Source organism: Cognatishimia sp. (assembly GCF_049116455.1).
Taxonomy (GTDB): Bacteria; Pseudomonadota; Alphaproteobacteria; order Rhodobacterales; family Rhodobacteraceae; genus Cognatishimia.
Genome location: NZ_JAGDYW010000006.1, coordinates 57,672 through 103,884, shown reverse-complemented (window position 1 = coordinate 103,884; position 46,213 = coordinate 57,672). Strand labels below are relative to the sequence as shown.

At 51.7% G+C, this 46,213-nt stretch carries 46 protein-coding genes and 4 pseudogenes (1 of these 50 running past the window's edge); 24 read left to right on the top strand and 26 right to left on the bottom strand.

Annotation, left to right across the window (positions count from 1 at the left end; all coding sequences use genetic code 11):
* The 3 genes and pseudogenes from JXQ85_RS15895 to JXQ85_RS15885 form a co-directional block, all read right to left on the bottom strand.
* Window positions 1-443: Bug family tripartite tricarboxylate transporter substrate binding protein (locus tag JXQ85_RS15895; RefSeq protein ID WP_421749946.1), on the bottom strand; the 443-nt coding region annotated here is incomplete at its 3' end.
* A 226-nt stretch (window positions 444-669) separates the two neighbouring features.
* Window positions 670-816: pseudogene (locus JXQ85_RS15890) on the bottom strand (integrase core domain-containing protein); the annotation flags it as partial.
* Window positions 817-861: 45 nt separating this feature from the next.
* Window positions 862-960, bottom strand: coding sequence for a helix-turn-helix domain-containing protein (locus JXQ85_RS15885; protein WP_421749945.1), 99 nt, complete (start codon window positions 958-960; stop codon window positions 862-864).
* 773 nt (window positions 961-1,733) lie between these two features.
* Between JXQ85_RS15885 and JXQ85_RS15880 the strand changes: the two genes are divergently transcribed.
* The 6 genes and pseudogenes from JXQ85_RS15880 (at window position 1,734) to JXQ85_RS15855 (ending at window position 7,309) form a co-directional block, all read left to right on the top strand.
* A complete protein-coding gene (locus JXQ85_RS15880; RefSeq protein ID WP_421749944.1) occupies window positions 1,734-2,093 on the top strand; it encodes a CHC2 zinc finger domain-containing protein in 360 nt (119 codons plus the stop codon).
* The gene (locus JXQ85_RS15875) at window positions 2,090-4,573 is read left to right on the top strand and encodes a DUF927 domain-containing protein (RefSeq protein ID WP_421749943.1); all 2,484 of its coding nucleotides are present in this window, start codon (window positions 2,090-2,092) and stop codon (window positions 4,571-4,573) included. The genes JXQ85_RS15880 and JXQ85_RS15875 overlap by 4 nt, the downstream gene beginning before the upstream one ends.
* Window positions 4,574-4,965: 392 nt before the next feature.
* Window positions 4,966-5,175 (top strand): hypothetical protein, encoded by a 210-nt coding sequence (locus tag JXQ85_RS15870; protein WP_421749942.1) that lies wholly within the window; start codon window positions 4,966-4,968, stop codon window positions 5,173-5,175.
* 58 nt (window positions 5,176-5,233) lie between these two features.
* Window positions 5,234-6,016: pseudogene (locus JXQ85_RS15865) on the top strand (hypothetical protein); the annotation flags it as partial.
* Complete coding sequence (locus tag JXQ85_RS15860; protein WP_421749948.1) at window positions 5,962-6,549, top strand: AAA family ATPase; 588 nt, start codon at window positions 5,962-5,964, stop codon at window positions 6,547-6,549. The pseudogene JXQ85_RS15865 and the gene JXQ85_RS15860, both read left to right, overlap by 55 nt.
* Before the next feature lie 232 nt (window positions 6,550-6,781).
* Complete coding sequence (locus JXQ85_RS15855) at window positions 6,782-7,309, top strand: hypothetical protein (RefSeq protein WP_421749941.1); 528 nt, start codon at window positions 6,782-6,784, stop codon at window positions 7,307-7,309.
* Window positions 7,310-7,725: 416 nt separating this feature from the next.
* On the opposite strand, the gene JXQ85_RS15850 is transcribed toward JXQ85_RS15855, so the two are convergent.
* The 4 genes from JXQ85_RS15850 to JXQ85_RS15835 all read right to left on the bottom strand — a co-directional run bounded on the left by JXQ85_RS15850 (window position 7,726) and on the right by JXQ85_RS15835 (window position 11,189).
* Window positions 7,726-7,989 (bottom strand): hypothetical protein, encoded by a 264-nt coding sequence (locus JXQ85_RS15850; RefSeq protein ID WP_421749940.1) that lies wholly within the window; start codon window positions 7,987-7,989, stop codon window positions 7,726-7,728.
* A 487-nt stretch (window positions 7,990-8,476) separates the two neighbouring features.
* On the bottom strand, window positions 8,477-9,436 hold the full coding sequence (locus tag JXQ85_RS15845) for a GlxA family transcriptional regulator (protein WP_421749939.1): 960 nt from the start codon (window positions 9,434-9,436) through the stop codon (window positions 8,477-8,479).
* A 152-nt stretch (window positions 9,437-9,588) separates the two neighbouring features.
* The gene (locus tag JXQ85_RS15840) at window positions 9,589-10,185 is read right to left on the bottom strand and encodes a dihydroxyacetone kinase subunit L (RefSeq protein WP_421749938.1); all 597 of its coding nucleotides are present in this window, start codon (window positions 10,183-10,185) and stop codon (window positions 9,589-9,591) included.
* Between the two features lie 8 nt (window positions 10,186-10,193).
* The gene (locus JXQ85_RS15835; protein ID WP_421749937.1) at window positions 10,194-11,189 is read right to left on the bottom strand and encodes a dihydroxyacetone kinase subunit DhaK; all 996 of its coding nucleotides are present in this window, start codon (window positions 11,187-11,189) and stop codon (window positions 10,194-10,196) included.
* Between the two features lie 198 nt (window positions 11,190-11,387).
* On the opposite strand from JXQ85_RS15835, the gene JXQ85_RS15830 reads away from it, so the two are divergent.
* The gene (locus tag JXQ85_RS15830) at window positions 11,388-12,170 is read left to right on the top strand and encodes an IclR family transcriptional regulator (RefSeq protein ID WP_421749936.1); all 783 of its coding nucleotides are present in this window, start codon (window positions 11,388-11,390) and stop codon (window positions 12,168-12,170) included.
* Between the two features lie 2 nt (window positions 12,171-12,172).
* Here the strand turns inward: JXQ85_RS15830 and JXQ85_RS15825 are convergent, their stop codons facing one another.
* The 5 genes from JXQ85_RS15825 to JXQ85_RS15805 form a co-directional block, all read right to left on the bottom strand.
* Window positions 12,173-12,550: a cupin domain-containing protein gene (locus JXQ85_RS15825; protein ID WP_421749935.1), complete on the bottom strand. Its 378-nt coding sequence runs from the start codon at window positions 12,548-12,550 to the stop codon at window positions 12,173-12,175.
* Window positions 12,551-12,672: 122 nt separating this feature from the next.
* Complete coding sequence (locus JXQ85_RS15820; protein WP_421749934.1) at window positions 12,673-13,986, bottom strand: NAD(P)/FAD-dependent oxidoreductase; 1,314 nt, start codon at window positions 13,984-13,986, stop codon at window positions 12,673-12,675.
* A 153-nt stretch (window positions 13,987-14,139) separates the two neighbouring features.
* Window positions 14,140-15,405, bottom strand: coding sequence for an ABC transporter permease (locus JXQ85_RS15815; RefSeq protein ID WP_421749933.1), 1,266 nt, complete (start codon window positions 15,403-15,405; stop codon window positions 14,140-14,142).
* Window positions 15,402-16,208 carry a taurine ABC transporter ATP-binding protein gene (locus JXQ85_RS15810; protein ID WP_303506644.1) on the bottom strand — a complete coding sequence of 269 codons (807 nt, stop codon included), beginning with the start codon at window positions 16,206-16,208 and terminating at the stop codon, window positions 15,402-15,404. Before JXQ85_RS15810 ends, JXQ85_RS15815 begins: the two co-directional genes overlap by 4 nt.
* A gap of 87 nt (window positions 16,209-16,295) precedes the next feature.
* Entirely contained in the window at window positions 16,296-17,285 is a 990-nt protein-coding gene (locus JXQ85_RS15805) for an ABC transporter substrate-binding protein (RefSeq protein ID WP_421749932.1), read from the bottom strand.
* A 546-nt stretch (window positions 17,286-17,831) separates the two neighbouring features.
* On the opposite strand from JXQ85_RS15805, the gene JXQ85_RS15800 reads away from it, so the two are divergent.
* The 3 genes from JXQ85_RS15800 to JXQ85_RS15790 are packed head-to-tail and all read left to right on the top strand — an operon-like array spanning window position 17,832 to window position 20,678.
* Window positions 17,832-18,848, top strand: coding sequence for a sterol desaturase family protein (locus tag JXQ85_RS15800; RefSeq protein WP_421749931.1), 1,017 nt, complete (start codon window positions 17,832-17,834; stop codon window positions 18,846-18,848).
* 19 nt (window positions 18,849-18,867) lie between these two features.
* On the top strand, window positions 18,868-19,707 hold the full coding sequence (locus JXQ85_RS15795; RefSeq protein WP_421749930.1) for a 3-methyl-2-oxobutanoate hydroxymethyltransferase: 840 nt from the start codon (window positions 18,868-18,870) through the stop codon (window positions 19,705-19,707).
* A gap of 11 nt (window positions 19,708-19,718) precedes the next feature.
* Window positions 19,719-20,678 (top strand): PDR/VanB family oxidoreductase, encoded by a 960-nt coding sequence (locus JXQ85_RS15790; RefSeq protein WP_421749929.1) that lies wholly within the window; start codon window positions 19,719-19,721, stop codon window positions 20,676-20,678.
* 419 nt (window positions 20,679-21,097) lie between these two features.
* On the opposite strand, the gene JXQ85_RS15785 is transcribed toward JXQ85_RS15790, so the two are convergent.
* The 4 genes from JXQ85_RS15785 to JXQ85_RS15770 are packed head-to-tail and all read right to left on the bottom strand — an operon-like array spanning window position 21,098 to window position 23,608.
* The gene (locus JXQ85_RS15785) at window positions 21,098-22,384 is read right to left on the bottom strand and encodes a S41 family peptidase (protein WP_421749928.1); all 1,287 of its coding nucleotides are present in this window, start codon (window positions 22,382-22,384) and stop codon (window positions 21,098-21,100) included.
* An 8-nt stretch (window positions 22,385-22,392) separates the two neighbouring features.
* Window positions 22,393-22,620, bottom strand: a complete 228-nt coding sequence (locus JXQ85_RS15780) for a hypothetical protein (RefSeq protein WP_421749927.1) — start codon at window positions 22,618-22,620, stop codon at window positions 22,393-22,395.
* Window positions 22,617-23,252, bottom strand: a complete 636-nt coding sequence (locus tag JXQ85_RS15775) for a CatB-related O-acetyltransferase (RefSeq protein ID WP_421749926.1) — start codon at window positions 23,250-23,252, stop codon at window positions 22,617-22,619. Before JXQ85_RS15775 ends, JXQ85_RS15780 begins: the two co-directional genes overlap by 4 nt.
* Before the next feature lie 29 nt (window positions 23,253-23,281).
* Window positions 23,282-23,608 (bottom strand): DnaJ family domain-containing protein, encoded by a 327-nt coding sequence (locus tag JXQ85_RS15770; RefSeq protein ID WP_421749925.1) that lies wholly within the window; start codon window positions 23,606-23,608, stop codon window positions 23,282-23,284.
* A gap of 116 nt (window positions 23,609-23,724) precedes the next feature.
* Here JXQ85_RS15770 and JXQ85_RS15765 point away from each other — a divergent pair, with 116 nt between their 5' ends.
* The 5 genes and pseudogenes from JXQ85_RS15765 to JXQ85_RS15745 all read left to right on the top strand — a co-directional run.
* Window positions 23,725-24,183 carry a MarR family winged helix-turn-helix transcriptional regulator gene (locus tag JXQ85_RS15765; RefSeq protein ID WP_421749924.1) on the top strand — a complete coding sequence of 153 codons (459 nt, stop codon included), beginning with the start codon at window positions 23,725-23,727 and terminating at the stop codon, window positions 24,181-24,183.
* Window positions 24,174-24,807: pseudogene (locus JXQ85_RS15760) on the top strand (LysE family translocator). The gene JXQ85_RS15765 and the pseudogene JXQ85_RS15760 overlap by 10 nt, the downstream one beginning before the upstream one ends.
* Window positions 24,808-24,811: 4 nt before the next feature.
* Entirely contained in the window at window positions 24,812-25,666 is an 855-nt protein-coding gene (locus JXQ85_RS15755; protein WP_421749923.1) for a CPBP family intramembrane glutamic endopeptidase, read from the top strand.
* Between the two features lie 143 nt (window positions 25,667-25,809).
* Window positions 25,810-25,989, top strand: coding sequence for a hypothetical protein (locus JXQ85_RS15750; protein ID WP_421749922.1), 180 nt, complete (start codon window positions 25,810-25,812; stop codon window positions 25,987-25,989).
* 28 nt (window positions 25,990-26,017) lie between these two features.
* Window positions 26,018-26,259: pseudogene (locus JXQ85_RS15745) on the top strand (integrase core domain-containing protein); the annotation flags it as partial.
* Between the two features lie 49 nt (window positions 26,260-26,308).
* Here JXQ85_RS15745 and JXQ85_RS15740 read toward each other — a convergent pair.
* The 7 genes from JXQ85_RS15740 to JXQ85_RS15710 are packed head-to-tail and all read right to left on the bottom strand — an operon-like array spanning window position 26,309 to window position 33,046.
* Window positions 26,309-27,457, bottom strand: coding sequence for a CaiB/BaiF CoA transferase family protein (locus tag JXQ85_RS15740; RefSeq protein WP_421749921.1), 1,149 nt, complete (start codon window positions 27,455-27,457; stop codon window positions 26,309-26,311).
* Between the two features lie 3 nt (window positions 27,458-27,460).
* Window positions 27,461-28,630 (bottom strand): CaiB/BaiF CoA transferase family protein, encoded by a 1,170-nt coding sequence (locus JXQ85_RS15735; RefSeq protein WP_421749920.1) that lies wholly within the window; start codon window positions 28,628-28,630, stop codon window positions 27,461-27,463.
* A 15-nt stretch (window positions 28,631-28,645) separates the two neighbouring features.
* Entirely contained in the window at window positions 28,646-29,455 is an 810-nt protein-coding gene (locus JXQ85_RS15730) for an IclR family transcriptional regulator (protein ID WP_421749919.1), read from the bottom strand.
* A gap of 18 nt (window positions 29,456-29,473) precedes the next feature.
* A complete protein-coding gene (locus tag JXQ85_RS15725) occupies window positions 29,474-30,217 on the bottom strand; it encodes an enoyl-CoA hydratase/isomerase family protein (protein WP_421749918.1) in 744 nt (247 codons plus the stop codon).
* Between the two features lie 8 nt (window positions 30,218-30,225).
* Window positions 30,226-31,506: a TRAP transporter large permease gene (locus JXQ85_RS15720; protein ID WP_421749917.1), complete on the bottom strand. Its 1,281-nt coding sequence runs from the start codon at window positions 31,504-31,506 to the stop codon at window positions 30,226-30,228.
* Complete coding sequence (locus JXQ85_RS15715; RefSeq protein WP_421749916.1) at window positions 31,503-31,994, bottom strand: TRAP transporter small permease; 492 nt, start codon at window positions 31,992-31,994, stop codon at window positions 31,503-31,505. The genes JXQ85_RS15720 and JXQ85_RS15715 overlap by 4 nt, the downstream gene beginning before the upstream one ends.
* Before the next feature lie 56 nt (window positions 31,995-32,050).
* Window positions 32,051-33,046, bottom strand: coding sequence for a C4-dicarboxylate TRAP transporter substrate-binding protein (locus tag JXQ85_RS15710; RefSeq protein WP_421749915.1), 996 nt, complete (start codon window positions 33,044-33,046; stop codon window positions 32,051-32,053).
* Window positions 33,047-33,233: 187 nt separating this feature from the next.
* On the opposite strand from JXQ85_RS15710, the gene JXQ85_RS15705 reads away from it, so the two are divergent.
* The 9 genes from JXQ85_RS15705 to JXQ85_RS15665 all read left to right on the top strand — a co-directional run bounded on the left by JXQ85_RS15705 (window position 33,234) and on the right by JXQ85_RS15665 (window position 43,787).
* A complete protein-coding gene (locus JXQ85_RS15705; RefSeq protein ID WP_421749914.1) occupies window positions 33,234-34,349 on the top strand; it encodes an ABC transporter substrate-binding protein in 1,116 nt (371 codons plus the stop codon).
* The gene (locus JXQ85_RS15700) at window positions 34,350-35,066 is read left to right on the top strand and encodes an SDR family NAD(P)-dependent oxidoreductase (protein ID WP_421749913.1); all 717 of its coding nucleotides are present in this window, start codon (window positions 34,350-34,352) and stop codon (window positions 35,064-35,066) included.
* 11 nt (window positions 35,067-35,077) lie between these two features.
* Window positions 35,078-36,100, top strand: a complete 1,023-nt coding sequence (locus JXQ85_RS15695; RefSeq protein ID WP_421749912.1) for a zinc-binding dehydrogenase — start codon at window positions 35,078-35,080, stop codon at window positions 36,098-36,100.
* 22 nt (window positions 36,101-36,122) lie between these two features.
* Window positions 36,123-37,754 carry a GMC family oxidoreductase gene (locus tag JXQ85_RS15690; protein WP_421749911.1) on the top strand — a complete coding sequence of 544 codons (1,632 nt, stop codon included), beginning with the start codon at window positions 36,123-36,125 and terminating at the stop codon, window positions 37,752-37,754.
* A gap of 1 nt (window position 37,755) precedes the next feature.
* Window positions 37,756-38,712: an ABC transporter permease gene (locus JXQ85_RS15685; protein WP_421749910.1), complete on the top strand. Its 957-nt coding sequence runs from the start codon at window positions 37,756-37,758 to the stop codon at window positions 38,710-38,712.
* A gap of 66 nt (window positions 38,713-38,778) precedes the next feature.
* Window positions 38,779-39,816 carry a sugar ABC transporter substrate-binding protein gene (locus tag JXQ85_RS15680; RefSeq protein WP_421749909.1) on the top strand — a complete coding sequence of 346 codons (1,038 nt, stop codon included), beginning with the start codon at window positions 38,779-38,781 and terminating at the stop codon, window positions 39,814-39,816.
* A gap of 55 nt (window positions 39,817-39,871) precedes the next feature.
* On the top strand, window positions 39,872-40,843 hold the full coding sequence (locus JXQ85_RS15675; protein ID WP_421749908.1) for an ABC transporter permease: 972 nt from the start codon (window positions 39,872-39,874) through the stop codon (window positions 40,841-40,843).
* Entirely contained in the window at window positions 40,843-42,342 is a 1,500-nt protein-coding gene (locus JXQ85_RS15670) for a sugar ABC transporter ATP-binding protein (protein ID WP_421749907.1), read from the top strand. Before JXQ85_RS15675 ends, JXQ85_RS15670 begins: the two co-directional genes overlap by 1 nt.
* A gap of 11 nt (window positions 42,343-42,353) precedes the next feature.
* Window positions 42,354-43,787 carry an aldehyde dehydrogenase family protein gene (locus JXQ85_RS15665; protein WP_421749906.1) on the top strand — a complete coding sequence of 478 codons (1,434 nt, stop codon included), beginning with the start codon at window positions 42,354-42,356 and terminating at the stop codon, window positions 43,785-43,787.
* 73 nt (window positions 43,788-43,860) lie between these two features.
* Here JXQ85_RS15665 and JXQ85_RS15660 read toward each other — a convergent pair whose 3' ends face one another.
* The 3 genes in view from JXQ85_RS15660 to JXQ85_RS15650 are tightly spaced (at most 30 nt apart) and all read right to left on the bottom strand, a layout consistent with a single transcriptional unit that may run on beyond the window.
* On the bottom strand, window positions 43,861-44,223 hold the full coding sequence (locus JXQ85_RS15660) for a cupin domain-containing protein (RefSeq protein WP_421749905.1): 363 nt from the start codon (window positions 44,221-44,223) through the stop codon (window positions 43,861-43,863).
* Window positions 44,224-44,253: 30 nt separating this feature from the next.
* Window positions 44,254-45,264: an ABC transporter permease gene (locus JXQ85_RS15655; RefSeq protein ID WP_421749904.1), complete on the bottom strand. Its 1,011-nt coding sequence runs from the start codon at window positions 45,262-45,264 to the stop codon at window positions 44,254-44,256.
* Window positions 45,261-46,213, bottom strand: the 3' portion of a protein-coding gene (locus JXQ85_RS15650; protein WP_421749903.1) for a sugar ABC transporter ATP-binding protein. 556 nt of this gene lie beyond the right edge of the window; 953 of the gene's 1,509 nt are visible here — the last part of the coding sequence; its start codon lies beyond the right edge, outside the window; it ends in the stop codon at window positions 45,261-45,263. Before JXQ85_RS15650 ends, JXQ85_RS15655 begins: the two co-directional genes overlap by 4 nt.

Here is a 46,213-nt window from a genome sequence, read left to right as displayed (position 1 = left end):
ATGGAATAGTCACCCGGAGTGGCCTTGATTGCATCAAGCGCATCTCCAATCGATTTCCATTCGCTGTTTGCTCGTACGTTGAAACCCGCAGGGTCAAAATTGTACTGCGCAATGGCTGTGAAATCTGCAGCATTGAAATCCGCCTGACCCATCGGGGCGTAATGCGCAAAGTTATAGATCACGCCGATTGTGTAGCCGTCAGGATCAGCCGTCTTGATGTTGTTGATGCCAACAACACCGCCACCCTGACCTTGGTTCACAACATTAAAGGGTACGCCGAACTTATCGCGCAGGCGATCAGCGAGCATACGAGCGGTTGCATCTGTGCCGCCGCCTGCACCTGCAGGAACAACGATTGTGACTGGGCGTTCAGGCCAGTCAGCGGCGAATGCAAAGCTTGGAAGCAGGGCAGCAATAGCCGCCGCAAATATAGTGTGTTTCATCAACAAGTCTCCTCCTACCGTCGATAGATATATCGTGATATATTAATGTAGGGTCTGTCAAGGGCACTCGAATTTCGACAGACTCTGAAAGCCATTGAATCTATCAAAAGACTTCGTAAGCCTTTGTGAATAATTATATAATTAAATCGACATCAGTGGCGTTTCAGAGTGCCATTGGTGTTTGAATGTATTCAGCTCACTGCACAGGGGGGCTTCCAGAGTCCTAGTGTCTCCTCCACTTTTCGATCAGGATTTGAGCTGCGCGCAGGCTGGAGAATGCCTCGCGATTGAGAAGTTCATCCCGCATCCGCCCATTGAAGCTCTCGCAGTATCCGTTCTCCCAGGGTGATCCTGGTTCGATGTATACTGTCTTGGCGCTGAAAGTGATGATCATATCCCGGACAGCCCTCAGCGAAAGTTAGGTCCGTTGCCGGTTAAGGGTTCGGTAGATAGTTGGTCTGGACATCGAAAACACCCCGGCCAGATCGCTGATTGAATACTCTCCGGCTCCATGCATACGGCAGAGTTCTTTCTGTTGCTTGTTAGATAGCTTTGGCCGCATCCAGCACTAGGTCAATTGTATGAAAGTCCGCTTAAGGCCGCTATGGCGAGGCGACGGTTGTCCGAAAAACGGTCGCGCCATCATTCGTTTTGGTGGTGGCCCCGAAAACGTAACCTGTAGAGCGGGAGTTGTTTAAACCTGTTTGAATGTCACAAATTTGGATGACGTGATTTAGGTCTATGAAATAATCCCTTGGAACCCGACTTTTAACTGAACACGAGGGGTTCTTGTTATCAATTAAGAATCCATTTGGTTTAGAAACCAACCTCTAGCCGGTTTGGATTAGACCAAGATTTCAACAGTTCCAAATTCAAAAGTTTTAGTTACGCCAATCTTGTTCCCGTGTTCCCTAGTTCCCAATCGCTGGGAATGAGGTCTGAACCTTTGTCGTGCCAGGCCTCCTGCAACACACGAATTTGCATTCAGTTATTTATTCTGGGAACAAGGGAACGTTTCGGTTGTTTTGCAGCCACCTTCAAAAAACTTCAACAATAGTTTCGTTTAAATTCAAAAGTTTAGAATGCTCCTTCTAAGTTTTCCACATCGAAACGCGTCGCAGCCGTAGAAATTTCCGATTCACTGGCATTCTTAGAGTGGGCGTTGAAGACGACCAACGATGGTGCGCGGCGGAGATGAGTGTGGAACCTGGTATCCGCCGCGCAGTCATCTGGTTTTATTCCAAGTTTAATGACCGGCACAATCGCCGACACAAGATAGGAATGCACCAAATGCACCCACTTGATATTGGAAAGCCACAGGCCAAGTCCAAGCCCAATTTCACTCGCTCTTCAAATTCTAATATTTTCGAAGAGGTCAAAGCGGCAGCAGCCGGTCAGATTGAGAGCCTCGCATCGCGTTGGCTACCCGGCAAAACCAAGCGCAGCGGCAACAATCTCATGGCGCTCAATCCGACCCGTGCCGACAAAAAGATCGGTTCCTTTTCCATCAATGTTCGAACCGGTGTTTGGGCGGATTTTGCCACCGATGATAAAGGCGGAGACATCATCTCGTTTTATGCCTACCTGCATAACGTCAAGCAGATTGAAGCCGCGCGTGAACTTGCAGACCTGCTGGGAGTGAGGACATGAACGATATGGTCACGCCACAACTCAAGCGCCCCATCAAAGGGTCTGATGTGCCTGCAAAGGCGGTTCGCATGACTTCCGTTCCGGACGATTTTCCGGAGCCAGCTATGCGGTGGAAGAATAGCGCCCCAGAAGCCATTAATCCCTACTACAACGCAGATGGGACTCTTGCCTTCCTGATCACCCGGTTTCAGGCAGAAAGCGGCAAAGCCTTTTTGCCATACACACTCTGGTTGATGCCGGATCGAACACTGCAATGGGTAATCAAGGGTCCTGGGGACAATATTCCCCTCTTTGGACTGCCTGAGGCACTCAAGAACCCGCACAAGAAAGTTGTGATTGTTGAAGGCGAAAAATGCGCCGTCATCATGGCGGAGTGTTTCCCGGAATATGTTACCGTCACCTGGTGTGGCGGCAGCAATGCCATCGCCAGAACCGACTTCAGGCCATTGGCTGGCCGTGAGATCATTATCTTCCCAGATGATGATGAGGCGGGGCGCAAAGCCACGCAGCAGCTGTCAAAACAGCTGACAAGGATCGGTGCTGAAAGTGTTCGGATTATTGACACGGGCGAACTGGCGAAGCAGTTGGGAGCCTCCCAGAATACCGGGTTCGACGCAGCAGACTGCCTCGTACATGACTACCAAAAAGTGATGGTCAAAGCGCTTTTGGAAGATAAAGAGATGTCCGGGTCTACTTCGACAGAAGCGAACGATCCGAAGGAAGAACTCGTCCGAGAGGTTCTAAAAGAATTCGAGATCAGACCTGAGTTCCACGAAGACTTTGATTTGAGCTTGAATGGCCTCCTTAAGGAAGGCGTCGACAAGAACGGGAGGCCCAACACAATTTTTGTCGCTTCCCCAATCTTGGTCCTTGGGCGGACGAGGCTTTCTGGCAAGAAAGTTGGATGGGGCTTCTGGGTCGCTGTGCGCAATTGTTTGGGCGAATGGACCGAAGTATTCGTGCCAGCCAAACTCTTGGCAGACGACGGGAAGGAGCTTCGCGCATTGCTGGCTGATGCAGGGGCTACAGTACCTAATGACCGGCAGGGCCGTCTCGCTCTAATGGAGTATATTGGCTACGCGCAGAATGGCCCTGTCATTGAGATGACAAATTCTCCGGGCTGGGTTGGTAAAGCCTTCGCTCTACCAGATGAGGTCATCTCAGAATCTGGCATTCCAGTGAATGTCAGGCTGGATCTTGGCAGCCGGTCTCACTTGCTCACGCAATCAGGGACCTTTGAAGAATGGCGGGAATTAACTACCCTTGCAGCGCCAAACAGCCGTGCCATCTTTGTGCTGTGCGCAGCATTGGCCGCGCCGCTTTTGCAACCACTTGGTATGTCGGGGGGAGGATTTAACCTTTGGGGTCCTTCTTCACGCGGCAAAACCACGATGGCTATTCTCGCGGGTTCTGTCTGGGGAGGTGGCGGAAAAGATGGTTTTGTACAAAACTGGAATTCCACAAAGAATGGTGCAGAAGCACTGATCTCAGATCACAATGATCTGTTTCTTCCCCTGGACGAGCTCACAGCTGTGTCGCCTGAGCTAGCGCCTGAACTCTATTACATGTTGACCAATGGGCAGGGCAAAAACCGCGCTCACGTAGATGGAACGTCAGCACCCCGTCAAAGTTGGAAAGCGCTCGTATTATCAACTGGCGAAAGAACAGCTGCGCAGCAAGTTACGCAAGGGCGTGGCAAGGCGCAGATGACAGGTGGTCTGGCTGTGCGCATGGTCGATGTTCCGATTGAGTGTACTCCCGGTCAATCGCTTGAAGACTACAAACCCTACTCTTCATCCCGCGAATGGGTCAACCACGTGAAGACACACGCCCAGCAGCACTATGGCCACGCTGGACGGGTTTTTCTTCGGCAGCTTGTCAAAAAACTGGACGCAAACCTCACCCGTGTTCGGAAATATAAGAATGACATCCTGCTTACTCTTATTGAGGATGATGATGATCCCCAGGTGCAGCGTGTCGCGGAGCAGTTCGCACTGGTGGCTGCGGCAGGTCATCTGGCATCGGATTTTGGCGTTTTGATGGCCTCTCCGAACCAGATTATCGCTGGGGTGACGTCCTGCTACCAGGGCTGGAAAAGCCAGCGCGGCGGTGGAGAGTCTGAAGAAAAGCGATTGGCCCTGCGTCATCTGAAGCGGTTTTTCGAGGCGCATGGCCCGACAAAATTTGAGCGTCTTCAAAGAACAAACGAAACCAAGAAGGAACGCACCGACGATTTCGATATCCGTGATCGCTGTGGTTATCGCGAGCTGGGCGAAGATGACACCTGGACCTATTACGTTCTGCCTCTTGCTTGGGACCAAGAGGTCTGCGGCGCGCATTCGCCAGAACTCATGGCAGATATCGCGCGAGACGCCGGGGCCTTGATACTGGGAGAAAATGGGCGCGCGAAAAAGAAAGTACGCCTACCGGACTACCCAAACGGCACCCGTGTTTATGCGACCCGGCCGGACTTGCTCTGAGCCCTTTGAGCTCCGCCAATCATCTTGGCGCTTCTTTGCGTCACGTGGCGAGAAGCGCGCGCACTGCTGTCACTTTAGGACAGCCGTTATGTCTGATCGTTTAATAACGCAAACCAGAGATAAGTGATTGTTAAACGATCGTCATTGCGCAAATCTCTGCCTGAGAACGTGAGATTTTTACGTACGACTCTTGCAACCCCAACCAAGCGTTCTTAGGTCAATTGCATCATGATCAAGACTCTCAACACCATACGCATATAAGCGCTGCGCCCTCGACGATCTGTTGAGACCGCATTCGGTGTGAGATCTGAAATCTCCAAAACAAGACTGTCTGCTGGACGCCAATAACCGCCTAAGTCGGCTCTCCAGCACGTTAGATGTAGGGACGTGTCATGACCTTTTTCTCCAAAACCACTGTGCTACTTCTGAGCACTGCAAACATGTATGTGCTCGCAGGGGACATCCTTCAAACCAGCGTTGAAGCTGTGAACGGTGAACTCAAGGCCCAAGCCGCCACGCTCCTAGCGCAGATCTCGTTTCCGGGATCACTCTTTGAGACCGCTCGGACCTGGTCACTTACGGTGCTGCAATCACTGACGTGATCAAAGCGAGCCTACTTCCCGGACAACACAGTCAAACGAGGCACTAGTAAGGGCAGTCATGGTTGCTACATCATCTCAGAATTTCGCGCGCGATCGCGCACAAAACCATTTCCCAAAACACACGGTCTATACACTGCCCCGCAGCGTCCAGTGGCATGTCGAGCAACGGATGCCTGATGCCATTCAAGCAGCCCTTAGGGACAAGATCACAGCGGTGATCGATGCCTTCGCGAAAGCAGGTTTAGACTTCAGAAACTTGGTGACAGTGAACTACCAAAATGCCACCAGCCCGGACATCACATTGGATTTTGGCGAGGCCAGATATGAACAGATGTCAGATCTGGGAAGACTGCTGAGCGAACTCTTTGACGATATCCGCGCAGCCGACATGTTCGACACCAAAGCCTTGGGCCGCAATGCAGCTGAGCGCGCCATTTTGAGCATGCTTCGTGACAACCTGCGTCTCAACAAACAAGAGTTTGATGTTTTACGGGACGAGTTGACTGTAGATGTTAAACGCGACGTCCCAGCGAGTGCGCTGAGACACACAGATGCAAAGCGAGATAGATCCGAGTGGGCCGATTTGCTTGAGCGCGGGGACGGTCCTCTCCCTCTCCTTGGCCCACAGGGCACGCACAGCGTCGACGAACTGGTTGCTACGGTTTTTGCACGTGCGCCCTGGATGGACCAACCATTGACGAAAATCTGGTCTTTGATGAAAGCTTATCACGGCGAGGGGCTGCGCCTTCCTCCAATTCTTTTGCACGGCCCCGGAGGGACGGGCAAATCCATGCTCGCAAGATTGATTGCAGAAGTATCAAGCACGCCCAGTCTGGAAATGGATGGATCTGCCGGCAGTGCCGGTTCAGGATCGCGGGTGTTGAGAGCGGCTGGAGTTCCGCGCGCATTGGCGAGCCCCTTAGGTTTATCGCCGAACAGCAATGTGCAAATCCAATCATCGTTATCAATGAGATCGACAAGGCCGTTGGGGGCGCCACTTCATCAAGCGGAACTTCGACAAGCCTGGTCAACGCTTTGCTACCATTATTGGACCCGCACTCCGCTCAGGAGTTCAATTGCCCTGCAAGCCAGTTGGTCTGCAACATGTCCCGGATCAATTGGATCTTAACCGCCAATAAGCTGAGCGGCTTGTCGCAGCCATTCTTGTCGCGGCTCGAGTTAATCCATGTTTCTTCGTTGACTGAGGAGCAATATCTCCTGGCCCTAGACGCACTGTGCCCAGATGACCAACTACTGCGGGATTATTTGCGTCGGCTAATCGCAAATGATTGGGGCAACCCTAATTTTTCATTGCGAGCGCTTGCTCGCGCCACTCAACGGTTGCAATCTGGACCTCAACCAATGTTGCAATAGGGAGTCAATGAGAGCGAATAAAGATTATCCGATAATCAATATTATGCTAATCAATATCGAGAAAACGCGTAAAATGAATTTCGGCCGAAAGCGGACCTTCGCCCGATAATTCGAACGCTGCGGTGCAGCCAGTCAAAGCGGACATAGACGCCTGTTCAAATTGGTTAAGCATAGTGGTCGCCCGCCAGCTTTCCATCACGGCTGGTAGACTGTATCTTTTGATTCTTAATCGTTGGACAGATTGAGAGGACGAATTGCAGACCCAGGAAGGTGGTTAAACGACAACTTTGCTGGCTGGCAAAATCTCACCCCCCACGAAAAGAAAGCGATACGAGATTTCCCAGTCCTTTGGTCGCTCTTTGAACTTCGAGCAACCGGTCAGTTTGGCCAGCGACCAAATGCAACTCCAATGCGGATTTGTAACGCTGTTGAAGAACTGCAGGCTGATTTAGACCTAGAAGCCTTACAACGGACAAGGAACTACTTTTCAGACCGTTACTTCCAGGAAGGTAATCCGACAAATGCTTTTCATCAGTTACGAGTTCCAAATGACTTCCAAGGAAGAGTCAGAACCGCGTTGCTGGAGGGAAATGCAGATGCGCGTGCCATCTTGTTGGGATTGCTGCTGATCGTAAATCGTTTGAGGAACAATTTTCTGCATGGCGAAAAGGCTGCTTATGCCTTTGCAGACCAGTTGGCAAACTTCCGACATGCAAACAATGTGCTAATGTATGCGGTTCCCTTGTGGGGTGAGTTTTAGTCCGGCCCATAGCTGGCTCTTGCCTCAGGCAGTAATTTCGCTGTTCCAAAGTGCAATAGCAGCCATTCAATTTAGGTGAAAATACAAAGGCTGACTTTGCGGTCGCCCTATAATTTTTACATCTAAGCTTTTGCCCGCTTTTGCTGGTTGCGATACTACGTAGCATATTCGACTTGAGCTTGGTCTGAGGCCAATTCCAAAGAGCTAGAAATTTAGAAAACATTGGTACGCTATGACAGATTACCCAAGACCATCTGAGCTAATGAGAGAATGCTCTCCTTTCTTTTGGGAATTGATTGAATTTCAGTAGTTAGAATTTCCGGTCAGCAACCTGGAGCTTGTTCAGAATTGAGGCGTAGGTGACTTGTTGTTTGACAGCAGACTGGTGAGACGATCACCGGCCAGTACACCTGATTTCATGAGCTCTTCCGCTGCAGTGACAATTTGGGGCACCATCGGTTCTTGGCGATTGAACGGCTGAGAAGAAGCACCAGAATAAAGAGCCTCAAGTCTATCTCTCCATCATGGAAGATTTCAAAATCCCCGATGTTCTCCCCGTCCCGTCCGTCTGCCGACGGCAGCGCAGGCAAGTCGTTCTCGTCCGCAAGAAAATCCAAATACTCAGAAATCTTGGCAAATGCCGTATGATTCCAACTCTCATGGGGCTGCTGATTAGGCATGTTCATCCTCCTTCAGGCAAAGCGATTGCGTTCACGAAAACCGTGTTTCAGACCAAACAATCTGCTGTGATTTGGCGGCTGAGAAATCCCCTCCGCCGCACGGAACATAGCACGAACATTCAGTTTCGAAAAGAGGGCGCGCGCGGAATACACAGGGCAATACATTGAAACTACATGACTTTCTTCGATTTTTCGCAAGCGCACATCAATCGTAATTCTTCAATGTGGTCGGGAAGATAGCGAAAAATCGCACGCAAAAAACGGCGTTTTTCGCAAACGGGTTTTCGAGCAAAAAAACTTTGAAAGAAGTGGGGAGATAGCTGGAATTTGGGTGCTCGGAGCAAAGCTGCTAAAGTGAAAGGATCAAGAAAACTAGGCGATCTGGAAATGCGCTTCCTAGTGATTCTTGCCGTACGTTGGCGATGTGTTCGTTACAAACTTTACGTTTTTCGCAAACTTGGTAGAGCTTAAGTAGTTTCTAATTACATTACTGGAAAGAGCGAGACAGTTTGTGTCTGCACTCTCTCGGGCGTTGTCCAAACTCTGCAAAAAACGCAACTGATAAACTAGACGTTGATGCAAATCCGGTAGCCATGGCGATATCAATGAGCGCCAATTTTGTCCCAATTACCAAGGCATGCGCTTTTTTTATGCGTGTTTTTCGATAGAAACGACTTGGTGAAATACCGCAGTTTTCTGCGAATTGTCGTTCTAACTGACGAACCGATACCCCAACCCTCGCCGCGATTTCAGTTGTGGTCAGCGGGTCAGTGATATTTTCGTCCATCTGTTTCATGGCGCGAGCGACACTTATCGGCAAAACGTTCGTTACCTGCCGCGCTCCGTGAGGTTGGACTTCTTGAGCGCTACGGACAGTCTTAACCAAGAGAAGTGAACAAATCTCGGCTTGCTCAGATGCTGATAACGATTGTGACAGAAGATTGAGTAGCAAGTCGGTTGTGAAGCTTGCTCCGGCTGACGTAATCACGCCTCCAGACTGTTTCGCATACGTAATCCCGAGTGCAGGAAAGCTACCTTCTTCAGATATGACAACTGTGTCTTTCCAATGCGTCGTGAATTGGTTTTCGGATGACTTCAGCGATTTGATATATGACGTGGCCGCATCCGACAGAAGCACTGCTTGATTTCCGGCGCGCTGCATTGCGCGCAATCGTTTTATCCAGCTAGCGGCTTCTGTTTTGTTCCCACCTACGATCAATAGCATATCAGGAAGGTTATGATCGAAAACCAGAGGTTCAGCGCGAACGATCATACCGGCTCGGCTATGCAGAAGACCTGGCTGATCAGAGATAAACTTCCAACCAAATTCTGCACGAGTTGCGACTTGGTTCGCGAGCCGCAGTGTTTCAACGATAGACGCCGCTTCAAGATCGCAAAATTGGTCCTGAACAACTATTTCAATCGAAGTTTTTGTTTGTACTGGCATCGCAAATCCGTAGTTGAATAAGCTGTCAAACTACAGCTGCACCTCATCCAAACGCGTCCATCAAAGGCCGCAGGTTGGGATAATTGTTTGGCAATTCGTGGTATTAGAAACGCTGCCCTCTCGATCCAAGAGGGCAGCCGTGCGCAATCAGATTACGTGAAGCAATCAATCATTGACTTGATTGCGACCATGCCTGGATCATCCATGCCTTTGGTCTTGTCGCCGAAGATACGCGCGCGGCCAATTTTGCAAGGCTGATCGTGGAATTCTTTCAGTGCGGAATTGGCAGCGTCCACAGCAGCTGAAAGGGAGTCATCCGCAGTGGATTTTCCCGCCGTCGCAGCGATAACCGCAGTCAAAGAGTCCAACATGGTCTTGTCGCCGATGTTTGCACCACCGCGAGCGATCATGGCATCCAATGCGGCGTGAAGCAGCTCTGGTAGACGCTCCCAGTCGATCTCTGTCTCGCCTTTAGTCTGCTTTGCGACAGCCATCAATGAAATGCCCATCAGCGTCCCGAAAGAAGAACCAGATACTTTGGTCATCGCTTTGGCGCATTCCATGCAAGCCATGCCGAAGTCTTCAGGCAGGTCATCAGAAATCGAAGCGATATTGTTGAAACCATTCACCATGGTCACACCAAGATCACCATCGCCCAGACGGCCATCAAGTTCGTTCAGATGAGCGCCCATCGGCTCGACCTGCGCGGCAATTTTCGCGATGCCGGTGCGCAGGGTTGCAGTTGTCATTCCCACGATTATTTCCCCCAGAATGGATTGTTCGCTGGCGCAGCAAGAAGCTGCTCCAATTCATCATCAAGTTTCATCACGGAAATTGACGCACCCGCCATTTCCATGGATGTGGCGTAATTACCGACCATTGGTTGAACAATTTGGATGCCCTTGTCAGACAGGATCCGGTTCACGGCACGGAACAGAATATAGAGTTCTTCAGAAGGGGTTGCGCCAAGGCCGTTGACCAGGACAGACACACGGTCACCTGAGTTGAGCTCCAGCTCTTCTGCCAGCTTCGCAAGCAGTTCTGCGGCGAGATCGTCAGCTGGTTTGTTCTTGCCCCGCCATACGCCTGGCTCGCCATGGATGCCCATACCGATTTCGATTTCGTCATCGGCGATTTCAAAGGTTGGTTTGCCTGCCTGAGGAACGATGCAAGATCCGAGAGCTACACCCATGGTGCGAATATTCTGACGCGCGCGGTCAGCGCATTCATAGACTTCGTCCAGAGACTTACCAGCCTGTGCCGCTGCGCCAGAAATTTTGACGACATAAACGAGGCCGGCAACACCGCGCCGCTTTTCAATTTCGTCCACGCCAGCGCTTGCCACATCGTCGTTCACGATGATCTGGCGGGCGGTGATGTCTTCCATTTCAGCGAATTCGCAGGCCATGGCAAAGTTCATCTTGTCGCCACCGTAGTTACCTACGATGCACAGAACGCCTTGGCCGGTGTCAGCCGATTTGATGGACTCAAGCATTGGGTTCATATCTGGGGAAGCGAATACATCGCCAACCGCACAGGCATCGAGAAGGCCCTCGCCTACATAGCCCGCGAAGATAGGCAAGTGGCCAAACCCGCCACCTGAAACTACGCCCACGCGATCGGCACTCGCGACCGGTTTGCGAAGCATACGGCGTGTTTCGCCATCAATTTTGAATACGTCAGGATGCGCGGCTTCCAGACCTTCGAGTGTTTCGTCAACATAGTTGACGGCATCGTTCATGATTTTTTTCATTGCGGTTCCTCTTCAGGCGATGAAGCGAAAGATCACCCAATATGTTGGATCAGGTTTTTCTTGCTTTTATTGCGCCTTATGCTAGTTTCGTATTTCAAAACAAAAGTATCGTATTATGGATATGTGAAATTTTTTACCATGTCAATCAGACGTTCTCGCCTTCTTGATGCATCGTTGGAAATGAAATAGGTCAGTGAAATGCAAAGCTCGATTGTCACAAAGTTATTAGCCCTGCTCACCATCGTCAGTGAGACCCGAAAACCGCTAACCTTCTCAGAATTGGTTGCGAAAAGTGGGCTAAACAAAAGCACCATCCATCGGCTTTTGACGATTTGCACAGAAGAACGATTGATCACATTTGACGAGCACCGAAAGGTTTATTTTGTCGGGCCTAAGATCTTTGATCTCGTACGAAATGCTTACAGTGGCTATGATATCCAGGCCGTTGCGCTCGACGAAATGATGCGATTGCATAGCCTGTTTGACGGCAATGTAACCATCGGTCTGCCTAACGGAATGGAAGTTGTCTACCTGAGAGTGTTGGAATCCCGACGTTCAATGGGTCCCATACAGCGACCAGGAATGCGGGAACCCGTCCATTGCTCTGCCTCAGGGAAAGCCCTGATGGCATTTTTGCCTGACAAAATGGTTCATTCAAAACTCGATGGCTACAAATTCGAGAAATACACAGACCGCACGATCGACAATGCCGAGGCTTTTTTTAAGGCGCTGCAAGAAGTACGTGAGCTGGGCTATGCGCGAAATGACCGCGAAGAATATGAGCATTTCATGGGAATTTCAGCCCCGATCTTCAACTATATGTGCGAACCGATTGCCGTAATTAACATCTGGACAGTCGACTCGCTGCACACCTTCAAAGAACTGACATCTTGGTCGGGAGAATTGCGGGCATCTGCTGAGCGCGTCACAAACCTGATAGGTGGTACCGCGCCGGATCTTGCGAGCCTGCGCGGCAAATAGAGTCACTTTGAGCCTTCATGCTTGGGCAGGTTTTCAACTGATATAATGACAAAGTGTTTCTTGATGTAGTCATCGACGGTCCACTCTGTTTCAAGACCGGCATTCATTACGAAGGCATCACCCGCTTTAACGTCGTATGAGTTTCCATCGCCAGTCTTGATGGTCGCGCCACCCTCGAGGATGTGACAAAACTCGACGATACCGTCCATGACTGCGGTGAATTTACCGGCTGTACTGTCCCAGATACCAGAGCGGATGGTTTCCTGATGGCCGTTGTACATCAACCACGAATACTGTTTTGGATCACCTTCCAAAATGTCGTCCTTGATGTCCTTTTCAACAGCAGTTGGGTTCTGATCCATGAATTTGATGAAGCTCATCGGGCTATCCTTCTTGTAAGAAAAATGCGTACTGGCCCACGGGAGTGAAACCAGTACGCTGTCGCCTTAGTTTGGTCGGCGACTAGTGACGGGTGAACAACCAAGTGTTCACGCCGAGGGGATCAAAGCGGATCGAAGAGGGTATCCAGCTTGTCGCGAAACGACATCGCAGGCGCTCCGAGTGGGAGTAGTTGCTTTGTCCCCCAATGAAACGGAATTGGGCTGACGGGTGTTATGGGGAATGGCAGAGTATTGTCCCCTGCCCCCATGGCTTTACGGGCCAATGTGCGCCCCATTACAGATGTCATAGCAATGCCACGTCCGCTGAAACCGATCGCAGCAAGCACCCCAGGAGCGGGCTCGTGTAGATGCGGCATCATCTCGGTTGTTACTGCGATCCGACCTGCCCAGGCTGTCTCAATCGCGGATTGCTTCAGTTGAGGGAACACACGGTGAAGCCCGTTGCGAAGGCGACTGATACCGCCAAGCGCCGCGGCTTGATCTGTACTACCGACACAGCCGAAAATAAGGCGGCGATCACGATCATATCGAGCGAAATAGATCGCGCGGCGTGAGTCAGCGATGGTTACTGCATTCGGCAACACCTGCTGTTGAAGCTCAACAGAAAGAGGCTCAGTTGCAATCGCAATACTTACCATTGGGAAAATGGTTTGCTGCAACCCGGGCCAAAGCCCATTGGTGTGGGCATTGGTGGTCAAGATCACCTGTTTGGCAACCACTTTGCCCTTGGCGGTTTTAACCTCCCACCTGCCTCCCATGGGCTTCATGCTTGTGACTTTGCTGTTCTCAAATAGCTCGGCACCCAGACGCTCAGCAGTGCGCGCGTATCCATATGTCAAAGACAGCGGCTGTACGTGACCACCTTTGGAATGAAACAGTGAAAACCCATATTCCGGAGAACCACTGACCTTTTGGGTCTGTTCCCGATCCAGAAACTCAATCGGAGCGCCAGCGGATTTCCAGGCTTCGCCCAGTTTGATCAACCGCTTCTTAGCAGATTTACAATGCGCAGCTTGGACCCAGCCATTTTGTTCGGCGTCACAGTTGACGTCGTATTTTTTGATGTCAGCAAAGAGCGCATCTGCTGATCCAAGCGTTGTTTCAATCAGGCGCTCAGCTTGTGACTCTCCAAACTTCTTGATGAGTTCATCCGGCGTGGCGCGCCAAATTGGGTTACATTGACCCCCGCTGCGTCCGGACGCTCCCCAACCAATTTCCATCGCGTCCAGTACTGCAACCTTTGCGCCAGCTTCCGCTAGACCTATCGCTGTTCGACAACCAGTTAGTCCTCCTCCGACGATTGCGAAATCAACTTCGATATCTTCAGTTAAAACCCTTGCATTCGGTCGCTCAGCGGCGGTTCTGCGCCAGTGGACCTCGTCAATGCTTTGAGGGGTGAAGCTGTTGGCTGTCATTCCATGCTCATATTGTTTTGCAAAATCTCTGTTTGCACTTTGGTTAACGTCTGGGTCGCCGAATACTCGCCGGCCCGGCGAACACCTGAAAAACCAGGTGCAAAATATTGGGCCCTCTGGCGAGCGGAAGGGAGACCCGCCAGAGGAAAGGGCTTAGCTTCTGCCTTTCCAGGGAACGAGGTAACGCTCAGCCCAACGCATGAGCATGTCGATGCCGAAACCAATCACACCAATCAGAACAATCCCCATGATCACGATGTCAGTGTTTTGGAATTTGGACGCAGTCATGATCATCATGCCGGCCCCCTGTTCTGCGGCGACAAGCTCTGCAGCAACAACCGTGCCCCAACACACGCCCATTGCAACGCGCGCTCCAGTGAAGATCTCTGGCAGAGAATTCGGGACGATCACATGACGCATAATCTGCCATTTGCTTGCACCCAACGAATAAGCCGCATGAACTTTACTGATATTGACGCCGGAAACACCTGAACGCGCGGCGATTGCCATGATCCAAAGTGCGGCCAGGAACAGCAGGATGATTTTGCCTGCTTCACCAATACCGGCCCAGATGATCACCAGAGGGATCAGTGCCAGGGGTGGGACAGGGCGCATGAATTCAACTATTGGATCGAACCAGCCACGGAACCAATTGCTGAGCCCCATTGCATAGCCCAATGGGATTCCCACAATTGCGCCCAGAACAAAGCCAAGCACTACGCGGTAAAGCGAGAAGCCAAGGTGCTCCCAGATCGTAAAATTGCGGAAGCCTTCTTTGAAAATCTTTACAGTTCTGCTCCAAACCGTTTCTGGAGCTGGAAGGTAAAGCGGCTCCATCTGAAGTCCGCGTGCCGGTTCAAAGTTCGGGGTGCCTTTGTCAGAAAGGGTAATTGGACCGAAGTCGGTTTCAACCGTTACTCCTGGCGCTACTGGCTGCCCGTTGATAGCGACGATTTTCACGCCATCCTTGCGCTTAAGTTCATCGTTTTTATCCCATGGGATCAAAACAGTTCGCCACTGCGCAACAACGGCTGCATCATTTTTAGCAAAGCCGTCACCTTCAGGAACCACTGGCTTTTCAGCTTCTTGATCCCGAGGATGCACAACAACGCGGACCATCGCTTCGTCGGTGCTGCCATCTTCCGCTTGAGCCGTGTATGTAAACTCAGCAATGCCCTCAAAGGGTGCCGGTGCATGCAATGGTTTTGGCACAATCGCTGATCCGGTAAAAATACCCCAGATCAGAAAGATCGTCGCGATTGAAACAAAACCAGCGATCCGATTTGGGCGCACAGCACTTTCGTCGCCGAAAGTTACAGTTTTCAGGGATGTGTAGTCGCGAATACCCGCGCCTTGTAGTTTCGTAACCAAATAGAAAGAGGCAACAAAAACGGCGACGTAAATGACTAATGGAATCATTTTGAATCCTCCGAGCGTCCCATGATTTCTTCTTCCATGTCCCAGATCATGCTGAGGATCTCTTCGCGTTTAACGCCGAAGTCAGGGTGCTTTTTGACTTCGCGCAGATCGGCATCAACACCGAGGTCGGCGAATGGAAGACGATACTCTTTGTGAATACGACCAGGGCGAGGAGCCATAACCACCAGACGTTCGCCCAACAACAAAGCTTCTTCGACCGAGTGCGTGATGAGAATGATGGTTTTGCCGGTTTCTTTCCAAAGCTTCAGAACCAGGGATTGCATCTTTTCGCGAGTAAGCGCGTCAAGAGCTCCTAGGGGTTCATCCATCAAAATGACATCTGGGTGGTTGGCCAAGCAACGCGCCAGCGCGACACGCTGCTGCATCCCACCTGAGAGTTCGTAGATAGCTTTTTCTTTGAAGTCCTGCAGGCCAACGACCTCAAGCAAGTGATCAACCTCTTCTAGGTAATCGGACTCGCGCTGACCCTGCATACGCGGGCCAAAGCTGACGTTGTCACGCACCGACATCCATTCAAAAAGAGCACCTTTTTGAAAAACCATGCCGCGGTCTGCGCTTGGACCGGCAATCGTGTTACCGTTGAGGGTCATTTGACCACCCGTAGGAGCCAAAAAGCCAGCGACGATATTAAGCAAAGTCGTTTTACCGCAGCCCGAGGGCCCCAGCACGCTTAGTAATTCTCCGGCTTTAAGGTCCAGAGAGACATCCTGCAAAGCTTGAACCGCACCGCCATCGGGTAGATCAAAGCGCATGGATAGATTTTGGATCGAAAGTCCAGTCATTCCCCACCTATTGTTTTTTGAAAAGGAGCCATGCCGCCAAGCGGCAGGCGGGAGTGGCGCGAGGGACACCCCTCGCGCCTGTCTGGCTTACATACCTTGAACGGCTTTCAGCGGATCAGTGTTCACTGCGTTTTCATAAGAGCTACGTGCAGCGTCAATCGAGCCTGCTTCAACGAAGACCTCAGCGACACCTTTCATGAATGTTTGAACGTTGCCGCCCAGCCATTTCTCAGAAAGCTGCTCTTCAACAGATGGCATTTTCATGGTGTTGATTGCAGCGCGTGCCGCGGCAAGATCCAAACCAGCTTCGTCAGCGATGACTTGCAACAGTTCGTCACCTTGGTCTGCGTACCATTTCTCGTTCGCTTCAGCTGTCACAGATAAGAACTTCGCGACGACGTCGCCATTCTCTGCGATGAAAGATGCAGGCGAAGATGTCACGTCAAACACCAGAATGCCCAGCTCTTCTTTCTCGTCGCCTGTCAACAGAACGTTGCCGTGCTCTTTCATGCGCGAAAGGCCACCACCGTAACCACAAGCGAAGTCTACCGCACCTTGGCTCAGAGCAGCCGCACCTTCTGGTGGCGCCATGTCAACAACCTGCAAGGAACCTACATCGATGCCGAAGTGATCCATTTGACGCAGGAAGCCGTAGTGCGCAGCCGTACCCAGAGGAACGGAAACTTTCTTTCCAGCAAGCTCGCCTGCAGAGTCTTTATCGATTTCAAGAGCGGATGAAACAACGCAGTTGTCGTTGTCAGAATAGCTTACCGCGATGTCGATAACCTGAAGGTCTTGGCCACCGGATGCCGCAACCACGAAAGGTGGTACACCCTGGGAAACAGCGATCTGTACATCACCAGATGCCATGGCCGCGCTCATCGCTGTGCCGGTTTCAAAGGAAACCCAGTTCACTTTCATGCCGAGTGCTTCTTCGTAAGCACCCGTCGCCTTCGCCGCCATCATCGGCATGGGCCATTCCAAGAAATACGCGACCGTCAGCTCTTCGGCCATCGCAGCGGTTCCAGACACAGCCGCAATCGCAGCTGCCATAATAGTTGTGGATATTTTCTTCATTTCGTGTTCCCTGCTAATTAAGTTTTATATTACAAAACTTTTATTTTGCATTACGAGAATAGCGAGCCATTTCAACTTTCGTCAATATTAAAATGTTAACACGCGTCTCCGGGGGGTCTCAAAAAGATTCCCCACAGGGAGAAAACATATAAGTTATTGTTGTCAATAAATATTTTACTCTACCCAGAAGTCATTAAAGATGAGCACGACGGTGAAGCGAGTTCGATGCGTGATACTTTTTTAATGAAACCTGCCTAAACGGATCTCCGAAAACCTGATCACCAAAACGATTCCTTCGCCTGAATCATCCCAATGGAAATTCAGAAGTATCGCCAAATTCCACTATCAAAATTTGGTAAATATTACCCTCCACACTGCGATCGTGGATATTTTACATTTAGAAGCAATAGGTTGCGGCGCATTTCGCGATTTTCAAACAGGTATTGACCGCCTCAACATTGTTTTGCATATTTGAACTAAAGTTTTACATTGCAAAACTTAATGGACTTAGCCGGTGTTTTGATAGCACTTTGGAGGAGAAACCGGATGATAAAACCCGAGGAAGTTAAAGAGACTATTGTCCCTGCCGGCCGTTCTAAAGCTTGGAACTTCCATCCAAAGCTTCCGATCGAGATGTCACCGGTTTTCGACAACCCACCAAAACCCAAAGCCGCTCTCAAATGGCTATTGGGTGCATGGTTCAAAATTTCGCCACCCGTGAACCATATGATTTTTGCGCTGATCGCAATCACCTTCCTTTGGCCATCTCAATCAGAGATGCAAACCCTGTCACTTGATTGGATGCTACAAATTGCAGCCGTTCTTTTCGGATCAATAATTTTGCTCGGCACAATCCTGCACCTGTACCTCTATGTTTTCGCAGGACAGAAAATGCGTCTGAAGTTCGACGTTCGTCCGATGGAGCGCAGCTCGCGTTTCACCTTTGGCTACCAAGTTTGGGACAATGTGTTTTGGGCACTCGCATCAGGTACGGTGAGCCTTACGCTTTGGACCCTTCTCTACTTCTATCTTGCAGCGAACGGTTGGATCCCCACTCTTGACAGCTTTAGCGCTTCGCCAGTTTGGTTCATCCTGTTTTTCTTTGTGATCAGGTTTTGGCAATCTTTCCACTTTTACTGGATTCACCGACTGATCCATATGCCCTGGCTGTTTAAGAAGGTGCATCACCTGCACCACCGAAACGTCAACGTAGGCCCTTGGTCAGGCCTAGCGATGCATCCGGTTGAAAGCTTCTTCTACTTCTCGGCCATTTTGATCCACTTTGTACTGCCGTCGCATCCCCTGCATGTGATCTTCCACATGTTCTCCTTAAGTCTGGGAGCGCTGATCTCACATGCAGGGTTCGATAAGATATTGGTGCGAAATAAAGAGACCCTGAATGCCGGCTCCTTCCACCACCAGCTTCACCACCGATATTTTGAATGTAACTACGGATCAGAAGAGATCCCATTGGATCGCTGGTTCGGCAGCTTTCACGACGGCACCGAAGAAGCCACCCTTAGAATTCGCGCGCGTAAAAAGCTGATTTTTGCGCCCAAATAACCCCAATCAAAGCAGACACATGAAACACATCTATACCTATGGCGGCAAGATCGCCCAAAGACATCTGACGGTCGGCTGCCTAATCCGTCACAAGGCCGAAGGCAAAAAACTGACACAGGTCACCGCCTTTGATGCCCAAGAAGCGGCAGCAGCCGCAGAACAGAAAATCGATACGCTGACCATCGATACCGGCATGATCGAAGATATTCGCGCCGCAGCACCTCATATCTTTATCACCGCAGCCCAATATATGCGCCAATACGTGACTGAAGACGAAGCTCTAGGCGGCGCGATCGACACCATGGCCAAGGGTGCCGACGCGATCTATTCGCCTCGCGGCCTGAAAACCATCGAGCGCATCGCCCGCGAAGGCATCAGCGTTCAGGGACACACCGGGCTTTTCCCTGCCCGCGCGACACAATTTGGCGGCCTGCGCACCGTGGGTAAAACAGCCGAGGAAGCGCTGAGCCTTCTGGAAGACTTCCGCCGTTTGGAAGAAGCTGGCGCCTACTCTTGTGAAGTGGAGTGTGTTGCAGAAGACGCTCTGGCAGAAATCACGAAACACTCCAACCTTGTCACTGTGACCATCGGGGCTGGCTCTTCGGGTGACATTATATTGTCCTATATGTCTGACCTCTGCGGCGACAACCCAAACCCACCGCGCCACGCAAAGGCATTTGGAGATGTTGGAACCATTCGCAAACAACTGGTCGCCGAACGCGCGCGCGCACTGGAAGGGTATCGGGCTGCTGTGATGGATGGGTCTTTCCCGGACTTGGCAACATCGATCTCTATGGTGCCGAACGAGCTGGAAAAGCTGAAAGAGGGTCTCGATAAACGCACACCAGTCCATCAATAAGGAGCGGTGGAATGGCACTGATCAATGTAAAAGTCGAAAAAGTCGTTGAAGAGGCCGAAGGAGTGAAATCCTTCCTCTTAACCAAGACAGGCTTATTCAAACTTCCAAAGTATGAACCGGGTGCGCATCTCGATGTGCATTGCGGAAAAGGTGTCATTCGCCAATATTCATTATGCGGGGATCCCGAGGATCGCAGCCACTATATGATCGCCGTCAAACGCGAAGATGCATCGCGTGGTGGATCAGAGCAGATGCACGACGACATCATCGTCGGACAAAAGCTGGAAATCGGCAGTCCGCGAAACAATTTCAAACTGGATGAAACCGCCAAACGCGTGGTCCTTTTGGCTGGGGGTATTGGGATCACCCCGATCATTTCCATGGCTGACCGATTGCATAAATTGGCCATTCCGTTTGAACTGCATTATTTTACACGCTCTGAACAACATACAGCGTTTCACGAGCGCCTAAGTCGTTGCCCCTATGCCTCAGTGGTAAACTTCCACGTCGGGTTCGATGTGTCGCAAACCACCGATTACCTCAATGATATTTTTGGAAGCTACAGCAAGAACAGCCACGCATATATCTGTGGCCCGGGCCCTTTCATGGACAGCGCGGAAAACATCGCGGTAGAAACCTGGCCTCAAACCGCCATTCATCTTGAACGTTTCGCGGCAAATCCTGCCTTGGCAGGTAAACCTACAACGGCCTTTCAAGTCGAACTTCGACAACTGGGAGTTACGCTTGATGTCGGCAAAGACGAAACGATCCTAAGTGTATTGGAAGCCCATGAAATAGAAGCTGCCTTTTCCTGTGAACAGGGTGTCTGCGGCACTTGCGTCACCGACGTGATCGAAGGCTCCCCAGATCACAGAGACAGTTTTCTAAGTGAAAAGGAACGTAAGGCCGGGAAGAAAATGTGTATTTGTGTATCTCGAACGTTCGATGAAATAATTGTTCTGAATTTGTAGATCGAATTCATAGAAACTGTGTCTTGCAAATAACATGACAGGCCTGAAATTTCCTCGGCGAATTCCGCCGAGGAAATGAGATAGACTTCGGGTCCAAAGAAGATCCTTCCAAAGCTTCTTTAATTCCCGGTTTGTATTTCCGGACCGGTAACGGCCCAAAGCAGCTATTCGTGAGTTTCACGGCGAATGACCGGAATGAGCCCACTTTGACCGATGCTGCGATACGACCGGATGACAGCTTTCCGCCAAAACACGAGCACTCACCACCAATCGATACAGCCGTCAATCACCGGTTTGGGCAATAAGGTTGGGCACTTTTTTACTTGTTTATCGCCTTTGCAATTAGAGCAAGGCCAGTGTGGATCGATCCACCAATGATGCACGCAGATACGACCAACCCCACAAAAATTAGAACTGCATTAAGATCCACTAGAGTTCTCCTTTAGAAAATTAATCGCCTTTATAAGCACGTCATGGCCGTCCTGGTTAAGTGCGATGTCCGGAGGGATACCCACACCTTCAAAGGCTTCTCCGTCCATGGATATGTATTTTTGCGCAGACATCCCGATCCGCCACCCATTAGGGAGTGTAAATTCCAAAACGTCTGACAACTCGCCCGCAGTTGGCATCCCCATGGTCGTCACATTAGGGAGCTCTCGCATCGCCAGAGTGAAGACCTCCGCAGCACTGCCAGTTAAATTTCCAGTCAATAGAGCGACAGGTTGGTTGAGTTTTATTTCCTGATCCGGAACCACCGATGCAGTATATGGGGATGTAAACTCTCCAGCATCCCACAACCACTTTGTAAACACAGGGCGTTGTTGATCTGCAAAAAACGATGCGAGTGCGAGTGCAACAGTATCAGTTCCACCCGGATTGTAGCGGACGTCGATTATGATACTATGAGCGTCCCTGAGCACCGTTGAGACGGGATAGAATGCCGCGCGCGCGGTTTCCTTTGCAAGTTCCCCTAATTGTTTTTGAACGTCCATTTCCATGATTGCGATGTACCCAATGCCGTCCTGGCGTAGCCCATAGCGAATGGAAATATTATTTGTTTTGGATACAGTGATATCTGCCGAAAAAATTGCCGTTTTCCACATGGTTTCAGCTGTCATATCCTCGGAAAGCCAAACGGGATCGGTGGCAGGCGAGAACGTTCCTTGTTCTCCCGCATGAAGGATAATATGGCCGTCATTCAAACCTTCAATGGATAGTTTAAGTGATGTGAGAAGTTCCTCATCAGAAGCATTGTCAGTTTTGGGAGATAGGTTTTTCTGCGCCATCCAGTCAACGCCGTGCAGCTCAAAGAATGGGTAGCGTTCTTGGAATGCAGTCCAGAACACATTGAATGAGTGACGGGCACCTCTATCTCGGTGGACGGGGCTTTGGCATTCTTCAGGTAGCTGGGCTGCGACATATTGAATTGGTGAAGCCGCGCCATCCAGAAACAAATTCAAGCCCGTACCCGTCGCTTCAAGTGAAACGCCCGCCACCTCCCGAAGGAGGTCTAAGTGTGCCGGAAACCGTTTTTCACGAAAGCAGCTAATCGCCGTCACGCTATAGGCTTGCGCCTGAAATGCCGAGATTGACAGCACCTGTCCATATGCCGGAGCAATCCAAGTTCCTCGAAGGGAGGCATCCGGTACACCCTTGATAACAATTGCTATAAAGATGAGTATTATAAGTGAACTAACGCGATACATTTGGTGAGCTATTGGTTACGCGGATGGTTTCGAGCTTGCCGTTCGTTGCCGCGCTTATAGTTGCCGGTCACACGAGCCATTTCTTGCTGTTGGGCCCTGTGATCTGAGACTTGCATATCCTGCAAGAAGGCATCTGCCTTATTGCCGCGTAACGTGGTTGCATGCCTGCCGTTGTGGGAAATTTTCACCTCACCACGACCTGCTTTTCGGAAGCTGAAACCCAAATCGTTGCTCATTTCAATTGTTCCAGAGCGTTAAGGTCACCGGCTTCAATGGATGTGATGGCCTTTTCAATCTTATCCTTGTCCCAGTCCCACCAAGCGAGCGCTTTCAGGCGCAAAATAGTGTTGTCGTCAAACTGCATACGCATCACCTGTGCAGGGTTTCCTGCAACAATAGCGTAGTCGGGTACTGTACGTGTGACGATGGTGAGAGTGCTGATGATGGCGCCATCTCCAATCACCGTACCAGGCATGATCACAGCCTCGTTGCCAATCCAACAGCCGTTCCCTATAGCCACGTCCCTTGGTGCAGGAACCTGTGTCAAGTATTCACCCCAACACCCATCTAGCATTGCAAACGGATATGCGGACATGCCTTTCATTGGATGGTTTGCCAACGTTGTGATGATTTGCGTCCCTACTGCGATCTGGCAAAATCTGCCAATTTTTGTACGAGTTGGTTTCCCAGGCCAAAGGTAAGACGCAAGCGAGCTCGCGTAGTCTTTAGGCATAGATTGATCGTTGTCAAAGGACCAATCACCGATGTAGAAGTTTGGATGAGCAATTACCTGTTTCAGGTACACGGTGTTTTTTTCCAGGTCGCGGTTCGGTGTAAAAAGTGGTGTGGCGACGGCAGCGTCAGGCAATGTCTGTGCATTGATAACCTAGTTCCTTCCTAATCAGCGGTTCGGTAGAATTTGCGACGTGCTTCTTGCTCGATGGACAAGCGCATCTGCAAATCTGCAAGTTTTCGCATTTCTTCTTTACGTACGACAGGATCACTGGTTTCTTTCAATACTTGTTGCTGCGCTTCGACTTGTTTCTTCAAAACAATTTCATTTGGAAGTACGCCTGCGTCAGCCATGATGCCAAGCCCTGCAGAGACGATGTCGCCACCCTGACGAAGAGGTAATGGTTTGCCTTCGCCTTCCAAACCCTCCAACTGCCCTTCGGCCTTTGCCTTGTTGATCTGGTTCTCAATGAGGGAACGCCATTTCATCATCGAATCTCCAATGTGTCATCTTGAGCTACATGTAAGCTCGCCTCCTCAATTTGTCAACTCAGTTGACGTTTCGGATGTGGTCAACTACAGTAACTTGATTGCAAATGGAGTTGAAAGTGACTGACGAGAAAGAATTAACAACAGTTGAAAAGCTCTATGTGGGTGTGCAGCTCACACGACCATTGCTTCGCAACATCACAGCGCGTGTTGAGGCAGATCTGGAAGGGACCGGTATCAGCGTAGGGCAACGGGCAATTTTGGATGTGCTACTGCTATTAGGACGGGCGACAGCACCTGAAATCACCCAAATCCTCCAATTGAAGCGGCAATTTGTAGGGCGCGAATTGAAGGAATTGATCAATAACGGAATGGTTCAAACCGAGCTCAATCCCATGCACAAGACTGCGCGCATTCATCGTCTAACGCCAATGGCGACAAAAATCATTAAAGAGATAAGGCATCGGGAGACTGAAAGTTTTACAGATTTTGCAAGCCGGTTCACCGCCGACGAAATCGATGGTTTTTATCGAATTCAAATGGCTCTCAATGAAGAAATGCGTAAATCATGGAAATGACAGATGTTGTGACCTTCCCAGTGGTCGCTGTGCTTCTTGTTATTTCCTCGGGACCAAATGGATTTCTTATTGCTAAAACCACAATGGCATCGGGACGCTCTGCGGGATTTGCTGACTTGCTTGGGTTTCTTACGACGTTCGTTTTCCACGGTGCGCTGTCCGTTCTGGGAATATCAATCATTCTCGTTAAATCCGCGATGCTGTTCACAATCGTTAAATACTTGGGTGCGGTTTATCTAATTTGGGTGGTGATCAATTCACTCATTTCAGCCTTCTGCCAACAACATGCAGGTCTCAAACTCGACGCTGCGCCAAAAGTTTTAAGGCTTCAAAAGCCCTTTTCGACAGGTTTTCTGACAAACGCGCTAAACCCGAAAGTTTCGATGTTTTCTCGCGGTTTTTCCACAATTCATTCCAATTGGCGAGGCCTCGATCGGTGAGACATTTTTATTGGTTATGTTGCACGTGTCCATTGCGTTCATCTGGTTTACAGCTCTGATCTTTCTCTTTTTCCGCGCTGCCTCGTGGTCTGGAAATCCAACAGTTTCGCGATGGCCCAAAGGGTTTGTAGGCGCTGTATTTGTGCTGTTTGGCGTGCAGCTTTCGCCCCATAGCATGGAGTAGTTAGATGCTGAAACGCACCCAGAGACACCCAATCCTATTGTTCTTGGTGTTGGTAACTGCACTTGCGACTGTTGGATACGGGGTCGCGCTTTCCTCGGGGCAGGAAAACGTAACTGTAGGAATTCTGATTGTGCAATTTTCCCCCATGCTCGCCGCTTTCATTTCTGCCCTGTGGTGCAGGCGCTCATTGCGCGGATTTGGGTGGACATGGCGGCCCTGGCGATACCAATTCATCGCTTGGGCATTGCCGTTTCTCATTGCGCTTGTCAGTTTCTCGCTTATCTGGCTGACCGGAACTGCACAGCTTGATGCAGGGCCATTCATTGCTGAAGCACAGGAAGGTCTGAACGAAATGTTTAGCGTGACGCTGACGTCAGTCTCAATGACAATCCTTGCAGTCATAGCGGTCAATGCCACGATCGGATTACTTGTTGGATTTGGGGCCATCGGTGAGGAGCTTGGATGGCGAGGGTTCCTTACGAAAGAATTGATGCGCAGATACAGTTTTGCAACAACTTCAATTATTAGCGGTGCAATTTGGGCTGCCTATCATTACCCGCTTCTCATCTGGATCGTTGCGCCACAAATGGGTGTGTCGGTTTGGCCCTTGCTACTATCCAGCCTGTTGGCAGGGATCTGCCTGACTTTTATTTTGAATTGGCTGCGGATCAAATCAGGAAGCGTTTGGACTGCAATCATCTTCCATGCAGCTCTCAACATTCACGTTCAGGGCTTCTTTGAAAACATGACTTTCGCAACAACAAGTATTGGCAAATACATTTCTGGAGAATACGGCTTCATGATCGCGGCGACCTGCGCCGTTATTCTTCTCGTGTCAAAGTTAACGAAATCGATTTGAGCTCTCCGTGAACGTCTGATTTGGCTTATACAGCCGTCATTGACGTCTGTTTATAAAAGGCAACTTTGTCCGCATAGTGGTCGTTTGGGTTAAGGGCAGCGAAGGTCTGCTTGCTGCCCTGCCCTCCTTTCAAGGCCTATGATGTGATCCGTCGCGCCTCGGCAGATGTGGACCTGTCCCTCGATCGAGCATGGCTTGGTTTCGAAGGCGACCAAGATTCTGAAAACCTGGATTTATCCGGAAAGAAACAAAAGCAATTATTACAAGAGTTGAAGGATACAGCAGAAGCGGAAGTGTCTGGGCCGCCCTTGGTTGAGATTTAGGCCACGTTCGATGAAAGTCTGGATCAGGGCCAAAACTGCCTACATTGAGCCTAACTCAAATTGGGAGATAGGATGTTGAGAGAGTTTTAACGCCCGCCACCAGGATGAACTGCTAAACGGGGAGGTCATCTACAGCGCACAGAAAGCGCCAATCCTGATCGAACAATGGAGGAAACACTACAACACCAAACGACCGAATCGTGCTCTGGGCTACCGCCTGCTCGCTTCGGAACCATCGTCCCTATGGAACCCAGGTTGATCATGCTCTAACATTCAAACTGGTCCATCTAAATGGGGCTGATCAAAACCATCAATTGAGCTAGGCCAAAAATTCTTCGCAAATGGCTGCGAAGTCAGCGTTAAGCCGCGGCCCCTTCTCATAAACCTCCATCCGCTGTCCATTAAGCCTTAGCGGTGAGCGCGCAAATTTATGCGTTTCAATGTCGTCACCACCTACACTTGAAATCATGTTAAGTGCGATGAAGCTTTCTGAGCTTAAGAATTCAGGCCAGCTTAGCACTTTAGCGCACCAAATGCCCTTACCAATCAGTTCGCGCTCCCAATGATCCGCAGTATTTGTTCTGAAGTGTCTAGAAATTATACCACGTACCTCAGCTCTCCTCGAAAAAGCTGCCTTGGGGTCGTGTGAGAAAGGTAGCAGATCTTTCAAACCGAGCTTTTCAGCCAACTCAGGCAGGGGTGTCATTGCTAGCGCGAGCTGACCTTGGTGCGTTTCATAAACACCGTAAGGCGCTGACAGGTAAGCGTGGGCGGACCCTTCCATTTCTCTTTGAGGTAGTATCCCTCCGTTATTGAAGTAGGTTGTGAGTAATTCAAATTGAGCATCTACAAGACACTCGAGCAGGCTGGTTTCAACCAACGTACCTTTACCCTGCTTAACCTGTTTATACAGCCCTGCCAAAAGTCCTTGAGCCAGCGTCGCGCCAGCCAGCAAATCGGCGATTGGCAATCCGACCGGCACCGGCCCGTCGTCGTGATTGCCACTTAACCACATGATCCCAGACCGCGCCTGAGCTAGAAGATCCTGCCCTGGCAAGTCTTTCCATGGCCCCTCTGGTCCGTATCCAGAGATCGACCCATAAACTACGGCGGGGTTCAATGATTTCAAAGTTTTATAATCCAACCCCAAGCGGTCGATCACGCCTGGCCTGAAGTTTTGAATGACCACATCGCCCTTTGCTGCAAGCGCGCGCGCCATGGCGCTGCCCTCTTCCGACTTAAGATCAAGCGCGATGCTTTCCTTGCCGCGATTGATGGCATGAAACAGCGTTGAATCTCCGTCCAACCACGTGTTCGAAAGATACAAATGGCGGCACAAATCACCACCAATGGGGTTCTCGACTTTAATCACCCTGGCCCCAAGGTCTTGCAGGCGCAAAGAGGCGTAGGGGCCAGCGAGAAACTGGCTAAAATCGACAACAAGAACTCCTTCAAGCGGGCGGGACACTGCTTAGACCTCTGCTGGAACGGCCAGTTCGGCGAAAACTTCGGCCGTGTCGCGTCCTAAGGTGGGGGCGACGGCACTAGAGATCGGAGCTGCGCCGTCAATTCGGATTGGGCATTTGGTCGTCTGGGCTTCGTTTCCAGCTTCAGAGCGCAGGGTCTGCACTAAATTTGCGGCCTCGAAGCCTTCGGTTTTTACGAAGTCGACCCAATTCAAGACTGGAGCACACCAAATCCCTGCGGGTTCGAGGATATCAAGCCAATGCTGCGTCGGCTGAGTTTTGAAGACATTCGCGACGATCTGCTTGATTTCATTTAAGTGACTAAAGGCCTGACCTTGGGAGTATTCCGCGATTACTGGTGCCTTAAGCAAATCAGCAACCACATTCAGTGGGGTCATCGCAAAGGCCATATAGCCATCGGCTGTTTTATAAATACCATAAGGTGCCGGCTGATATGGGTTGGCATTGCCAACCTCATGGCGCGCAGGTTGCCGGTTGTCATCGTTGAGAAAGCACGTGAACTGCTCAAATGTCAGGTCAATCGCAGTTGTCATCAGATCGACTTCGACCAAACCGCCCTGCCCTGTGGTGCCACGTCGCAACAGACACGCGAGGATGCCCTGCACAAGGTTGCCCGCCGTTGCCACATCAAGCATCGCAAAGCCCGTTGGCACCGGCCCATCGGCGTCATTACCGTTCAGCCATGCGATGCCGGACAGTGATTGTACCAGCAGATCCTGGCCCGGTTTTTTCACCCATGGCCCTTCGGACCCGTAGCCAGAAACAGCCCCATAAACCAAACCCGGATTAAGCTCTTTGACAGTTTCATAGCCCAAACCGATCCGCTCCATAACACCGGGGCGGAAGTTGTGAATCAGCACGTCGGCGGTTTTTATAAGGCGCTTCACCTGATCAAGATCGCCAGCATCCTTGAGGTCCGCTGCCACGCTTTTCTTGCCGCGGTTAAACGTATGAAAAACAAGGCTGTCCCCTTCCAGTCGCTGATCATTCACAACCATATTGCGACATAGGTCACCGCCCTGCGGGCGTTCAATCTTGATCACTTCGGCTCCAAGGTCAGCCAAACGCATCGCTGCAACGGGCCCAGCAAGGAACTGAGCGAAATCCAAAACACGAAGTCCTGAAAGTGGGAGGCTATGCGCGCCGTCTGACATTTAATATTCCTTTAGCTATTGGGTAAGTGGAGCTTCAAAAGGGCTTTCATCTAAGCGAAAGCCAAGTGATTGAGAGAGTTCAACAGCAGAGACCCTGAGCGTCTGCAAGGTCTCTTCTGCAGAGGAGCTATCCCCAATTTGACCGATGAAACCTGAGGTAATTGCGCCAACAACTCCGCGTGCATCAAACACAGGTACACAGAGGTTGCGCACTCCCTGGATCATTTTGCTGGGGGTATCTTCAAACCCTGTCAGCTTGATGCGCTCAAAACGTTCCTGAACGTCTTTCTTCTCTGCGCTTGGCAATCGAGACAGGTAACGTTTTTGGACTTCGTTAGAGGAAAACGCCAAGATTACATGGCCAGAACTGGTTTGATCCACCGGGAAAAGCGCCCCGGTTCGTACCGCGTAGCCAGCAGGCAAAGGGCTATGAACCGAGCTAATGACCAAGACGTTCTTACGGTTCAGAACACCCAAATGGCAGGACTGATTGGTGCGCGCGGCGATGCGTTCCAAGATGGGTAACGAGGCCTGGATCAATCGCTCGGTTGGATCATGGCGATGCGAAAGCTCAAACATACGCAGGGTCAAGGCATAGCGGCCTGTCCCTGAATCCTGATGCAAGTAGTCGCGTTCGTTCAAATAAACAACAACGCGATAAATTTCGCCCATCGTGCGGCCAAGCGAGTCAACGATTTCATTCATCGTCAACCCGTCTGGGGTCTCCGCCAAAAGCTCCAGCACATCCAGTGCCTTTTCCACCGCCGGAACGGAGGACTTTTCCTTTTTACCCGGACCTTTTTTATCGCTCTCTTGTTTCGCCATGCTGATCGCCCCTTTTTGTCAGGCTTTCAACTTAGCAAGTTCGCGTTTGGCGAAACAGAGTGACATCAGTTCATTTTCATTTCGAAGACCTTGCTGTGTTGTCAGATCCATTGCGCTTCTCACCGCAGACTTAACCGCCTGCGTCGCAACGGTTGAATGCCCAGCGATTTTGGCGGCAACATCGCGCGCTTTCGCGACTTCTTCACCCTCTTCCACCAACCACTCGATCATCCCGACACGCTCGGCTTCCTCAGCCGTAAATCGATCACCGGTCAGCAAATACTTCATGGCCACGCCGTAGCCGCACATCCGAGTTAAATGTTGGGCCGCGCCGCCTGCGCCGTTCCAGCCTAATGCGACCTCTGGTGCAGAAAACACCGCTGATTTTGCAACGACCCGAAGATCGCAAGCGAGTGCAATCTCCAGGCCGCCACCAAGTGCCCATCCCTTCACAGCCGCCACGGAAGGTTTGCGCAGCTCCAGAATGGGAGGGAGGTAATCGAAACGGTTCCGCCAAGCCCAAAAGTCTTCGTAACCTTCAAGCGCTTTGATATCTGAACCCGCACAAAAGGCACGTTCACCCGCGCCACGAAACACGACGACATGCGCAGCCTCGGTGTCGTTGGCTTCCGAACAACAGTCGCCGATCTGACGATACATCTCCGGCGTCAGCGCATTATGTTTCTGCGGCCGATCCAGAATGATTTCAGCGACATTTCCATTAAGTTCAAAGCGGACTTGGCCATCGGTTTGGTCAGACATTATGGACCTCAGTTGAATTTCAAATTTGGCAGCCAAAGGGACAGCTGCGGAACGAATGTGAGAACAAAGAGCATGCCGAACAGAAGAACGTAGAACGGCATGGCAGCTTTGATGAATTTGGCGATCGAAACCCCGGTTATGGAGCAGGTTGTAAACATCAGGGTTCCCAGCGGTGGCGTCACCCCAGCGACGGTCAAGTTAAAGACCATCACGATCCCAAAATGCACCGGATCGATCCCAACCTTGGTAATCACGGGCACAAGGATGGGTGTCAGCAGAATCAAGGCAGCGGAGCCTTCGATGAACATGCCCACAACGATCAAAAGCAGGTTGATCAGGATCAGGAGCAGAAACGGGTTTTCCGTCAATGCCAGCATTGCATTGGCCAATGCCGTCGGAATTTGCTCCCAGGTCATGTAAAACCCAAATGCACTCGCCATGCAGATCACAAGCAAGATCACGGCTGTCGCTTGCATGGTTTGCTCGAGGATCGGTTGAATATGCGACAATTTCAGGTCGCCATAAATGATGCCGACGATAGCCGCGAAGGCGACCGCCATCGCACCCGCTTCAGTTGGCGTGAAGAACCCCAGACGGATACCCAGGACGATCCCAACTGGCACCATCAGAGCGAGAAACGCAGAGACAAAAGCGCGTCCACGCGCAGCCCAAGACATAGGTTTTTCAAATGCGGGCTGCAGTTTCAAGCGACGCGCTTGCAACGCGACAGTGGCCATCATGCCTGCGCAGATCACGACACCAGGCACGATCCCCGCAAGAAACAGTTGACCAATAGAAACATCCCCCATGAACCCATAAAGGATCAGCCCAATCCCCGGCGGGATGATCACAGAGATGATGGATGAGGACGCTGTGACTGCGGTAGAAAAGGCAGGATCATAACCACGACGGCTCATTTCAGGGACTAGCACTTTGGATTGCATCGCAGCATCGGCATTGGCCGATCCTGAAACTCCACCAAGCAAGGTCGAAAGCAAGACGTTTACCTGCGCCAACCCTCCCTTCCAATGCCCGGTCATCGCTTCGGCAAAGGCCATCATGCGGGAGGTAATGCCCGCGTAGTTCATGACAACGCCAGTCATCACAAAGAGCGGCACGGCAAGTAGCGGGAAAGAATGTGTTACGGCGACAGCGCGTTGCACAAAGAGTTCTGGTGGCATCGCGCCAGAGATCAAAAAGAAAGACAGCGCTGCGATACCGATGGCAATCGCGACAGGAATGCCTATGCCAATTCCGAGCAATAGAATGAATACTGGAGCGATGGTCATAGAGTGTCCTCCACCGAAATTGGCTGAGGATCTTCAATGATATTGAGGAGCCGCAGGGCCGACGTCACAGACATTCCGACAAAGCAAATTGTCGTCGCGAGGTAGACATAGCTGAATGGGATATCCAAAACGGGTGACGGTCGTGTCGCCCCTTTTTGCATCATCAATACGCTTAGGTAGGATACGTAGATCAGAAACCCGAGCACGATTAGATCGCCAAGCCTCAGAACCGCTGACCGTAACGACGGGGACAAACTGTCGATCAGCAGTGTCACTCGGATGTGTCGACCATCCCGCAGAGCTGTCATAGCTCCGATGAAAACCACCCAAGTGAATAGAATTCCTGATAACTCGGTTGTCCACACCGCTGGGCGTTCAGTGACATAGCGTGTCAAAACACCCCAGAGAACAGACAAAACCAAAATGGATAAAGCTGAAAAGGAAATCAGCGTCTCCACGCGTTTGATCCAATGTCCAAGCATTTGCATCAACGCACCCTCCCTAAGTCATACCCCGGCCACCCAAAGGCAGCCGGGATCTTCCATCAATTATCCAGAATTGAACGCACTTGGTCGTATAGACCTTCAGACCAATCCGGGAATTTGGTGTAAACGTCTGCGGTTGCTGCTTGGAAGGCCCCAATATCGACATCACGGTTAAAGGTGACACCTTCTGCTTCCAGCTTCGCGATCCACTCTTCCTGACTTCCAAGCATCAGGTCCGTCATAAACGCACCGGTTTTGACAGCTTCCTCATTTATGATGTCCTGAATGTCCTGCGGCATGCCTGCAAACACATCGGAGTTCATCATCAGGCCGGTGAAGCCTTTGAAGTGACCTGTCAGAGAGATGACTTTCTTAGTCTCATGCAGCTTTGCGCCATAGATCGAGGGTAGCGGTGCTTCGGCACCTTCAACGACCCCAGCTGATAGAGCGGAGTAGACCTCGCCCCACGCAACCTGTGTCGGTCGCGCGCCCATAGCGTCAAACGTTTCAACCCACATAATGTTAGGCGGTGTCCGGAAAGTCATGCCGGCCGTGTCATCAGGATTGCTGATCTCTTTGTCAGACAACATGTGACGAGAGCCAAAGAGCCAGTTCAACGCCAGTAGTTCAAGGCCTGATTCATCACGCAGGCGATCTTTCATGCCTGCATATAGATCTGAGTCCACGATTTTCTGAAAATCGCGTGGGTCCTCCATAAGATACGGTCCACCAAGAACACCGAAATCGGCAACAAAGTCGCTTAGGTAGCCAGGATCCGAAATTGTGATGATTGGCGCGCCCGCGCGCACCTGTTCAAACACTTCGGGGTTAGACCCCAATTGCGCATTCGCAAAAATCTGGATGTCAACGCGGCCTTCGGTGCGGTCTTCAACGTTTTTGACGAATTCCTGCATTGCTTGATGTAACGGTTCTTTGTCCGATGTCACATGCGCAAGGCGGAAAGTGTAGTCCGCTGCAGATGCCAACATTGGGGTCAGAGCAAGCGCGGTGCCAGCGAGAACAAGTCGGCCCAAACGGCCAAGTTCAATAGTCATAGTTTCCTCCACGGTCGAATGAGTTCCACCCCAACGCTGGGGTTGGGGTCCTGATTCGGAATGAATGAGTTTTCGACGCGTGATTTTGATAGCATCACTATTTCATATTTCAAAATAATTTTTATACTTGAAATTTAAAGGCGACCTATGTCAGAACTATTGGCATGCCGACTTGGGGGAGCGAATTATGAAGTTGAAGGGCATGACATGGGACCACCCGCGAGGGTTTGATCCTGTCGTTGCAGCATCCCACGCCTATGCGGCGACCACTGATGTGCATGTCTCTTGGGACAAACGTTCCCTACAGGCTTTTGCGGACGCTTCTATTCAGGATCTCGCTGCCGAATACGACTTTATTGTGTTGGATCACCCACATGTTGGGCAGATTGCAGACCAAGGCGCGCTTCAACCACTCGACTCAGAGATCGACGTGGCCGCTTCACTCGGTGGTTCAGCCGAATCCTATGTATGGAAAGGCCAGGTCTGGGCCTATGCAATCGATGCGGCATGCCAAATGGCTGCGTATCGTCCAGACCTGAAAGCGCCACTTCCCAAAACATGGGAGGAATTCCTAAAGCCAGATGCATCGAAGTTTCGCCCTCTGACCCCGCTCCTTCCGGTTGACGCCTTTGACATGTTCATGACCTTGGTTGCAAGTCGCGGTGAAGAAGAAATGCCGCTCAACGCGCAAAACTTCGTGTCAGACACAAACGGCATCTATGCGCTTAACATACTGCGTGCGCTATATAATCTGGGGCCAGACGAACAAGCCGACATGAACCCAATCGCTGTGCTCGAAGCCATGAGTACCAGCAATGACTTTGCCTGTTCCCCCTGTCTTTTTGGCTATGTGAATTACGCACGCACAGGGTTCCGCGATTACCAGGTTTCCTACTTTGATCTACCCCTATGTGAAGGCCACGCCCTACCACGTGGCATTTTGGGTGGCGCCGGCATTGGGGTCTCTGCAAAAACACAGCATCCTGAAGACGCTAAAGCCTTTGTGAAGTGGATCACATCTGCGCCTGTGCAATCAGGGCTCTACCTTGAGAATAATGGTCAACCTGCCAATCGAAACACATGGCTTGCGCAAAGCAAGAAAGCGGACGCAGCCGGTTTCTTTAAGGGTGGCTTTCACACAATCGACAACGCCTGGACCCGTCCACGCGATGTCTGGTTTCTCGGTTTCGTAGATGATGTCTGCGACATCTTCCCATCATTCTTCCGCAAGGCAATCCCGGCAGAGACGTTCCTCGGTCAGATCAACGCCTTGTATCAAAAGCACGTAAAAAAGGACGTCTAAATGCCGATTGCTGTCATCACCGGTGGAAACAAAGGATTGGGTTTCAGCCAATCGCAACGGTTTCTCGACGCTGGGTTTGACGTCTATGTTGTTGCCCGCAGCGAGGGCGATTTCGCCGCGCTTAAAGGCAATTCGCATTTTGTCGAATGTGACATTGCAAAGGACCGCAGCAGCTCCTTTTTGACCGAGATTTATAACGCACACGGCCCAATCACGGCTTTGGTGAATAACGCAGGCGTACATCTTAAAAAGCCTATCTGGGACGTCGCACCTGACGAACTTGATAAGGTGCTCGATATTAATGTGCGCGCCATGTTTGCGGCCTGCGGTGAATACATCCGCCTGCACAAGAAAGTGGGTGGTGCTATTGTGAATGTCGCCTCTATGGGCGGTATCATGGCCCTGCCCTCTGCAGCGGCATATGTGACCGCGAAAACAGCCGTCGTCGGCCTGACACGCTCTGTGGCGGTGGATGCAGCGCAATTCGGCATCCGTTGTAACGCCGTCAGCCCTGGTTTCATCGACACAGATATGACCCGTGCGGTTCTCGCAAAAGATCCAGCGCGGCGCGACAAAATTGAAGGTCGCATCCCGACCCACAAGTTCGGGTTCCCGGAAGATGTTGCCAACTCGATCTTTTATTTGGCCTCTGATCAGGCGGCCTACGTGAATGGTGTCAACCTGCCTGTCGACGGCGGGTACGCCATTGGATTTTAAGGAATATTTAAATGTCACTCATTGAGACAAAACTGACCGCAGCAAAAACTATAACCGTCGGCGATCAAACTCCTGCTGCAGAGATTCCTGAAGGCCATGCGCGTCTGCGCCTTGCTGTCGGGTCGCTTTGCGGCACCGATCTGCACTATTACTCTCATTTCGCAAATGGCATCTTCGTCCTTAAAAACCCGGTGACCTTGGGTCACGAGGCCTGCGCTTATGTGGTTGATCCCAATGGCACCGAGTTGAAAGAAGGTCAGCTGGTTGCACTGAACCCAATTATGAATTGCGGAGCGTGCGACGCCTGCCAGAATGGTGAAGAAAACCTCTGCACCAACAAGAAATTCCCAGGGTCGGCCACGACGGTGCCGCATCTGGATGGGTTCTTCCGTGAAACGATTGATCATCCGGCACGTTGCTGCCGCGCGGTCAATGACGATGTGGACCCAAAACACCTGACCTTTGCTGAGCCCATGGCCTGCGCGCTTCATTCTTTGAACAAAGGAGGCGTGAAAGCTGGTCAAAAGGTTCTGGTCACTGGCTGCGGCCCAATGGGTCTTTTGGCCATCGCAGGTGCTGCCGCACGCGGGGCGCATGTGACAGCAGCCGATCTTCGACCAAAAGCGGTCGAACTCGCGCAAAAAGTTGGGGCCGAGGCTGGCCTTATTGTCGGGGAATTCGATGAGGGAGAGATCGAAGGCCAGTATGACGTTGTGGTTGAAGCAAGTGGTGCCATTCCTGCGTTCAATATGGCTCTAAAGTCTGTGCGCAGAAAGGGAACTGTATCGATCCTAAGCAACATCCAGATGGGTGCAGCTGAGGTTCTTTTGAACCTCATCATGCTGAAAGAGATCAAGGTTGTCGGCTCATTTCAGTTCAATCGGGAATTTGAGGAAGCGGTTCAGCTTATCGAAGCGAAGAAAATCGATTTCGATAAGCTGACGGCCGCCAGCTTTCCCTTGAACCAGACAGATCAGGCATTGGAGTTGATGGCGTCGGGGGGCGCCTTTGGAAAGATTATTTTGCTCGGTTAGCCGGGCAAAAGTTGGGAGGGATATGACAGAAACATATGATCACATTGTGATTGGAGGCGGCTCGTCAGGTTGTGTCGCCACCTCACATCTGGTCGAGTCTGGCAACAAGAATGTTTTGTTGCTGGAGGCTGGACACCACCACCGGCATCCATTGCTGGACATGCCACCGGGCGTGTTCAAACTGCTGAAAAACGGCTCGAAATTCTTTAAAACACATGAATCTGTCCCGCAGGATCACCTGAACGGACGGAAAGCCGAAATCCCACAGGGTAATGTTCTTGGGGGAGGGTCTTCGGTGAACGGCCAAGCCTATGTACGTGGTCGCCCATCGGACTATGAAGAATGGCACGAAATCCTGCGCGGCAACAACGATGCAGTCAGCTGGGAATGGAAAGAGGTTCTCACTAACTTCATTTCGCTGGAAGGCAACCGCAAGTTTAACGACGATCTGCATGGTGCTGAGGGCAAGCTTACGGTGTCTGATCCCGGCTATATCGACGATGTCGCGCGTTGGTTTGTACAGGCCATTCAGGCTCAGGGTGAGCCGTTCAATCCAGACTTCAACGGCAAAGATCAGCGCGGTGTGGGCTATTTCCAGTTCACCTACAATCAAGGTCAGCGCGTTTCGGCAGCCTATGCTTTCGTCGAACCACTGATGCGGGCGAAAGACAAGCGCTTGACTGTTCGCCTGAATGCGCGTGTGCAGAAAATCCTTATCGAGGATGGCCGTGCGGTTGGCGTTCAGTACAAAGACAAATCTGGCGTTTTGAAAACCGCACGCACAAAAGGTGAAGTCCTTCTGTCATCTGGCGCGTTGATCACGCCAAAAATCCTGATGCTTTCAGGTATTGGTCCAGCAGATCACCTGAAGGAACACGGCATCGACGTGGTTTCTGATCTGCCGGGTGTGGGTCAGAACTTACAGGATCATCCGGATGTCTCCATCGTGGCCCGTGCGAATGGTCCATATGGGTATTGGGGTCAGGATCGCGGGTGGAACATGATCCGCAACGGGATTGAGTTCAAACTCTTCAAACGCGGCAAGATCACAACAACCGGCCTTGAAGCAGCGGTGTTTGTGAACCCAACAGATCCGGAAGCGCCTCCAACGCACGAAGCTTACTGCATCCCGATCATGTATCTGGATGAAGAGAAGCTCAAAGAGATCGGCGATGGGCACGGCGTTTCGATCCAGATCGTCCTTCTGAAACCGCATTCTCGCGGCGAAGTGAAACTGGCCTCTTCGAACCCCGATGACATGCCTCTGATTTCACCGAACTTCCTGAAAGATGAACGGGATATGGAGGCTATGGTGACCGGCCTGCGCTATTTCCGCCAGACCATGGAAACCAAACCATTGGCGGATCGTGTGCAGGAAATTGTTGCGCCGCTCCCAGACAAATTCACGGATGAAGGGTTAAAGGATCACTGCCGCGAATTTGTGAAAACAAACTACCACCCGGCTTGCACCGCAAAGATGGGCGCAGATGGCGATAAAATGGCTGTTCTTGACGCTCGGATGCGCGTGCGTGGCGTCGAAGGCCTGCGCGTTTGCGATATGTCCGCAGCGCCAGAAATCCCAGCCGGTAACACCAACGCACCTGCCATGATGCTCGGCCAGCGCTGCGCTCAAATGGTGCTCGGAGAACTCTGATATGACTAGCTTCGCCAAGCTCTTTCGAGAGCATAACATCATCTTTGTCACCATCGCGCTTTGCCTGGTGTTCTTTTTGATCAGCCCACGGTTCTTGAGCGTCGACAACATGTCGGCAATCTCGCGCCAGATCGTACCGATTGGCCTGATCGCCTTGGGTCAGTTCTTTGTGGTCGTCTCTGGCAATATCGACCTGTCTATGGGCATGGGATCGGTTCTCTTTGCAATCGTGCTTGGGGTGATCTTTGGGATCACCGGAGGCGTCGCCCTTGGGATTGTTGCCGTTATCGTTTTTTCACTGGCGTTTGGTTTAGTGAATGGGCTGCTGGTAGCAAAGTTAAAGCTCCCGTCGTTTATCGTGACCTTGGCGGGTCTGTTCATCGCTCAGGGGCTGTCAGGCCTGATCATCCCCCGAGGGCAGCAGATTTTCTTGATGGGCGGCTTTTTCCGGTTTGTCGGCGCTGAGAAGTACTTTGGCTTCTATGCCAGCTTCCTGTTCCTCGTCCTGCTCTTTGCGCTGGCCTATATTGTCTACAATCACACGCGCTGGGGCGCTTATGTGATTGCAATCGGCAATAGCGAGGAAAACGCGAAACTGGCCGGTATCAACGTCGATCGCGTGAAAATCGGTATCTTCATGTTCTCTGCGCTCTGCAGCGGGTTTGCAGGCGTAATCCTGTCCTCTCGTATGGGCTTTGTGCAGCCGGGCCTTGATGGCAACGGTCTGCTTTTGGATGGCATCGCGGCCATCATTATCGGTGGAACTCTGATCCTTGGCGGGCGCGGCACTGTGACCGGCGCCTTTTGGGGGCTTTTGTTCATCGGTGTCACCAACAACGCCTTGAACCTGCTGAACGTCACCGACGTCTGGCACCAGGTGTTCAAGGGCTCAATTATTCTGGCGGCGCTCGGCGTCAACTGGGTGCTGTGGCAATCCCGCCAGGCTGAGGCGCACTAACAACGCATAAATGAGAGGTGGCTTTCACCACCTCCACCACAAATTCTTACTAGGAGGAGAATAAGAATGAATACGCTTACCAAACTGACTGCGGGACTTGCTGTCGCTGGTTCAATGATGGGGACAACCGCGCTGGCCGATGACGGCACGCTGGATGTTGTTTTCATCAACGATGGCCACGTCGCACCCTACCACGTCGCTTGGCTATCTGGGTTTGAGGATGCCTTGAAAGCCTATGACGATGCCTTTGACGATGTGAAAATCTCAGGTCGCTGGCTGTCTGCTGAAGGCTCACTGGAGAAAATGATCCAGCAGGCTGAGGTGACCATCAACGAAAAGCCAGAAGTGATGTTTGTGAACGCAATCAACGTCGATGCGTTTGAGCCACTGGTCGCAAAAGCGCAGGCAGAAGGCATCACTTGGATCGCAGTACACTCCCCAATGGAAAGCGCAGACTATAGCTTTACACTGGGTGACGTTGTGAACGGCACCAACCAAGGTATGGCAATGTGCGCCCTTTCAGGCGGAGAACCTTACAAAGTCGGCATCATGCTGGGCCAAGCAGGTAACCCATCCGGCGAAGCACGTCGTGAAGGTATCCTGAAAGGCATCGCAACCTGTGACAACATTGAAATCGTGGCAGAACAGCCTGCAGATTGGGACACCGTGAAGGCTCAGACCATCACCGAAAACTGGCTGACACAGTTCCCCGATCTGGATGCGATTTCTGGTGTGACCGACGGTTACATGTACCCAGCGATTGCCGTGTCCCAGAACTCTGGCCGCGATGATATCGACTTCTATGGCTATGATGGCGACATTCCGATCATCTCTCAGATGGAAGGCGGCAACGTCAAAGCGGATATTCTGCTGTCTGGCACACGCGAAGGCTGGAACTTTGTTCAGATGGCCTACCGCATCCACAAAGGCGAAGAACTCGACAAAGTCTATGACTTCTTCACCCCACTGGTTCTGAGCAAAGCAAACCACGAGGCTGCTCTGGCAAACGGCTTTCCAGCTGATGTTCAGGTCTATCACGTGGAAGAGGCACTGGAAGTGGCTGCAAAAGGCTACCTCGAGTTCGGCCCAGATTCTGTGAAGTAAAAGCTTTGCCTTGGCGCCCATCGGGGTGCCAAGGCCCATTCAAAGGACTCCCAAGATGGCAGATATTCCGGCAACCTCTCGCCCCAGTTTCTCACTTGATGGACTGACCCTGCGCTACGCGGTTTTGGTCGGCTTGATTGTGATCGCCTCTATTGGCTTCAGCATGGCCAATGACAATTTCTACTCCATGACCAATATTGGCATTTTGCTGCGGTCCATTTCTGTTCTGTTCTTGGTGTCTATGGGCATGACCTTTGTCATGCTGACAGGCGGGATCGACCTTTCTGTTGGCTCAAACGTCGCGTTTTCCGGTGGTGTTGGGGTTGTCACCCTTGTGTCTACCGGCAGCCCTTGGCTGGGCTTTGGAGCCGCGCTCATTGCGGGCATGGCCATCGGTTGGCTCAACGGCTTCTTTATTGGCAAATTACAGCTCTCGGCCTTCATGGTGACGCTTGCGACCTTTGCCCTCGCCCGAGGTCTGGCGCTTGTGATCTATGACGCTGACTCAATCAACGTTCATGATCCGGTCTTCTTGTGGCTCGGCGGCACCAGCTGGGGCAACATGCCAGTGGTGATCCCATTCGTGATCCTGATGTTCGCAGCGCTTTCCGTGCTTTTGTATAAGACCAGCTTCGGCCGCGATGTTTATGCGACCGGATCAAACTTCAATACGGCCTTCGTCCTGGGTCGCCAGCCTGGCCGCAAACTGATCTGGGTCTATGTCCTGACAGGCGCACTTGCAGGTCTTTCAGCAATCATCACCGTTGGCAGGGTTTCTTCTGGTCAACCCTGGACCGGGCTCTATCTTGAATTTGACGCCATCACCGCCGTTATTCTAGGGGGCACCGCCCTCGATGGTGGACGCGGCAAACTGCTCGGCACGATCCTTGGAGTGCTGCTCTACGGCATCATCATCAACGGTCTCGTCCTGACAGGCACCAACCCATACCTGCAAAGCGTTATCAAAGGCGCAATTCTCTTGGGTGTTGTCCTGCTCGACACATATACACAGCGAGGTAAAGCGTGATGGGTAATCGCATCGACATGAAGGGCATCGACAAAAGCTTCTTTGCCACCCGCGCCCTGAACAATGTGAATTTCTCCTGTGTCTCAGGCGAAGTGCATGCCCTCGTTGGTCTGAACGGTGCCGGGAAATCAACCCTCATGAAAGTTCTAGGGGGGGTGATCGAGCGTGACTCTGGCACCATCGAAGTGAATGGCGCTCCGGTTGAGATCAACTCCCCCTCTGATGCCAGCGCGCAAGGCATTTCAATGATCCACCAGGAATATTCCCTGATCAACGAATTAACGGTTGCGGGCAATATTTTCCTTGGTCGCGAATTGAAAAAGAACGGCCCCTTCCTCGACAAACGTGAAATGGCACGTCAGGTAAAAGAGCAGCTGGATCGTTTCGGTCTTGATCTTGATCCCTACAAACCCATCCGCGAGTTGAACTCGGGTGAAAAACAGATCGTCGAAATTATCCGAGCGCTGATGTCAGACAGCTGGCTGATTGTGATGGACGAGCCGACCTCTGCGCTGTCAGAAGAAGACAAGGGTCGCCTTTTCGAATTCATCGACCGGATGAAAGCCGAAGGCATTTCGATCATCTATATATCGCACCATATGCCCGAAATCTTTGGCATCGCCGAACAGGTGACCGTTATGCGCGATGGCGAGATTGTTCTGTCAGAACGAACGGCGGAAACAACTGAGGACGCCGTCATTGCGACCATGACCGGCAGCGAACTTGAGAACTTTGTGAAACCCCACAAAGACATACTGGGCGAAGTTTTGGTCTCTGTTTCTGGCCTCTCAAAGAACGAAACCTATAAAGACATTTCGTTTGATGTTCACCGGGGCGAAATTCTCGTCATGACTGGTCTGCGCGGCTGTGGTGCGCCGGAACTCGCCAAGGCGATATTCGGTCTAGATGGCGACTACGAAGGCAGCATCACTTACCGGGGCAGCAAGTTGAAACCGGGGCGCGGACCAGCGGTCGCAGTGAGCGACGGTATGGGGCTTGTGACGGAAAACCGGGACAAGAACGGTATTCTCCCGCAGCTCTCAGTGCGCGACAACATCGCCCTTCCCTTCTTAGAGAAATCCCAAAAGGCGGGCATCCTTGATGGTCGTGCCATTGAAAACGTGGTTACAAAAGCGATTGCTGACACCTCCACCAAAACCTCTAGCCCGAACCAGGAAATCCGTTTCTTGTCAGGAGGCAATAAGCAGAAAATCTGCTTCTCGCGCTGGCTGGACCCTGACCTTGAATTCCTGATCCTTCTAGAGCCGACCCGTGGTATCGATGTCCATGCTAAGGCTGATATCTACCGGATCATCGAAGACATGGCTGAACGCGGGGTCGGCATTCTGATCCTATCATACGAAATCGATGAGGTGATTATGCTCGCGGACCGTGTTTTGACCCTCTACCAAGGTCAATCCATATCGGAATTCACCTATCCTAAGTTTGATAAAGACCAGATGCTTGCAGATATCGCCGGCGTTGGTCAGGCCCATTAAAGGAACCAAAGATGTATTATCAGAGCTTTATTGATAACGAGTTCATCGACGCCTCAAACGGCGCGCGGATGTCCGTTGCAAACCCGGCAACGGGCGAGCAATGGGCCGAGGTTCCAGCCTGCACCGGCGACGATGTTGCGCGCGCTTTGGCCAGCTCGCAAAAGGCACAAAAGGACTGGGCGCTTCTGCCGCCCATCCAACGGGCCCAACACATCTATGCGATTGCAGAGGGTATCGAAAAAGAGCGTGACCTGTTTGAGGAGCTACTTGTTAAAGAACAGGGTAAATCCCGTGCCGAGGCCGCAGGTGAAGTCACGGATACGATCCGGTACATGACCTATTCAGCCGAAGCAGCGCGCCGTCTGCGTGGGGATATCTTCCCGTCTGATAACCCACGAGAGCAGCTCTTTATCTACAAAGTGCCTTACGGCGTGACGCTTGGCTTAATGGCGTACAACTACCCGCTTGCATTGATCGGGCGTAAAGTTGGCCCCGCGCTTGTGACGGGCAACACCATGATCATCAAGCCGCACGAAGCGACCCCTGTGACTGCTTCGGTGTTCTGTCGCATCGTGAAAGAAGCTGGCGTGCCTGCGGGCGTGATCAATATGGTCACCGGCACTGGCGCCGAAGTCGGCGCGCCGCTCACCGAAAGCCCGATTGTACGTATGATCACCCTGACAGGCTCTATCCGCGCCGGTCAGATGATTGCAGAGGCCTCAGCGAAGAACATCACGGCGCTGTCTCTGGAGCTTGGGGGCTCGGCACCATTCATCGTTCTGAAAGATGCAGATATTGATGCTGCAGTCGAAGCAGCGGTCATCGCACGTTTCGCCAACGCCGGTCAGGTCTGTATCTGCAACGAAACCGTATTGGTCGAAGAGGCCATCGCTGATGAGTTCACAGAAAAGCTGTTGAAACGCGCGGCCGAAGTCAAACTGGGCGATCCGGCCACCAATGGTGGCATGGGGCCGATCACCACACCTGCGGCACTGGAACGTGTCGAGCGCATCGTCGCGGGCTCCGTTGCAGGTGGTGCGAAAATCGCCATTGGTGGCAAGCGTCCGACCGAAGCGGAGTTCCAAGGCGGGAACTGGTTTGAGCCGACGGTTCTGGTGGACGCAACACCAGAAACCGCAGCGGTTCAAGAAGAGATCTTCGGGCCTGTTCTACCAATCGTGCGCGTGAAGGATTACGAAGAAGCGCTGGCCATCGCCAATGATCGTCCTGATGGTCTCTCAGCCTATCTCTGGACACAGAACCCATCCGTTTATATGGACGCAATCCAACGTATGGAAACCGGCACAATCTTCCTGAACACCGGTATCATTGGCTACATCCAAGGCTATCACAATGGCCACAAACTCAGCGGTGTGGGTGGCGAGGATGGCGTACATGGTATCGAAGGATACCTGCAAAAACGGACGGTCTATCAGAAGTTCTGATCAACCAAGATCGCATGTCGCAAATAGAAAGCGCCCCAGATTGGGGCGCTTTTTCATTTCTGATTTATTATGTTCAAGCCAGATCAACCCCGAACCATTCAAAGGCGTTGTCGCTCTCGTTGATCCAGCCATGCTCTGCATTCGGCGGGAACATGATCAAATCACCAGCCGCAAAAGGCAGGCGGTCTGTCTCTTTTCCGTCGGCGTTGTATAGCGTGAGCTGGCCACTGCCCTGTGTCACATAAAGCGCGTAGTCGTTTGGACCCGCATGCATTGGAACTTCGCCGCCCGCGGGCACGCGCCCCTTGGCAAAGGTCACACCTTTGCCAGGCAATTCGGCGAGTACTGCATATTCAATGCCGAGTTCCGGAACCGCATCAAACTTAGGTGTGTCTTTGGTCTCACTCCTGTCACTCACGTGAATAATCTTGGCCATTCGCCCGCTCCTCTTGCTTTGCGGTTTGCTTCATTCGGCGGCGACGCGCGGCGTATCAATACCAATGCGTTCGGCGCGCTGCGCCTCCAGAGAGGCTTGCTGACGCACTGCAGAATATCGGTCGATGGCAACCGCCGCCAAAAGCACAGACCCACGCACGATGTCATAGATGTAGGGCGAGGCATTCATCAGGTTCAGGCCATTGTCGATCAACACAAGAAAGACCGCTCCGATGACAGAACCGACTACGGTTCCAGACCCACCACTGAGTTTTGTCCCACCCAAGATCACAGCCGCAATCACGGTAAATTCGATCCCGATCCCGATGCCTGATTGCAACCCGCCAACCCGTGCAAGCAGGATCAGTGCCGCAATTCCAGTCACCAATCCACTAAAGCCGTAGACAAGGATTAAAACCTTGTCGACAGGCAGATTTGTTTCTTTGGCAGAGCGTTCAGAATTCCCAATTGCGCGCGTATACACACCAAGCCGCGTGCGACTTAGCACGTAGACCCCAATGATCAGCACCACGATCAATATCAAGATTGGCACCGGAATGCCCAATATGCGGCCATTGCCTATAAAACCCATCTCACGCGGTACTGGAATGTTCTGTGCCCCCGTCAAATGGATCGCCGCACCACGATAGATGGAATACGTTGCCAGTGTAGTAATCAGAGGCGAAATCTTGAACTTCACCACCAATAGCCCGTTCAAAGCCCCCAACAGGGTCGCGCAGGTGATCGTAGCCGTGAAGGCGATCAAATAGCTCTCTGTGTCCATGTAGAGCTGCGCAAACAGCGCAGAGGTCACAAAGAGAATGGCTCCAACCGAAATATCAATGCCCGCGGTGAGGATAATAAAGGTCATCCCAATGGCCATGATAGCTGTCACACTGGACTGCACCAAAATGGCCTGAAAATTCGACAGGGTCAGAAAAACCGGTGACACAACGGATAGAATGCCCGCCAGCACAATGGTCGCCAGTGCAATGGCCACCCATTTCTGACGCGACATCAAGGATCGAAGTTTCTGGCTCATACTTCTGCCTCCCCACCGGCACTTGCGGCAAGTGAAATGATTTTGACTGCGTCGTAGTCTTCGCGCTGAAACTCCCCGACAACGCGCCCTTTGCGCATCGCCAACATGCGGTGAGTGGTGTGTAGGAGTTCTGGCAAATCAGAGGATACAATCACGATGGTTTTCCCAGCGCGCGCCAAATCTGCAATCGCCGCGTGAATGTCGAACTTTGCCCCAATATCCACGCCTTTGGTCGGCTCATCGAAAATGAGAATTTCCGGGTCCATCGCCAGCCAACGACCCAGCAGCACTTTTTGCTGGTTGCCCCCTGACAGATCGCTCACATCGTTTTCGATATGTGGAATGGATACGTTCATTGTGTCCACAACCTCACCGGCCTTACGGCGCTCACCCCGAAAACCAAAGCCAGAAAGCTTGCGTTTCACAAAAGCCAGAATTGCCGAAGCGGAGAGGTTTTCACGCACTGGACGGTTTAAGAACAGGCCGTTGCTGCGCCGATCTTCTGTGATGTAGCAAAGCCCGCGCGCCTTCAGGCCTGCAACAGATCGATCTTTGACCACCTCGCCATGGGCAACGATCTCACCTGTGGCGCGGCGTAGACCAAAGATAGCTTCGGCCACCTCAGTCCGTCCAGCGCCCATAAGGCCAGATATCCCCAAGATTTCACCTTTATTGACGCTGAAAGTGACGTCCTTGAAATCGGTACCGGATAGCCCACGCACTTCTAGGCCGACCTCGTCAGTTGGCGCGGTCAGATCAACCTGCGCATCTTTCAGAGTGCGCCCGACCATCATCTCTTCTAAGGCGCGTTGGGGCACATCTGCGAGTGCACCCTGCCCCACCTGCTGCCCATCGCGCAGCACAAGGAAAGTGTCACAGACGCGGTAAATCTCTTCCATGAAGTGAGAGATAAAGATGATGCCAAGCCCGCGCTCTTTCAGCTTATCAA

Excerpts from the sequence above, each read along its gene's own strand:
- JXQ85_RS15780 (WP_421749927.1), bottom strand. The coding sequence starts at position 22,620 with ATGAGCAACGATTTGGGTTTCAGCTTCCGAAAAGCAGGTCGTGGTGAG.
- JXQ85_RS15880 (WP_421749944.1), top strand. The coding sequence starts at position 1,734 with ATGCACCCACTTGATATTGGAAAGCCACAGGCCAAGTCCAAGCCCAAT.
- JXQ85_RS15805 (WP_421749932.1), bottom strand. The coding sequence starts at position 17,285 with ATGAAGAAAATATCCACAACTATTATGGCAGCTGCGATTGCGGCTGTG.
- JXQ85_RS15655 (WP_421749904.1), bottom strand. The coding sequence starts at position 45,264 with ATGAGCCAGAAACTTCGATCCTTGATGTCGCGTCAGAAATGGGTGGCC.
- JXQ85_RS15660 (WP_421749905.1), bottom strand. The coding sequence starts at position 44,223 with ATGGCCAAGATTATTCACGTGAGTGACAGGAGTGAGACCAAAGACACA.
- JXQ85_RS15720 (WP_421749917.1), bottom strand. The coding sequence starts at position 31,506 with ATGACCATCGCTCCAGTATTCATTCTATTGCTCGGAATTGGCATAGGC.
- JXQ85_RS15710 (WP_421749915.1), bottom strand. The coding sequence starts at position 33,046 with ATGACTATTGAACTTGGCCGTTTGGGCCGACTTGTTCTCGCTGGCACC.
- JXQ85_RS15680 (WP_421749909.1), top strand. The coding sequence starts at position 38,779 with ATGAATACGCTTACCAAACTGACTGCGGGACTTGCTGTCGCTGGTTCA.
- JXQ85_RS15795 (WP_421749930.1), top strand. The coding sequence starts at position 18,868 with ATGAAACACATCTATACCTATGGCGGCAAGATCGCCCAAAGACATCTG.
- JXQ85_RS15735 (WP_421749920.1), bottom strand. The coding sequence starts at position 28,630 with ATGTCAGACGGCGCGCATAGCCTCCCACTTTCAGGACTTCGTGTTTTG.
- JXQ85_RS15850 (WP_421749940.1), bottom strand. The coding sequence starts at position 7,989 with ATGCCTAATCAGCAGCCCCATGAGAGTTGGAATCATACGGCATTTGCC.
- JXQ85_RS15730 (WP_421749919.1), bottom strand. The coding sequence starts at position 29,455 with ATGGCGAAACAAGAGAGCGATAAAAAAGGTCCGGGTAAAAAGGAAAAG.
- JXQ85_RS15830 (WP_421749936.1), top strand. The coding sequence starts at position 11,388 with ATGCAAAGCTCGATTGTCACAAAGTTATTAGCCCTGCTCACCATCGTC.
- JXQ85_RS15685 (WP_421749910.1), top strand. The coding sequence starts at position 37,756 with ATGACTAGCTTCGCCAAGCTCTTTCGAGAGCATAACATCATCTTTGTC.
- JXQ85_RS15755 (WP_421749923.1), top strand. The coding sequence starts at position 24,812 with ATGCTGAAACGCACCCAGAGACACCCAATCCTATTGTTCTTGGTGTTG.
- JXQ85_RS15670 (WP_421749907.1), top strand. The coding sequence starts at position 40,843 with ATGGGTAATCGCATCGACATGAAGGGCATCGACAAAAGCTTCTTTGCC.
- JXQ85_RS15695 (WP_421749912.1), top strand. The coding sequence starts at position 35,078 with ATGTCACTCATTGAGACAAAACTGACCGCAGCAAAAACTATAACCGTC.
- JXQ85_RS15675 (WP_421749908.1), top strand. The coding sequence starts at position 39,872 with ATGGCAGATATTCCGGCAACCTCTCGCCCCAGTTTCTCACTTGATGGA.
- JXQ85_RS15810 (WP_303506644.1), bottom strand. The coding sequence starts at position 16,208 with ATGACTGGACTTTCGATCCAAAATCTATCCATGCGCTTTGATCTACCC.
- JXQ85_RS15705 (WP_421749914.1), top strand. The coding sequence starts at position 33,234 with ATGAAGTTGAAGGGCATGACATGGGACCACCCGCGAGGGTTTGATCCT.
- JXQ85_RS15715 (WP_421749916.1), bottom strand. The coding sequence starts at position 31,994 with ATGCAAATGCTTGGACATTGGATCAAACGCGTGGAGACGCTGATTTCC.
- JXQ85_RS15665 (WP_421749906.1), top strand. The coding sequence starts at position 42,354 with ATGTATTATCAGAGCTTTATTGATAACGAGTTCATCGACGCCTCAAAC.
- JXQ85_RS15820 (WP_421749934.1), bottom strand. The coding sequence starts at position 13,986 with ATGACAGCCAACAGCTTCACCCCTCAAAGCATTGACGAGGTCCACTGG.
- JXQ85_RS15785 (WP_421749928.1), bottom strand. The coding sequence starts at position 22,384 with ATGTATCGCGTTAGTTCACTTATAATACTCATCTTTATAGCAATTGTT.
- JXQ85_RS15725 (WP_421749918.1), bottom strand. The coding sequence starts at position 30,217 with ATGTCTGACCAAACCGATGGCCAAGTCCGCTTTGAACTTAATGGAAAT.
- JXQ85_RS15690 (WP_421749911.1), top strand. The coding sequence starts at position 36,123 with ATGACAGAAACATATGATCACATTGTGATTGGAGGCGGCTCGTCAGGT.
- JXQ85_RS15700 (WP_421749913.1), top strand. The coding sequence starts at position 34,350 with ATGCCGATTGCTGTCATCACCGGTGGAAACAAAGGATTGGGTTTCAGC.
- JXQ85_RS15790 (WP_421749929.1), top strand. The coding sequence starts at position 19,719 with ATGGCACTGATCAATGTAAAAGTCGAAAAAGTCGTTGAAGAGGCCGAA.
- JXQ85_RS15770 (WP_421749925.1), bottom strand. The coding sequence starts at position 23,608 with ATGATGAAATGGCGTTCCCTCATTGAGAACCAGATCAACAAGGCAAAG.
- JXQ85_RS15845 (WP_421749939.1), bottom strand. The coding sequence starts at position 9,436 with ATGCCAGTACAAACAAAAACTTCGATTGAAATAGTTGTTCAGGACCAA.
- JXQ85_RS15815 (WP_421749933.1), bottom strand. The coding sequence starts at position 15,405 with ATGATTCCATTAGTCATTTACGTCGCCGTTTTTGTTGCCTCTTTCTAT.
- JXQ85_RS15885 (WP_421749945.1), bottom strand. The coding sequence starts at position 960 with ATGCATGGAGCCGGAGAGTATTCAATCAGCGATCTGGCCGGGGTGTTT.
- JXQ85_RS15840 (WP_421749938.1), bottom strand. The coding sequence starts at position 10,185 with ATGACAACTGCAACCCTGCGCACCGGCATCGCGAAAATTGCCGCGCAG.
- JXQ85_RS15825 (WP_421749935.1), bottom strand. The coding sequence starts at position 12,550 with ATGAGCTTCATCAAATTCATGGATCAGAACCCAACTGCTGTTGAAAAG.
- JXQ85_RS15800 (WP_421749931.1), top strand. The coding sequence starts at position 17,832 with ATGATAAAACCCGAGGAAGTTAAAGAGACTATTGTCCCTGCCGGCCGT.
- JXQ85_RS15875 (WP_421749943.1), top strand. The coding sequence starts at position 2,090 with ATGAACGATATGGTCACGCCACAACTCAAGCGCCCCATCAAAGGGTCT.
- JXQ85_RS15835 (WP_421749937.1), bottom strand. The coding sequence starts at position 11,189 with ATGAAAAAAATCATGAACGATGCCGTCAACTATGTTGACGAAACACTC.
- JXQ85_RS15870 (WP_421749942.1), top strand. The coding sequence starts at position 4,966 with ATGACCTTTTTCTCCAAAACCACTGTGCTACTTCTGAGCACTGCAAAC.